We start from the raw sequence: 49772 nt of genomic DNA on the forward strand, positions 1-49772 counted from the left end.
GGTGTTGCGTTCAGCGCTGGGCCAACCAGTAGTCGTGCAACGCACGGGCGGCCGGTTCGATAGCGGCTACCCGTTGCTGATGGGCATTTACATCCAGATCTGCCGGCAGTTCAAAGTTGTCCTGCTCGGCGCACCAGGAAATCTTTTCCAGTTGCCCGGCCTGTTCGGCAGGCAGCTCTGGCCAGTTGCCGATAGCGGCGCCACGGATATAACCAAAGCACCATTCTTCCGCCAGGGTCAGTGGCTGGTCCTGATGCTCGGTTTCCTCGAAACGTGCCTTGAAACCCTGGGCGTCGGTCGCCAGTTGCGTGGCAATGGCGTTCATATGGCGCACGCACAGTTCAAGGAACTGGCCAGCTTCTTCCGGGCTTTCCCAATCCGGGTTCTGCCCACCAAAGATACCGGGGAACCATTCGGCAACCTCCACCTGCGCGGGGCTTGAAACCAGGGCGGTGAAGTAACCGTCGAGCTCGGCCAGGTTCAGCACCGAATGGTCGTCGCCGTACTTGAGCAGGGTGTCGTCGATGAACTCGAAATCGGCGGGGGCGAGGGGTTGGTCGTGCATGGGCATATCCTTTGTGCGTGGAACGCCGCTGATGGGGCGGCTTAAAGCGCGGAGGATGGCGCGTGTCGGGGTTTTAATCCAGCTTCTTCAACGCTTTTCCCACAGGACGCACAGCTTGCTCATGCACATCGAACCTGCCACCGCGAGAATGATCGGCACCAGGAAGTCATGGTCGATGCGGGTGAATTCCGCCACCAGCACGATTGCCGTCAACGGCATGCTCATGCTCGATGCCAGGAACGCCGCCGCACCGATGATCGCGAACGCCCCCAGCGGCACGCCGGGCCACAGCAGGCTCCAGGCGCCGCCGAGGATGATGGCGAGCAGGGCGCCGTTGGCCAGCGCCGGGGTCAGCAAACCGCCTTCGGCACCGGCGCGCAGGCTGCTCGCCGTGATCAGTACCTTGACCACCAGCAGCACCGCGGCAAGGCCGATGGTCAGCTCATTGTCAAAGCCCAGTTGCGCCGGGCCCTTGCCGTTGCCGAGGATCTGCGGCAGGAAAATCGCCAGGCCCCCGATGATCGTGAAGTTGATCAACGACAGTACCGGCAACCGCCAGCCACGGGCGGCGTTGCTGCGGGCCGCGCCGGTCAGCCGGTTGAATCCGTAGGCGGCCAGGCCAAACACCGGCCCGCAGGCCAGCGCCCAGGCGATCAAGCCAGGGCTGAGCACAAAGTGCGGCACCACGTATTGCGCCTCTGCGCCCAAGCCAATCCAGGCCACCGATGCACCGATGGCCGAGGTGGCTAACGCAATCACTGCCGCCGGCCAACTGAACACACCCACCAACACTTCGAGCACAAACACCGCGCCGCCCAACGGCACGTTGTACACCGCCGCCAGCCCGGCGCCTGCACCGCAGGCGACGATCAGCCGGTGCATGTCCGGCGCCAGTCGCGCCCGTTGTGACAACCAGGTGGCGGCCAGCGCGCCGACTTCCCGTGGCGCCACTTCACGGCCCAATGGCGAGCCGAGGGCCACAGTGATGATTTGCAGCACGGCGTGGGCGAGGGTGGTCTTGGGCGGCATGATCGGTGCCTGGGCGGAGACCGCTTGCTTGATGCTCACCAGTGGCCGGCCATAGCGGTAGATCAACCACCAACCCACACCGGCCACCAGGCCACAGGTGATCAGCACCAGCACCCGGCGTTCGGGCGCGGCGGCGGTGACGCCGAGCAAAAAGGTTTCATGGCTGATCAGGCTGTCGAGGCTGTAGCCGTAGGCCAGATGCTGGATGCCGTGCAGCAGCAAGGCGAGGAGCATGCCGCCCAGGCCGGCGCCGATGCCGGTGAAGATGACGACGAGTGCGAGAATCAGCAGCGAACGGGTTTTTGAGGGCATGAAGGGTCCAGGGAACCGGGTTTTCGAGCCCGATTCTATAGCGCAATGGTGACGCCATAGCCCCGAGATGTAATGCACATGCGCGAACTGGCCTTCCACAACATTGCATTACGTTCAGATTACTTTAACGGCCCGGCCAATTGCCTGAATCGGACCTGTCGGCTTGCCGGTTTTCGACCCGCCGGGATTTTCCAGGGTCAGTTCAAACAGCTGGTTCGGCGCCAGTGGCGGGAGTTTGTCCAGGGGCACAGACAAGGTCTGCCCAGGCTTGACCAAGCCCAGCGACACCGGGCCTTGCCAGTCTTCGCCCTTGGTCCAGAACTGCAGCGTCTTGTCTGCCGGTACTTCCATGATGCCCAGGGGAATCAGCTGGATTTCCTGGGTATTGCTCGCCTGGATTACCCAGCCCGGCGCCTGGTTTTGCGGGGCTACCAGCACCACCACATAAGCGGTCGGGTTGATGGCGGCCGTACGGGTCAACAGCAGTGTCGCCAATACCAGGCTCGCCGCGATGCCGGCGCCGGCCAGTCCGCGCCACAACGCCAGCCTGTTCCACCATGAGACCGGCGAGTCCCGGGTGGCTGAATGCCCCAGGCTGCGCTCGATGCGTCGCCATAAATACACCGAAGGCGTTGCCGGGGCGGCCTGTTCAGTCAGTGGCAGCAGGCGCTGTTCCCAGGCGTCTACTGCCGCACGCATGTCGGTATCGGTGGCCAGGCGCTGTTCCACCTCGGTGCGTTGCTCGGTGGGCAAGGTGCCCAGCACATATTCGCTGGCCAGTTCGTCGATGCTGTTCATGCCATGCACTCACGCAATGCCGCGAGGCTGCGTTTGATCCACGCTTTCACGGTACCCAGCGGGGTGCCGAGTTTGTGCGCGATTTCGCTGTGGGAATAACCGTCTACATACGCATGCAGGATGCAGTTGCGGCGGGCCGGGTCGAGTTGTTCGAGGCAGCTGTAGATTCGTCCCGAGTGCGCCTGATAGTCGAAGGTGTTGGTGGGCGCTGCGCTTTCATGCTCTTCGCTGAGGGGCACTTCGCGTCCATTGCTGCGCACGGCATTTAGCGCCAGGTGCCGGGTCACGCTGTATACCCAGCCGCGGGCCGAGCCTCTGTGCGGGTCAAAACTGGCCGCGCCGTTCCAGACCTTGATGAAGGCGTCATGCACGATATCTTCGGCCACCGCCTTGTCACGCACGATGCGCAACGCGACCCCCAGCAGCCGGCTGCTTTCCTGTTGATACAGCCGGCGCAAGGCCGGTTGTTCGCCACGGGCGCAGGCCAGCAGGCAGGCTTGATAGTCAAAATCGGCTTCAGGCAAAGACAGGTTTCCAGGTGGAGGCCCCGGCGGTGAGCCCGGGGCGCTTTCGCAGCAGCGTAGACGAATCTGGTCAGTTGGCCGCCCAGAAGATGTAGTCGGCCTGGTACTTGACCACTTCCTGCTTGCCCTTGTTGGCCACCGTGCATTCCGTGCCTGGCGCCACGCCGCCCTTGAGGGCCACCCGCTGGATATACGCGACGCCACTCATCGCGCCCTTGCCTTCGGCGGGGTTGGCCTTGACCAGTTGATAAGGCAGGTTGCCAGGGCTGGACGGCGCCACGGCCAACTGGGTGCCGGTGACTTTCGAACCATCCTTGGCCTGCCAGGTGGCCGGCGGGCCGAAGTAGCTACCGACCTGCTGGCCGCTGCGGTCATTGAGCACCGCCTTGGGACCGACGAAAAACCATTCGGTCTGGCCGGCAGCATTGGCCTTGTCCCGGCATTCGTAGGTGATTTCGCCGACTCCGGTGGTTTCCATGGTCACCTTGTGGCCGTCCGGCACCTTGATGCTGTCGGGTAAACCGGTCTGGGCAAAGGCAGTCGGTGCAGCGGCGAACAGGCAGGTCACGCAGAACAGGGCTTTGGCGTTCATCGGTGTCTCTCCATAAGGGCAGCAAGGCGCTGCTACCTGTACTACCCACGGCACGCGCAAACGGATGCAGCGATTAGAAAATAAATCTTCAAGGGCGCACACTGTGGGCCCCCGCACTACCAGAGGAGAGATTGACGATGACCGGTGTTCACAAGTCTGCTCAACAGGGTTTCTCTACTCAGGCCGTCACGTACGCCCAAGGCCGGCCAGACTATCCACGGCAACTCACGGGTTGGCTCACCGACGCCCTGCAGATCAATCCCCACTCCACGGTCATCGACCTGGGCGCCGGCACCGGCAAGTTCACCCGCTTGCTCAGCACCGTGGCGCCGACGTTGATCGCAGTGGAGCCGGTGGAGGCAATGGGCGCGCAGTTGCACAAACTGCTGCCCCAGGTGCGCCTGCTGTCGGGCACCGCTGAAGCCATCCCCCTGGAGGCGGCCACCGCTGATGCCCTGGTGTGTGCCCAGGCGTTCCATTGGTTTTCCACGGAAGCGGCCCTGGCGGAAATTCACCGGGTGCTCAAGCCGGACGGTCGCCTTGGGTTGATCTGGAATGTGCGGGATGAGTCGGTGGACTGGGTCGCGGCCATCACCGAAATCATCACGCCCTACGAGGGCGACACACCGCGCTTTCATACCGGACGTTGGCGCGAGGCCTTTACCGGCGAGTATTTTTCCGCCCCCGAAATGACCTGCTTCCCCTACAGCCATGTCGGCAGCCCCCAGGAAGTGATCATGGACCGCTTCCTTTCCGTGAGCTTTATCGCCGCATTGCCACCGGCAGAAAAGGCGCAGGTGACTGAGCAGTTGCAGTCGCTGATCAACACGCATCCGGCCTTGCGCGGCCGTGAGACGGTTGCGTTTCCGTACCAGACCCAGGCTTATCGCAGCCAGCGGCTGACCGGAAAGGCATAAAGTCAGATCGTTTTGATATAAGTAGTTATAAGAAAAATCGCTATGCTGCGGCCAGAATTTTATAAGGCCGCAGGTAGTGGTAATGGATGTAGGTAATTTTGGTTTCTCGATTGCTGGCCTGATTGTTGGATTTATCGTGGGAATGACCGGTGTAGGCGGGGGCTCGTTGATGACGCCGATCCTGCTCTGGTTCGGCATCAACCCGGCCACCGCCGTGGGCACCGACCTGTTGTACGCCGCCATCACCAAGTCCGGCGGGGTGCTGGTTCACAGCAAGAATCGCAACATCGACTGGACCATCACCGGCTGGCTGACCCTGGGCAGCGTGCCCGCCGTGTTGCTGACCTTGTGGTTTCTCAAGAGCCTGGACACCGACCCCGCCGCCTTGAACGCGGTGATCAAGCAGTCCCTGGGCGTGGTCTTGCTGCTGACGGCCACGGCGATCCTGTTCAAGAACAAGCTGTTGGCCTTTGCCCAGCGGCATGCCGGCGACGACTACAAGATGGCGCCGCGCAACCTCAATGCGCTGACCATCATCACCGGCGCTGTCCTCGGTACCATGGTGGCCCTGACCTCCATCGGCGCCGGTGCCCTGGGCACGGTGGCGCTGTTTATCCTGTACCCGTTCCTGGCCACCAAGCGCCTGGTGGGTACCGAAATCGCCCACGCCGTGCCGCTGACCCTGGTCGCCGGCCTCGGCCACGCCAGCATGGGCAACATGGACTGGACCCTGCTGGGCTTCCTGTTGCTGGGCTCGCTGCCGGGGATTTATGTCGGCAGCCACATGGCCGGCAAGGTCCCGGACGGGATATTGCGTCCTTGCCTGGCGTTCATGCTGGTGATGATCGGCTTCAAGCTGGCGTTTTAACGCGCCGGCCCATTGCCGATCTGCCACACAAACGGCGGCTCGGTGCGGTTGATCACCCAGTCGCCGACAATCCGCGCCTTGTAGATCACCGGGTTGTGGGACGACACGGTGCGGGCGTTGCGCCAGTGCCGGTCGAGGGCTTTGCCCTGGCGCACATCCGAAGCCCCCAGTGCGTTGAACAGTTCAGTGGTGGCGCGCTGGATCAGTTCCGAGACCACCACCTGCGCCGTGGCTGATTCGATTTCGGCGGTCACATTGGCTTCGCGCTCCACGGCATCGTCCCCACCGAACCGCGCCACATAAGCCCGCTGCGCTGGAACTGCGGCTTTCAATGCGCTGGCTTCGGCCGCATACACCAGCGCTGCAACTTCACCCACCACCTGCTGAATCTGCGAGTCCTGGCTCACATGGGCGGCATTGCCATGGCTGTAGATTCGTTTGCGGCTGCGGACCTGATGCGCCACATCCTTGAGGGCTGCGCGGCCGATGCCGGCGAGGGTGGCGAGCAGCACCAACTGATAGAACGCGGTCTGGTATTTGAAACGCGTGGCAAAGTCGATGACGTTTTCCGCCTCCACCACCGCATCGGTAAAACGCGAGGTGCCGCTGCCGGTGGTGCGTTGGCCAAAGCCGTCCCAGTCATCGCTTTGCACCACGCCGGGCTGGCGGGTGCGGGTGGCGGTAATCACATCGCCGCCGGTGTCGCTGCGTTGGGCGTAGACGTCGATCCAGTCGGAAAACAGGCTGCCGGTGCTGTAGAACTTTTCACCGTTGAGTTTCCATTTGTCGCCGTCGGGGCTGACTTTAGTGACGACATCGCCGATGGCCACGCTGCCGATTTCGGTCCAGGCGCAGCCCACGATGTCACCGTCGACAAAGCGTTTGAACCAGAGGTCTCGCGCCGCGCCGGGTGCGGCATTCAGGCGGTCTTCGGCAAACGCGAAGTGCCCGCGCAGGGCCTGGGGCACGTTGGAGTCGGCTTCGGCCAGTTCGATCAGCAGTTCGAATAGCTGGGGCAGGGAGGCGCCGCCACCGCCGTATTCCACCGGGACGCGCACGGCGCCAAAGCCGGCTTGCTTGAGCCATTGGATCGGCTCGTAGGGCAGGGCGCGGGTTTGTTCGCGCTCTACGGCACCCTCGGCGATGCGCTGGAAAATCGGCCGGAAGCGTTCGGCCAGGGCGTGATAATCGACGCCGGTGGACAGTGGATTGATCACGTGATGTTCGGTCATGGGGACGGTTCCTGGGCAGTGAGATAGGTGAGCTATTGCACGGTCCATGCCGGGCGCGAAGGCACGTATTTACGGGACGGGTGCCGATTCAACTGTTGTTCCTGCAACAGCAAAACGACAAACCGCTGCAATCCATGACAGCTCGGAGCAGGCTGCTTTTCGCCTGTTTCCGCGCTCGAAGGCCGGTAGTGCGGGCCTCTCACGCCCACTGGCACAGTTGCTGCTCCACACCTCGTACATGCCAATCCGCGAGGTACAGTCCAATGAGTCAGCAAGCCGTCAAATTTGCCTACTGGGTGCCCAACGTCAGCGGAGGGCTGGTGGTCAGCAAGATCGAACAGCGCACCCACTGGGGCATCGACTACAACCGCAAGCTGGCGCAGTTGGCTGAAGAAGCCGGCTTTGAATACGCCCTGACACAGATTCGTTTCACCGCCGGTTATGGCGCCGAATACCAGCATGAGTCGGTCGCGTTCAGCCACGCGTTGCTGGCGGCCACCACCAAGCTCAAGGTGATCGCGGCAATCCTGCCGGGCCCCTGGCAACCTGCGCTGGCGGCCAAGCAACTGGCAACCATCGACCAACTCACCAACGGCCGCGTTGCCGTCAATATCGTCAGCGGCTGGTTCAAGGGTGAATTCCAGGCCATCGGCGAACACTGGCTGGAGCACGACGAGCGTTATCGCCGTTCCGAGGAATTCATTCGCGCCCTGAAAGGCATCTGGACCCAGGACAACTTCACCTTCCGGGGTGATTTCTACCGCTTCGACAACTACAGCCTCAAGCCCAAGCCCCTGGGCGAGCCCCACCCGGAAATCTTCCAGGGTGGCAGTTCGAGGGCCGCGCGGGACATGGCGGCACGGGTATCGGACTGGTACTTCACCAACGGCAATACCCCGGAAGGCATCAAGGCCCAGGTCGATGACATTCGCGCCAAGGCGGCGGCCAATAACCATTCGGTGAAAGTCGGTGTGAATGCGTTTGTGATCGCCCGCGACACCGAGGAAGAAGCCCGCGCCGTGCTCGCGCAAATCATCGAACAGGCCGACCCGGAAGCCGTCAACGCGTTTGGCGATGCGGCGAAACAGGCGGGCAAGGCGTCACCGGAAGGTGAGGGCAACTGGGCCAAGTCGACCTTCGAGGATCTGGTGCAATACAACGACGGCTTCAAGACCAACCTGATCGGCACCCCGCAGCAGATTGCCGAGCGCATCGTCGCCTTGAAGGCGGTCGGCGTGGACCTGGTACTGGCCGGCTTCCTGCACTTTCAGGAAGAAGTGGAATACTTCGGCAAGCGTGTATTACCGCTGGTGCGCGAACTGGAAGCCAAGGCCGGGATCAAGCAAGTCGCCTGAACACCACCACCGCTGCCCGCAATTTGTTATTGCCGAACCGGCACATTCGCTCGAACTCCCCATGGCTGACCGGCAGATGCTGGCAGTCCATGGGCTGGCGGTGCTGGCTGTGATCCACGTCCGGGTCGTGCAGGTACACGAAGTCTTCGTCGCAGTCGGTGACGATTACCCAGTGGGGCGACTTGGAGCGGGTCAGGCGGTAGCTGCTGATCAACACCAGCGGCTGGCCGCCTTCGCGCAGCACCTGGGGTAAATCCAGCGGGCCGCCGAGCACTTGCTCAACGTCGCTCAAGGCCAACTCTTCCTCGAAGGCGTCATGCACCAAACGCATGACGTCTTTTTTATGCTGATCACGCACCCCGTCGAGAAACAACGGCCCGCTGACATTGACCTGCATGCGCACGCGAAAGCCCCGGCGCCAGGCGGCCAGCGCCAAACCCTGGGGGCTGCAGCCGCCATGGCCGGCGGTCATGAACACGGTGGTTGCCTCGCGCCAGATCTGCAGTTCTTCCCGGCGCTGGGCCACCCGCGCAGGTTCCAGGGCACCCATGGCCATCAGCAGGCTGGCGGCGCCGCAGGTGAAGTCGGTGGTTTGCTGGTAATAGGGCACGCTCAAGGCGCGCGCGTCCTGGTGCTGGAGGATGCGTTTCTCCAGGCGCAGGGCCGGGGCGTGGTCTTCGTAGTAGTCGTTGACCAGGGCAAAGCGCCGGTAGCCGTTGCGCTCATACAGGGCGATGGCGCCGGGGTTGTCGGTACGCACTTCCAGGCGCAGGTAGGCGCAGTCATGCTCCACCGCACAGGCTTCGATGCGCGTCAGCAGTTGTTTGCCCAGGCCCAGGCCCCGGGAAAACTCGGCGATGGCGATGGAGTACAGGCGCGCCAGCGAGGTGCCACGGTGGAACAACACCAGGGCGTAGCCCAGCAATTCGCCGTGTTTTTCTGCCACCAGCAGTTGCCCGTGGGCGCGACTGACCATCCACTGGAAGCTGCGGGTGGAGAGCCGGTCCGTGGTGAAACAGTGCTGTTCCAATGCCACCAATGCAGGCACGTCATCGGGTGTTGCAACGCGAAAGGAAAGAGCCATATGACCGCCGTAAAAGTTGCGTAACGAAACGGGACTTCTCTAAAAGATCGTGCTTAATAGAAAAGGTCTAGTTCTCTAAAGCGGATCAATCAATATGTCAGCGGTACAAGGTCATTGGCGTGAAGTATCCGAGCAAACAGTGGCGGCGACAATAACTTCCAACGGTTATTTTTCCAGCCCTCCCAAGAGTGCAAGTCAAGTAGTAATCATTGTCGAGCGCAAGGAAGACTGGGCCTCGTACTTCCCCAGCGAAGACATCGTCACCGCCCAGGAATACCTTGAGCAAACCCGGGAAAACGAGACGGGCAAGCGCGTGCAGGTGATCAACCTGTGCCGCAGCTACAAGTACCTGGGGCACGGCTATTACTGCTCGCTGCTGGCCGAGGCGCGGGGGCACAAGGTGATTCCGTCGGTGCGCACCATCAGCGAACTGACGAAAAAGTCCCTGTACGGCCTGGCCCTGGATGACCTGGATAAAACCCTCGATAAAGCCTTGAGTCATCATCTCTACAGCAACACCGAAGGCTTTACCCTGACACTTTACTTTGGCCGGACCAATATTGAACCCTTGCAGGATCTGGCCCGCCAATTGTTTGAAGCGTTTCCCTGCCCGATCCTGTTAGTTGAGTTTCGCAAGAATAACGGCTGGCACATCGAAGGCATCAAGTCTGGCGTATTGCACAAGTTGCGTGATGACCAGGAAGACCAATTCGCGAATGCCCTGGACAACTTCAGCCGCAAGATCTGGCGTCAACCGCGCTCCCGCCGTCTGGCCCGCTATGACCTGGCGATCCTGCACGACCCGCAGGAACAACTGCCGCCGTCCAACGCCCGCGCCCTGGAAAATTTCGTCCGGGTCGGCAAGGGGCTCGGCATCGACGTGGAACTGATCGAACGCAAGGACTACGCCCGCCTGGCCGAATACGACGCCCTGCTGATCCGCGAGACCACCAGCGTCGACAACCACACCTACCGCTTCGCGAAAAAGGCCGAAAGCGAAGGGCTGGTGGTGATGGACGACCCGGCCTCGATCCTGCGCTGTACCAACAAGGTCTACCTCACGGACCTGCTGAAAAGCCATCAACTGGGCATGCCCGCCACCGAAATTCTCTACAAGGAGCGACCCGAAGATTTCGAACGGGTGGGTGAGCGCCTCGGCTTCCCGCTGGTGCTGAAGATCCCCGACGGGTGTTTCTCCCGCGGCGTGATCAAGGTCGAAAGCCAGCAAGCGCTGCTGACCGCCACCGCCGAACTGTTCGAGCATTCCGTGTTGCTGCTGGCCCAGGAATTTTTCTACACCGAGTACGACTGGCGCATCGGCGTCCTCAACCGCAAACCGATCTTTGCCTGCCAGTACTTCATGTCCAAGGGGCATTGGCAGATCTACAACCACAAGGCCATCGGCCAGGACATCAACGGCGAGTGCCGCACCCTGGCGGTTCACGAAGCCCCCAAGGCGGTGGTGGAACTGGCGGTAAAAACCGCCAACCTGATCGGCGACGGCCTGTACGGCGTAGACCTCAAGCAGTCCGGCGACAAGGTGGTGGTGATCGAGGTCAACGACAACCCCAACATGGACGCCGGCATCGAAGATGCCTACCTGCAAGACGACTTGTATTCCCTGGTACTGGAAGAGTTCGTGCGACGCCTGGAGTTGAAGCGTCAAGGCCAGGTGTGGTGACGCGCGATGATCCAGCGCTTTGAATTAACCGATGGCAAGTTGTACAACAGCCTGGGGGACGGCGGGGATGTCTTGCTGTTCAGCAATCCTGACCCCCACGAGCGCAAGTACCTGCGCGACTGCTACAAGCTCGATGAACACGCCCTGGCTTCGGCGCTGGACCCGGACGAAGTGTCGCGCATCGAGTTCCACCCCGATAACCTGTTCCTGATCTGGAAGCGCCCGGAGAACTATTCCGGCGGCGGCAACCTGGTGTTTGAAGTGTCGTCCTGCGGCCTGTTGTTTTCCGGGGACCAACTCCTGGTGATCGCCACCGACGACAGCCAGCTTTCCGGGCTGGGGGCGCGCCGGCCATTGCGCACGCCGCTGGATGTGTTGCTGGACTTGCTGCTCAACAACATCCATCACTACCTGGGCCACCTCAAGGTGATCAAGATGGTCGCCCGGGAACTGCAGCAGCAGTTCAATGCATCGATGAGCAATCGCCACCTGATGCAGATGTTCAACCTCAGCGAAAGCCTGATCTATTACATCAACGCCCTGCACAGCAACGGCGCGGTGCTGACGCGCCTGCGCAACCATGGGGAAAAGGAACATTTCAGCGCTGAAACACTGGGCCTGATCGATGACCTGATTATCGAGAACAACCAGTGCTACAAGCAGGCGGAGATTTACTCCAACGTGTTCTCCGGGCTGATCGACGCCCGGGGCAACCTGATGAACAACAGCATGAACAACCTGCTGCGCAAGCTGACGCTGATCAACGTGGTGTTCCTGCCGTTGAACCTGATCGCCAGCGTGGGCGGGATGTCGGAGTTCAGTATGATGACGGCGGGTACGCCGTGGTGGATTTCGTACCCATTGTTCATGGCCGCGATGGGACTCGGGGCGGGGTTGATGGTGCTGGGGTTGAAGCGGATTGCGGGGAGTGGTGACAAGGCAGTATGACTAAAATCCTGAATATCACTGAGGTCTAAATGTGGGAGCGGGCTTGCTCGCGAAAGCGGTGGATCAGTCACTGTAGATGGCGACTGTCACACCGCTTTCGCGAGCAAGCCCGCTCCCACAGGGGATGTGCGCCATTCAGACGTCCGGCTGCAACGTCAGCACCTCAAACCCATCCCGCGTCACCGCAACGGTATGTTCCCACTGCGCCGACAAGCTGTTGTCCCGCGTCACCACCGTCCAGCCATCCTTCAAGCTGCGCACCTTGGCGCTGCCCTGGTTGAGCATCGGCTCAATGGTAAACACCATGCCTTCACGCAGTTCGAGCCCGGTGCCGGGGCGGCCGAAGTGCAGGACCTGCGGGTCCTCGTGCATCTCGCGGCCAATGCCATGCCCGCAATATTCACGCACCACGCTGTAGCCGTTGCTCTGGGCATGGTTCTGGATGGCGTAGCCGATATCCCCCAGGCGTGCGCCGGGCTTGACCTGGCGGATGCCGGCCCACATCGCTTCAAAGGTCATTTCCACCAGGCGCCGGGCCTTGGGCGAGACATTGCCGATCATGTACATCTTGCTGGAGTCGGCGATATAGCCGCCTTTCTCCAGGGTGATGTCGATGTTGACGATGTCGCCGTCCTTGAGCACGGCCTTGGCGCTGGGCATGCCATGGCACACCACCTCGTTGATCGAGGTATTGATGCAGAAGGGGTAGTCGTACTGGCCCAGGCTCGCCGGTCGCGATTGCAGGTCATTGCGGATGAAGGCTTCGACGGCGCTGTCGATCTCCAGGGTCGACTGGCCGGCGGCGACAAAGCCGTCAAGCATGGTAAACACCTGGGCCAACAGGCGACCGGATTCGCGCATCACCGCGAGTTGTTCCGCCGTCTTGATCATTGCGCGCGCCCCCGGATCAGGTCGGGTTTGTCCAGCAACAGCTTGTTGATCAGGTCGTTATAGGCTAGGTGCGGATTGAGCTCGGCGAGCAGGCCGATCTTGATCCAGAACTCGGCCTGGGCGTTGATGGAACGGTCCATGGTGGCGCTGGCCAGACGGAGTTGTTCGTGCAATTGGTCGGTGATCTTGACGATGCCCATAAGCTTCACTGTGCAGGGTTGATATACAAAGCGTATACGTTTCGTATGCTTCGCGTAAAGCCTGGCGTTTCGCCATTGACTTGCCGGATGGCGCCGGTTAATTTTGATTCATGACATTTCAAACCTTTCGTTGCCAGCCAAGCATTATTACCGCCATTCCTCATTTGGCGGGATAGCACACGGCTGCACCCAAACCCGCCCTAGAGGCGGGTTTTGTTTTTCCGTCTCCAGGGCCTTGTAAACACCCAGGAGACATCCATGAGTACCCGCCCGGCGAGCCAGCCCCAAGATTCGGGATTGCTTGAGCACTACGTGAAGAAGATCCTGGCCGCCCCGGTCTACGACCTGGCGGTGCGCACGCCATTGCAGGCGGCGCCGGCGCTTTCGGCGCTGCTGGGTAATCAGATCCTGCTCAAGCGCGAAGACTTGCAACCGACCTTTTCCTTCAAGATCCGTGGCGCCTACAACAAGTTGGTGCAACTCAGCGCCGAGCAAAAGGCCCGGGGCGTCATCACCGCGTCGGCGGGCAACCATGCCCAGGGCGTGGCATTGGCGGCGCGGGAGTTGGGGATCAAGGCGACGATTGTCATGCCGTGCAGCACCCCGGAGCTGAAAGTGTTGGGCGTACGCTCCCGAGGCGGCGAGGCGGTGTTGCATGGGGCCAGCTTTCCGTTCGCCTTGGCCCATGCGTTGCAATTGGCCGAGGCCACCGGCAGTACGTTTGTTTCGCCGTTCGACGACCCGGACGTGATTGCCGGGCAGGGCACAGTGGGGATGGAAGTGCTGCGTCAGCAGCAGGGCCCGTTGGACGCGATCTTCGTCCCGGTGGGCGGCGGCGGGTTGATCGCCGGTATCGCGGCCTACGTGAAATACCTGCGGCCCGAAGTGCGCATCATCGGCGTCGAGCCCGAAGGCTCCAGTTGCCTGCTGGCAGCCTTGCGCGCTGGGAGCCGGGTGGTGTTGCCGAGTGTCGACAGCTTTGCCGATGGCACGGCCGTGGCCCAGATCGGCGCCTATGGTTTTGAAATCTGCCGGCACCATGTGGATGAAGTGATCACCGTCAGCAATGACGAACTGTGCAGTGCCATCAAGCTGATCTACGACGATACGCGCTCGATCACTGAGCCTTCAGGTGCCCTGGCTGTCGCCGGTATCCGCAAGTATGTCGGGAAGACTGGCCTCCAGGGGCAAACATGGGTGGCGATCAACTCCGGGGCCAATATCAACTTCGATAGTTTGCGGCATGTTGCTGAACGAGTGGCTGCTCAGACAGGTTAAACGTTTAACCTAAAGACTGTTTAATTTAGTTACATTCATCCGTTTGGATAGTGGTTATGAAGGCGTCAAAAAGTTTGTTGCGGGCACTTATAGCGAGCGGTCTTTCAATTTGCATGATGCCAAGGGAGGCTCATTGCAAGACGCATGAATCGACGGCACGTAATTTTGTCCGAAAGCCCCGATTTGTCTGGGGCGCAGGGCAGTGCGTATGGCGGCACGTTTAATGCTTTATAAGATCCTGTTACAACTCTGAATGAGCTACAAGCACGACGGTTCATACCTCAAACGGGAGGGTTGATGGCGGTCTGCCACGTAACTTATATAAGTAATGTCGTCGCTTATGAGGAAAGGATCCAACGCATTTCGAGCGAGCCTAGTACGCTGGGTAAGCAAAGCCGTCTGCCAGGGCTGGTCAGGCGCAAACGGCGAGCGTGTCACCGCGTTCGCCAGCCGTACGAATAAAGAATATTGATAACAATCGATTGGCAATCTCATAAAAGGAGAGGTCGGCCATGCTTTCGGATCTGGAATTACGCGGCATTATTGAAGGAAGTTTTCTGCCTAAGCGCTGTGAAGTCACCAAGGCGCCAGACGCCTCGCTGACGGTGAAGGTTTATCACGAGATCGACCATGACCGGGTCGACTTGGTGGTCACCGGCATTTGCGCGAACAAGCTCGACAGCAGTCGGGCGATCTGCAATTTGATTACCGAGTTGCGTGAAGACCTCAAGCACACCCACACCCATGCCCCGGCCCTCAAACGAGCCGGTGCGCGTCCTTTCTATTAAACGGACGTCTATTAAACGGACGGTTGAGCTTCAATCAGTGAAGACTTGCGGGCCTGGAGAAACGCCAGGCCCAACGCCGTTTCCGTGATCACCGCCAGCAAAATCCCCGGGCCCGCATGGCCGCTGATCCATTCGCTGATCCCCAACATCGCCAGCACAAAACAGCCGATCGCAAAGCCGGAGGTCATGGCATGCCGTGTCGCATCAGGTGGGGAATGGCGGGCGCGGTAAAACATGATGCCAATGGCCAGGAACAGCGCGGCGTTGCGTCGGGCGACCAGGCCGGTGGCACTGGAGTATTCAACACTCCACACCCACAGGAGCAGGTCCGGGCGCAAACCCCAGATCAGCGCGAGGGCAAAGCACAGCAGGGCAGTGAAGGTAGCGAGGGGACGGAAGTGCACTTGCATGGCGAATCCTTTCAGCCGTAACGAGCGCTCAAGGATACCCCTGTAGGAGCGAGCTTGCTCGCGAAGAACGCAAGGCCCGCGTACATTCAGGATGCCCGCGTTTCGCTGGAGTCTTTCGCGAGCAAGCTCGCTCCTACAAAAAAGCCGATCGGTTCAATTCTGGAAATCACAGGCTTCCGACAGTTTGCGATAGCCCACGTCCTGGACTTTCCCTTGACTGTCCACGAACTTGATATCGGCCTTGATCACCTTGCATTCATTGGTATCGGTTTCATGCATGGCAAGCACCTTCTGCACATCCATCTTCTCGCCGTAGTGATAAGGCGTGACGACGGGTGCGGTGTCAGCCTGCGCCATCCCCGTTACAGCCGTCAGGGCCAGTGCAGCACCGAGCATTAACGTACGCAGTTTCATGGTGTTTCTCCGCAAGTCGTTCGCAGGCTCAACAACGTGATGAGCCGCGGCCGCCCTGGGCAACGGTTGGAGCCGTGCGAGTGCGGTCGAATCAACTGTCTTCCCGGGGGATTAACCATCGATTAAGTGAGGCTTTACTGACAAAAGCTTCATCTTCATGGGGGCGTGGGCTGCGTGAGGGAAGCATCTATTACGCCTTTTTTTATCACCTCACAACCTGTCAACTCTGACAGTTGTCTGTCCTGGGAACTGTGCCATAACTAGGTTGCCCCGGCGCTTGAAACGTCTCACCCGCCGGCCATCAAACTGGCCTCCAAGGAAAGAATAGCCATGAACAATTTGATCAACCGCACGCTGGTTCTCGCGATGGCGGGTGCAACTGCCTATACAGGCGCTGTCAGCGCAGCAACATTCGTCGGTGAAGGCACGGCTGCCGGGAAGCAATGTGTTTCCTTGGCGGTCAACAACTCGGGCGTTGTGGTGGGTACCTGTACCCCGGGCACTACTTCGGGGCCATCCGTGGCGTGGGTCGCGTCCACGGCAGGCACTGAAGTTCCGCTACCGCCATTGGTGAGTGGCCAAGGCTGCACCGCCGTGGCTATAGACAATAACGGACAAATAGCGGGCTCATGCAAAATGGCAGACAATCGAGCCACCGCCGTCATCTGGAACAGCGCTACGCCGGGCGCTGCGCCGGTGGCGTTGCAAGCCGTCTCGGTATTGGGCACTGGATTACTGCCTGAGGCGCGCACTGTCATTAGTGCCTTCAACCAGAGCGATGTATTGGCCGGGGCGAGCTTAAGCGGTACCGGTGACGCAACGGCAGTGTTGTGGTTTTCCGGGAGTACAGCCCCGCTTCAAGTGTCCGCCCTGCACGACAACTGCTTTCCCGCCGACATCAACAACACGCCTATAAACGGTGTGCCCACCGTTGCGCTCGACTGCCCGAATCCTGCGTCTGGCAACACCGTCGCCAAAGTCGTGCAGAAAACCGGGCTACTGGGCACCTTGGTCACGACGCCCTTGACCACACCTGCCGGTAGCACGGGCTGCAGCGTAAGCAGCGTAAACAATGCAGTGCAGTTGCTGGGCACTTGCCACTTCTCGGCGCCGGATGTGCCCCAAGCCGTCTACTGGCCCAATCCAAGCGCCACGCCGGTTCAGTTGAGCAGCATCAGCGGTGTATCGGGGGCATCTCGAATCACCGGTTTGCGGTTGAACAATAACGGGCATGCCGTTGTGTCGTACCAGGACAGCAATGGCCATCATCTGTTGGCCTTCTGGACGCCTTCGTCGGGCAGCACTCAGTTGATTCCGCCGTTGGCAGGCGGCACACATATAGGCTTCGTGGATTTGAGTGATAACGACGTCGTGGCACTGACCAGCGAAAATGCCGGCGAGCATCACCAGGCCGCCACCTGGACTTCTGCGACGGGAACCGTGGCCATTCCACAGTTCGGCGGCGGTCAGGAAAGCGGTCTGACGGCGATATCCCCAAACGGCACTTATGTGGCAGGCGGTGCTGAAGACAGCACGGGCACCGACGATGCAGTCGTTGCAACGCTGCCATAGAAAAAGGCTCACCGGTTTACCGGACAAGTCTGATACAGCCAAGTTAATCGCTTTTGCTACCGTCGCCGCCAGGCCCATCAATCGGATGGCGTTGGCATTGGGTGGAGTTGGTTTGCAAAAGAAAATCGCAGCAGAGTTTCTTGGGACGTTCTGGTTGACCTTCTGCGGGTGCGGCAGCGCGATACTGGCCGCGGCGTTTCCGGAACTCGGGATCGGCTTCGCCGGTGTCGCCCTGGCCTTTGGCTTGACGGTGCTGACGATGGCCTACGCGGTGGGCAGTATTTCTGGTGCACACTTCAACCCGGCGGTGACCATCGGCCTATGGGTGGGGCGCCGGATGCCGGGCGTTGACGTGGTGCCGTACATCATTGCCCAAGTCGCCGGTGCGATTGTCGCCGCCGCCGTGTTGGCGCTGATCGCCAGTGGTCGTCCGGGGTTTGAAGTGGGCGCTTTCGCCGCCAACGGCTATGGCCAATTGAGCCCCGGGCATTACAGCCTGCTGGCCGCGTTGGTGGTCGAGGCGGTGGGGACGTTCTTTTTTGTGTTCATCATCATGCGTGTCACCGGCCCGGGTTCGGCTGTCGGGTTTGCGCCGATTGCCATTGGCCTGACCCTGACGCTGATTCACCTGGTGGCCATCCCCGTCACCAACACCTCGGTCAACCCGGCGCGCAGCACCGGGCCAGCATTGTTTGCCGGCGGGGAATACCTGATGCAGTTGTGGCTATTCTGGGCGGCACCGATAGTGGGGGCGGTGGTGGGCGCCATCGTTGCCCGGGCGGTTACCCGCGCTAGGGAAGCGTGAGCCTACCAGCTCATGCGTACCTGCGCATTACCGCTGAAACCCTCCAGCGTATAGCTGTCCAACTGGGTCTCCTCACATCTTCCAGAATTGCCTTTGTATCGACGGGCGTTGCGCCTGGAACCAACGTGGCCAACACGATCCCGTGCTGCGCAAACCAAGTATCCGGCTCATGCTGGCCACTTCAATAGTGCAAATTCACCCCTATGCGTGTATGTCCGACAGCTTTTCTCGCTCCCGTGCGGCAACTGATTCCATTTGCAGAGGTGCCGTTACAGAAACCCGCAGGGAATCCGGGTTGAGTGGCGCTCTTTTCTGGGCTCAAAGTTTTCAATGGGGCATAGGGTGCTACAGACTCAATGGACACATATTCCCATGCAATAGACTTCAGGTCTGTCGTGGTATCCAGTGGCGTTGCGCGAGCAACCGACGTGGCCAACACTATCCCTACGAACAAGCCAATCTTGATGTTTTTCATAAAATCTCCCGGCAACACAATGACGTCAGCGCCACTTCCTTGCGCACGAGGCGTAACCGGAGTCTTGACCCGAAAACCACGACTGACAACTGTCAAAGTTGACAGGTTGTGGAGGAAAGGAGAAAGGAGTAAATGAGTTGCCCCCGCAGCGCGCGGGGGCAGGCGGGGCTAGTTCAATTGCTGGCGGTAGGGCAGGTCCGGCCCGGTCTTGCTGCAGGTGAGTGCGGCAGCGCGGATGGCGAAGGTGAGCATGCTGCTGATCTGCTCGCGGGTCAGCCGTTGCAGGCCCTCTACCGAGTCCAGTTGCTGCTCGGTGAGCCAGGCAATCAACGCGGCCTGGAAGGTATCGCCAGCCCCAACCGTGTCCGCCATGACCACCTTGACCGCCGGGGCCGACCAGCTGCCGTGCTGGCGGCTGAACACCGTCGCGCCGTCGCCGCCGCGGGTCAGGAACACCAGTTGGCAACGGTGCTGCAACCAGCCCTGCAGGACGCTTTCCGGTGTTTGGCCGGGGTAGAGCAGGTGCAGGTCTTCGTCACTGACCTTGATCAGGTCGGCATGCTTGACCAGCTCGGCCACGCGGGCGCGCCACAGCTCGATGTTCGGCTCCGGGTTCAGGCGTACGTTGGGGTCGAGGCTGATCAGGCGCTTGCCGCTTTCCCGGCGTACCAGGGCCAGCAACGTGTCGGCAATCGGCTGCACCACCAGTGAGAACGAGCCGATGTGTACGCCACGCACTTCGTCGCCCAACGCCGGTAGATGCTCAAGTTGCAACTGGCGGTCGGCGCAGCCTTCACCGCGAAAGCTGTATTGCGGTGAGCCATTGGCGCCCACTGCGACCATTGCCAGGGTGGTGGGCGCTGAGAATTCCACGAGGTAATCCTCGCCCACGCCTTCGTCCTTGAGCACCTGCAACAGGCGTCGGCCCAGGTAGTCGTCGGAGATCCCGGCGAAAAAGCCCGTGTCGATTCCCAGTCGACGCAAGCCTACCGCGACGTTGAACGGCGAGCCGCCGGCAATCGCCTTGTAATTGACCCTGGATGCCTTGCCGCTGGCATCGTCCTCGCTGAAAAAATCAAACAGCGCTTCGCCACATACCAAATACATATTCGTTCGCTCTTAAAGGGATGCCACGTGCTGTTGATAACGCTCATAAGCCTGCTGGTAGGCGCTGACGCTGCCGGCATCCGGCAGTGTGCGGCTGGCTGCGTCGACGCTCACGCAGCGCTGGCACAACTGCGCCAGGCTTTCACCGGACTGGCACCACGCGGCCTGGATTGCCGCGCCCAGGGCTGCGGCTTCGCTTTGTTCGGTGCAGACCACTTCGGTGTTCATGATATCCGCGACCATCTGCCGCCACACCGGGCTTTTCGAGCCGCCACCGATCAGGCGGATGCTCTGGCTTTGCAGGCCGGTCTGGCGCAGCAGGTCCAGGCCATAGCGCAAGCCGAAGGTAGTGCCTTCGACCACGGCGCGGCACAGGTTGGCGCGGGTCAGATTGGTCATCGTCAGGCCGTGCAGGCTGCCGGTGGCGTGGGGCAGGGCGGGCACCCGCTCGCCATTGAGGAACGGCAGCATGCTCACGCCGTCGGCGCCGATCGGTGCCTGGGCCACCAACCCGTTGAACGCCGCCAGATCCAGGTCGAACAGCTCGCGGATGACCCCGGTGGCGTTGGTCAGGTTCATGGTGCAGATCAACGGCAGCCAGCCGCCGCTGGATGAACAGAAAGTCGCCACCGACGCCTGCGGGCTGACATTGGCCTGATCGGCAAAGGCGTACACGGTACCGGATGAGCCCAGGCTCATGGTGATCACGCCGGGGGCGATATTGCCGGTGCCGATGGCGCCCATCATGTTGTCGCCGCCGCCGCTGGACACCCGGGCGTTCGGGTTGATTCCCAGGCGCTCGGCGATGGCTGGCAGGATGGCGCCCACTGGCTGGTTGGCCTCGATCAATTCGGGCAGCGCAGCTTCCAGGCGCCCGTCGGGATCGATGTGGCGCAACAGTGCCAGGTCCCATTCACGGGTGCGCACGTTGAAATAGCCGGTGCCGGAGGCATCGCCGTATTCGGCGCAGGCGCGGCCGGTGAGCCAGTAGTTGAGGTAGTCGTGGGGCAGCAGGATATGCGCGATGCGTGCGAACACCTCCGGGTGCTGTTCGCGGGTCCACAGCAGCTTGGACACGGTGTAGCCCGGCGCGATGGCCACGCCGAGGCGTTCCAGGGAGCCGCTTTCACCGCCCAGGTGTTGCAGCAGGCGATCATTTTCCGGCGCGGTTTCGGTGTCGCACCACAGCTTGGCGGGGCGCAGCACCTGGCCTTGGTCATCCAGCAACACCAGGCCGTGTTGCTGGCCGGAAACGCCGATGGCGAGGATGTCCTGGCCGTCCACCCCGGCCTGTTGCAAGGCGCGGTGAGTGGCTTCGGTAAACGCGTCCAGCCACTCCTGGGTGTGCTGTTCGCGGCGGCCATTGGCACCGCTGATCAGCGTGTGGCTGGCGGCGCCCAGGCCCAGGACTTTGCCGCTGCTGGCGTCCAGCACGATGGCCTTGGTGCCCTGGGTGCCGCAGTCGATGCCGAGGTAGAGGTTTTGCTGGGTCATGGTAGGTCGCTCAGCATATTGTTATGGAGAACTCGGTCAATGTGGGAGCGGGCTTGCTCGCGAATAGGGTGTGTCAGTTATGCAAATATTGACTGATCCACCGCTTTCGCGAGCAAGCCCGCTCCCACATTTTTGATTCGGTTCCGTCAGTTGAGGTTGGCGAGCAGCCGCTCCAGCGTTTTGCTCACACCCACATCCTGCAGGCTCTCGAAACACCGCTCAAACGCTGCCACAAACTCGGGCGAGTTGGGAATAGCCGTACCAAAAATCTCTTCCACCCCCAGCAGCCGCTTGCTGATCAACGCATCTTCCGTCACCAGCCCCTGGCAAAACTCGGCGCGAGGGTCTGGAATGCGGTAGATCACCCCATTCTCATCCACGCCTTTCAAGTACAACGCCCAGGCCGCCACCACCAGCGCAGCACGCTCGGTCTCGCGACCATCGGCAATCAGGCGGTTGATGGTCGGTACGGTGAACTTGGGAAACTTCGACGAACCATCGGAACACACGCGCTCCAGCTGGTCGGCAATCGCCTGGTTGGAAAAGCGGTCCACCAGGGTCTGCTTGTATTCGGTCAGGTCGATACCCGGTACCGGCGCCAGGTTGGGCGTGACGTCCAGGTCCATGTAGGCGCGCATGTAGGCCACGAACAACGGGTCGTTCATGGTCTCGTGGACGAAGCGATAGCCCTTCAGGAAGCCCAGGTACGTCAATGCCAGGTGGCTGCCGTTGAGCAGGCCGATCTTCATCTCTTCATACGGTGTCACGTCATCGGTGAACTGCACGCCCACCGTCTCCCACGCGGGGCGGCCGTTGACGAACTTGTCTTCCAGCACCCACTGCACAAACGGCTCGCAGACCACCGGCCAGGCGTCGTCGATGCCGTGATCGTCATGCAATTGCAGGCGGTGCGCGGTGCTGGTCATTGGCGTGATGCGGTCGACCATCGCATTCGGAAAGCTCACGTTGGCCTTGATCCACTCGTGCAGGTCGGCGTCATGCAGCGCGGCGAAGGCCAGCAACGCCTTGCGGGTCACGGCGCCGTTGTGGGGCAGGTTATCGCAGGACATCACGGTAAACGCCGGCACCCCGGCCGCCCGGCGCTGGGTCAACGCCGCGCAGATAAACCCGAACACGGTTTTCGGCGAGCCCGGGTTGGCCAGGTCATGCTGGATCTGCGGCAGGTGGGCCATGAACTCGCCGTTGCTGTCGTCGATGCAGTAGCCGCCTTCGGTGATGGTCAGCGAGACGATGCGAATCTGCGGGCTGGCCAGCTTGTCGATCAACGCCTGGGCGCCGTCTTCGGCCAGCAGCATGTCGCTGATGGAGCCGATCACGCGCACTTCGGTGTCGTCGGTGTCGCCCAGTTCATACAGGGTGAACAGGTAGTCCTGGCCGGCCAGGTCGTCCCGCGCCTTGCGGTCCTCGCTGCGCAGGCCCACACCACAAATGCTCCAGTCCAGGCCTGTGCCGGTATTCATCAAGGCATCGGTGTAATACGCCTGGTGGGCGCGGTGGAACCCGCCAACGCCGATGTGCGCGATGCCCTGGCTGGTATTGGCAATCGCATAGGCCGGCAGTTGCACTTCGGGCGCCAGTTGCGTGAGGTTTTGCTTGTTCAGTTTCATCGGGAAATTCTCGCGAAATCAGGCGGCGGCGCGCAGTGGGCGGGCCACGGCAACACCCTCAGCGTCGAACAGATGGCATTGGGTCGGGTCCAGGTACAGCTGCAGGGTCTCGCCATACTGGCTGGCCATGTCGCCACGGATCCGCAGGGTCAACGGCTCCTTGCTGGCGGTAATCACGTGGCAGAAGGTGTCGCTGCCGAGGCGCTCGCCGACGTCGGCGGTGACGGTCAGGGTGGCTTGCCCCGGCGCGGCGATTTCCAGGTGCTCCGGGCGAATGCCCAGGGTCACGGCGCTGCCGACGCTCAAGCTCGCGCTGCTCAGGGGCAGGCTGATGCGGCCGCCGGCGTCCAGTTCGACTTCGCAGCTCTGTGGGTCAACGCGAGTGACCTTGCCCTTGAGGAAACCCATTTTCGGCGTGCCCAAAAAGCCTGCGACAAACAGGTTGGCCGGCTGGTGATACAGCTCCAGCGGCGAGCCCACCTGTTCCACGCGGCCGCTGTTGAGTACGACAACCTTGTCGGCCAGGGTCATGGCTTCGACCTGGTCGTGGGTCACGTAGATCATCGTGGCTTGCAGCTCTTTATGCAGGCGCGACAGCTCCAGGCGCATCTGCACCCGCAGGGCGGCATCGAGGTTGGACAGCGGTTCGTCGAACAGGAAGATCTTCGGGTTACGCACAATCGCACGGCCAATGGCGACACGCTGGCGCTGGCCGCCGGACAACTGCTTTGGCTTGCGCTCAAGCAAAGGGCCCAGCTCCAGGATACGTGCTGCTTCGTTGACCTTGCTCTCGACAATCTTCTTGTCGACGCCGGCCAGGTCCAGGGCAAACGACATGTTCTTGCGCACGCTCATGTGCGGGTACAGGGCGTAGGTCTGGAACACCATCGCCAGGTCGCGCTTGGCCGGGGTGACTTCGGTGATGTCGCGGCCATCCAGTTCGATGGTGCCTTCGGTGACTTCTTCCAGGCCGGCAATCAGGCGCAGCAGGGTGGATTTACCGCAGCCCGACGGGCCGACGAACACCACGAATTCCTTGTCGTTCACCTCAAGGTCGATGCCCTTGATGATGGAGAAGCCTTCGAAGCCTTTTTGCAGATTCTTGATTTTCAGGTTGGCCATGATGGGCCTCCGCTTCTAAATATTTTTGAAGGAGCCGTTACTTCACGGCGCCGAAGGACAAACCGCGGACCAGCTGTTTCTGGCTGATCCAGCCAAAGATCAGGATCGGCGCACAGGCCAGGGTCGACACGGCAGACAATTTGGCCCAGAACAAGCCTTCGGGGCTGGAGTAGGAGGCGATCAACGCGGTGAGCGGCGCGGCGTTGGACGAGGTCAGGTTCAGCGACCAGAACGCCTCGTTCCAGCACAGGATCAGCGACAGCAGCACCGTGGAAGCCAGGCCGCCCTTGGCGATCGGCAGCAGCACCCGGACCATTTCCTGCCACAGGGTGGCGCCGTCCAGGCGGGCGGCTTCGAGGATGTCCTTGGGGATGTCCTTGAAGTAGGTGTAAACCATCCAGACCACGATCGGCAGGTTGATCAGGGTGTAGATGATGATCAGCGCAATGCGCGTATCCAGCAGGCCGAAGCTCTTGGCCAGCAGGTAGATCGGCATCAGTACGCCCACCGGCGGCAGCATCTTGGTGGAGAGCATCCACAGCAGCGTGCCCTTGGTGCGCTTGGTCTCGTAGAACGCCATGGAGTAGGCGGCCGGTACCGAGATCAGCAGGCACAGGGCGGTGGCGCTGAAGGAAATCAGCACCGAGTTCCAGGCGTAGCTGAAATAGTTGCTGCGCTCGTTGATGTGCAGGTAGTTCTCCAGCGTCGGCGTGAAGATGAACTGCGGCGGGGTGGCGAACGCGTCGATTTCGGTCTTGAAGCTGGTCAGCACCATCCAGAAGATCGGGAAGAAAATCAGGATCGCGATGGCCCAGGCCAGGGTGCCGAGCAGCACGCTTTGCAGGCGGCGGGATTGTTGAAGCGTCATGGCGCGGCCCTCAAGGCTTGTCAGTCAGGTTTTTGCCGATCATCCGCACCAGGATGATCGCCGCGATATTGGCGATGACCACGGCAATCAAGCCGCCGGCCGAGGCCATGCCCACGTCGAACTGCACCAGCGCCTGGTTGTAGATCAGGTAGGCGAGGTTGGTCGAGGCGTAGCCGGGGCCACCGTTGGTGGTGGTGAAGATTTCGGCGAACACCGAGAGCAGGAAGATCGTTTCGATCATCACCACCACGGCAATCGGACGTGCCAGGTGCGGCAGGGTCAGGTGCCAGAAGATCGCGATGGCGCCGGCACCGTCGAGGCGGGCGGCTTCCTTCTGTTCCTGGTCGAGGGACTGCATGGCGGTCATCAGCAGCAGGATCGCGAAGGGCAGCCACTGCCAGGACACGATGATAATGATCGACAGCAACGGGTAATGGGCCAGCCAGTCCACCGGCTGGGCGCCGAACAGCTTCCACACGTAGGCGAGGATCCCCGACACCGGATGGAAAATCAGGTTCTTCCAGATCAGCGCACCGACGGTGGGCATGATGAAGAACGGTGAAATCAGCAACACCCGCACCAGGCCGCGACCGAAGAACTCGCTGGCTTCCAGCAGCGCGCTGATCAATACGCCAAACACCACGCTGATCAGCAACACGCTGCCCACCAGCAACAGGGTGTTGGTGGCGCCGGGCAGGAAGCCCGAGTCGGTGATGAAGTAGGTGAAGTTCTCCAGGCCCACGAATTGGTTTTCGCCGGGGTAGAGCAGGTTGTAGCGAATCAGCGAGAAGTACAGGGTCATGCCCAGCGGCACGATCATCCACAGCAGCAACAAGGCCACCGAGGGGCTGACGAGGAACCAGCCGGGGTTGATCAGGCGGCTTTTACGCGGCTTGTCCGGCGTAGCGGTTTGCACTTGGGCAGTGGTGGTATTCATGGTGATCAGGACCGATTAGAGACAGGTACGCAAAGCCCCTGTAGGAGCGAAGCTTGCTCGCGAAAGTATTCCAGGCGCATCGCTGCGGTGGATGTACCTTTTTCGCGAGCAAGCTCGCTCCTACAGGTGTTGGGGGTTACTTGGGATAACCAGCCCGCTTCATTTCGCGTTCGGTGAAGGTCTGTGCATCCGCCAGGGCTTTTTCGGCGGTGGAGCCACCGGTCAGTGCGCTGGAGAAGAACTTGCCGACCTGGGTACCAATCGCCTGGAATTCAGGAATGGTCACCAGCTGGATGCCCACATACGGCACCGGCTTGGCCGACGGGTCTTTCGGGTCGGCGACTTTCAGCGATTCCAGCGTCACCTTGGCAAACGGCGCGGCCTTCATGTATTCGTCGCTGTAGGTCGATTTGCGGGTACCTGGCGGTACGTTGGCAATCCCGTCGGTCTTGGCGACCAACTGGCTGTATTCCTTGGAAGTGGCCCAGGTGGTGAACACCTTGGCAGCGTCCTTGGCTTTGGAACTGGTTGGAATCCCCAGGGACCAGGAGTACAGCCACGAAGTACCTTTGTCGGTCTTCTCGTGCGGGGCAAAGGTGAAGCCGACGTGGTCAGCCACTTTGCTTTGGGTCTTGTCGGTCACGAACGAGCCGGCGACGCTGGCGTCCACCCAGATCGCACACTTGCCGCTGTTGAACAGCGCCAGGTTTTCGTTGAAACCGTTGCTGGAAGCGCCCGGCGGGCCGGATTTCTTCATGTTGTCGACGTAGAAGTTCAGTGCGTCTTTCCACTCAGGCCCGTTGAATTCCGGCTGCCACTTCTCATCGAACCAGCGTGCACCGTAGCCGTTGGCCAGGGTGGTGATCAGCGCCATGTTCTCGCCCCAACCGGCTTTGCCGCGCAGGCACAGGCCGTACTGTTCCTTGTCCTTGTTGGTGAGTTTGGCGGCGAATTCGCCGATCTGGGTCCAGGTCGGGTGCTCGGGCATGGTCAGCCCGGCGTCCTTGAACAGGTCGGTGCGATAGTAGGTGATGGAGCTTTCGGCGTAGAACGGCAGGGCATACAGCGAGCCCTTGACGGAAAGACCGTCACGCACGGACGGGAAAACGTCGTCCAGGTCGTAGGAAGCAGGCAGGTCCTTCATCGGTTCCAGCCAGCCTTTGGCGCCCCAGAGTGCAGCTTCGTACATGCCGATGGTCAACACGTCGAACTGTCCGCCCTGGGTGGCGATGTCGGTGGTGAGGCGTTGGCGCAGGACGTTTTCTTCGAGTACCACCCAGTTCAGCTTGATCTCCGGATGCTCGGTCTCGAAGGTTTTCGAGAGCTTTTGCATGCGGATCATGTCGCTGTTGTTGACGGTGGCAATGGTCAGGGTTTGCGCGCCAAGACTGACGGCGCTGAGGGTCATGCAGGTGCAGGCAAGCAGAGCTTTGGCTGTGAACTTCATCGCGCACTCCATTTCTGCGCCCAGGGGCTGCAGAAGGACAGTTATTGTTGTTGTGTCTTCCACGACAGCTGGAAGAGTGTGCGTTGATTACAGCCTTCAATTGACGTGCTGACAAATCCTTGGGAGCACTTTTACTGATACTTTTTTGCACTGAGGCGGAAAATTGCTGAAACGATTCGCTGGGAGCGATCGGCTTCCTGCGTGAGCGCGATGCAAATGTGGGAGCGGGCTTGCTCGCGAAGGCGGTGAATCAGCCGACATTTGCGCTGCCTGACACACTGCATTCGCGAGCAAGCCCGCTCCCACACAAGCGGGTTCCCACAGGAACGCGCGTTTTCAGGCGAGGTTCTGCTCGGTTAACCGCTGCACCGCCAGGCGCCGGTAGTGCGAGGGGGTCATGCCCTTGAGCTGCTGGAAGCGGCGGTTGAAATTGGAGATGTTGTTGAAGCCTGACTCGAAGCACACATCGGTCACGGCTTTGTCACCATCGGCCAGCAGCTCGCAGGACTTGCTGATGCGCAGGCGGTTGACGAATTCGATGAAGGTGCGGCCGGTGGCTTGTTTGAATACGCGGGAGAAGTAGGTGGGTTTCATGCCGAGGTATTCGGCGACTTCTTCGAGGGACAACTCCCGCGCGTAGTGGGCAAAAATGTAGTCCACCGCGCGGTTGGTGCGGTCGATGCTGTGTTCATCCGCCAGTTGCGGCGTGGTCACGCCGGAGAGCAGTTGGTAGTCCTCGCAGGCACTGAGCACTTCCATCAGGATGAAGAAGTGCCCCAGGCGCGCCATGCCTTGGGCGTCCTCGATGCGCTGCATCAGGGTCATGGCCTGGGCGATGGTTTTCTTGCAGCGAAATTCGATGCCGTATTGCGCCCGTTCCAGCAGTGGCGCCAGGGTCTTGAGCTCGGCAAAGATATGGCTGCCGCCGTCGAACAGCTCGTCGGTGAAGTTCACCAGCATGTCGCGCTTGGGCACCACTTCGTCCTCAGCCACCTGGCTGATCCAGTTGTGGGGCAGGTTGGGGCCGGTGAGGAACAGGCTTTCCGGGTAGAAGTTGCCGATGTAGTCGCCGATAAACACCTTGCCGGAGCTGGCAACGATCAGGTGCAGCTCGTATTCCTTGTGGAAATGCCAGCGCACCAACGGGCACGGGAAGCCGTGTTGGCGATAGATGATGGACAGACCGTTGTGATCGTCCATCAGCTCGTAGGAAGGATCGGTGATTCTCGCTGCTCGGGTCATGCTGCAGTCGCTTTATTGTGGTTGCGAAAAGGATAATGCCCCCTTGCGCGCCACCTCGCCAGCGTCTGTGTCTACAGCGTACGGTTTTTCGCCTCGATCCACTGCGCCATGTACTGGGTACTTTTGTGCAGGTGGTGGCGCAGCATGCTGCCGGTGAAATTGTTCCGACGGTGCTCGGCCAACTGGCGGCGGCACTGCTCCAGGCGCTCCACCAGGGCCGGGCCGTGGAGGTCGTGGGCGTAACGGCGGGCCAGTAACTGCCGGCCATCTTCCTGGGCCTGGGTCCAGCGTGGCGGGTCTTGATACAACGCAACCGCCGCAGCCGCCAGTGCATTGGCGCTGTGTTCGACCACGCCGGGCCACGGTTCGCCCATGGCTTCGGCGCCAATCGGTGTGGTAACGCTGGGTGTGCCGCAGAGCATCGCGTCGGCCAGCTTGCCCTTGATCCCGGCACCAAAGCGCAGTGGCGCCAGGCAGATTCGCGCAGCGCTCATGACCTGCAATGCATCCTCGGCCCAATTCATCACGTGGAAGCCCTGGGCCGGGTTGTGCAGCGCGGTGGCCTTGGGTGGCGTATAGGCGCCGTACACGTGGAGTTGAGCGCCGGGCAGTTGCTGGCGGATCAGCGGCCACACACTGTTCTTCATCCACAACACCGCATCCCAGTTCGGCGCATGGCGGAAATTGCCGATGCTCAGGAAGTGGGCACGGTCCTCAAAGGGGGCAAAGGCTTCGGTGGGCGGCACCAGCATCAGCGGGCACCAGTGGAGAAGGGCAGCGGGCACCTTGAAGTGTTCGGTCAGCAACTGGATTTCCACATCGGAGATCATCAGGCTGATGTCGCAGCGGTAGATCGCGGCGATCTCGCGCTTGGCCAGGTCGGTGTCGGCCATGTCATCGAATTCGGCGGCCAGGTCCCGGCTGAACAGCGCGTCGAAGTCATCAGCTTCGGGGTGCGCCTTCAGGAAATCCTTGAGGCGCTGGTGGCGGGCGTCCCGCAGGCTTTGCAGGTCGGATGCTTCCAGCACCCGAAGAGCATTCGGGCAGGATTTTTCCACGCGCCAGCCGAACTGTTCTTCCATCATGAAACGGTCGAACAGCACGATATCCGGAGCCAATTGCTGGATAAACGCGTCGAAACTGCTGTTATTCAACTCGATCGCGCATTCGCGAATGCCCAGGGCGGGCAGGTCGGCCTTGTGTTCGCCGGTGACCGCCGGGCTGCTGAAGGTGATGTCCCAGCCTTGGGCCAGGAAACTCTCCAGAATCTGCATCATGTGCCCGCTGGCCGCCGAGGAGCGAGGCTCTGGCCAGACGTAGCCAATGACCAGGACTTTGGTGGCGGGCTGATTCATCGACAACGGATTCCTTGAAGGGCTGGGCAAAGGCGCGCAATTAAACCACAGCCCCTCAAGTTCCGGCGCACTCAGCGGAAGATGTTGACCGGCGTCGGCAGCGTCACCAACCCTACATAACCGTCCCAGAACTGCTTCTGGTCCACCGCGAAGACCACCTTGGCCTTTTGCGTGCCGACCGGCGCGCCTTTCTTGTAGCCCAGTGCCCGGCCATAGTCGGCGCCGAAGGTGGCATCCACGTCCACCCACAGCTCGCGGGATTCGGTGACGATCCCGGGATTCACGAGAAACAGTGCCGGCAGGCTGTCCCAGGTGAAGCTGTGGTAAGCCGGGTCCTTGGCGAACAGTGGCCCGAACTCGTGCTTGTACAGGTCGGCAATCGGGCCTTTGTGTGCGATCACCCGCTCATACACCGACTTGTCGAAGGTGACTTTCTCACAGACATCGTTGGGAAAAATCACGTGTTCGATGGGCGAGCGCAACACGATCTTCGCCGCCTCCGGGTCGAACCACCAGTTGAACTCCGCCGCCGGCGTGGTGTTACCCGGAATCTCCAGCGCGCCGCCCATGTACACGATGCGCTTGATCAGCGGCACGATGTCCGGGGCCGAGCGAATCGCCAGGGCAATGTTGGTCAGCGGGCCGACCGCCAGGATCGTTACCTCGTGGGGGTTGGCCCGTACGCTGTCGACGATGAACTGGGCGGCGGTTTCCTTGCGCAGCCTGGTGTGGGTCGCCAGGCCGTCCGGTGGCGCGACCAGTTGTGAGGCACTGGTTGGCCGCGGGTTCTTGAACGCACCCGGCCAGCCGGAACCGAACAGGGCTTTTTCCGCCTCATAGGTGGCGTAGTCATGCAGCAGCGGGTAGGCGGCGCCGGAATACACGCCGACTTCCTTTTCCACACCCATGCGTTCCACCGCCTTGAGGGCGTCGACCTGTTCCTGGTCGACCCAGGCGTTGCCGCTGACCAGGGTCATGCCCAGCAGGTCGATGCGTTTTTGCCCGTGCAGCTGGGCGAGCATGATAAAGGCCTGGCCGTCATCGTTGAGCACGTTGAAGTCGGTGTCGAAGATGACCTTTTCTGCGGCCTGCGCCGTACCGGCACACAGGCCCACAGCGACAAGCAGGGCACAGCGCTTGATGAAACCTTGCATGGAGACTCACCCGAAAAATTGTTGTTGTTAGCGGTTTACCAGCTTCGCCGGCAAGGCGATCACCAGGAAGCTGCTGAGAATCAGGCAGCCGGCAAAAAACCACAAGGCCCCTGCGCTGCTGCCGGTGACGTCAATCGCCACGCCCATCAACGAGTTGCTCACCAGGCCCGCGATGTTCGCCAGCGAGCAGGCCAGGGCAAAGCCGGTGGCCGCTGCGGTGCCTTTCAGGAAGGTCGCCGGCAGGCTGAAAAACACCGGCACCGCACCGATGATCGCCGCCGAGGCAATCGCAAACAGCGCCACGGTGGCGACCACGTTATGGGTGAAGAACGTACTGGTAGCCATCGCCGCCGCGCCGATGAAGAACGGCACGATGATGTGCCAGCGGCGTTCGCGGTGTTTGTCGGAGCTGGCGCCGATCAGCAGCATGCCCAAGAGGGCCGCCACGCTGGGCAGGGCCGTGAGGATGCCGATGTGGAAAGTGTCGGTAATCCCGGCGTTGCGGATGAATGTGGGCATCCAGAACCCCATGGCATAGGCACTGAGCAGGATCGAGAAGTCGATACCGCCGAGCATCCACACCTTGAGGTTGAAGAAGCCGTCGCGGAAGCTGTGTTTGCTGGCGGCACCGTCGGCGTCGTCCTTGCGCAGTTCGCTTTCCAGCAGGTTTTTTTCTTCCGGCGACAGCCACTTGGCTTGCTGATAGGTATTGGGCAGCGCCCAGAAGGTCCACACACCGAGCAGCACGCTGGGCACCGCTTCGATCAGAAACAGCCACTGCCAGCCGCGCAGGCCGGCCATGTTGTCGAAGTGGCCCATGATCCAGCCGGACAACGGGCCGCCGATCACGCTGGACAGCGGCAGGCCGATCATGAACAGGGCGATGATCCGCCCCCGGCGATGGGTGGGAAACCAGGTGGTCAGGTAATACAGCACGCCCGGCAGAAACCCGGCTTCGGCCGCACCCAGCAGGAACCGCAGGATGTAGAACTGGGTGGTGGAGGTGACCAGCATGGTGCAGGCCGACAGCAGGCCCCAGGTGATCATGATGCGGGCGATCCAGATCTTCGCCCCGACCTTTTCCAGGATCAGGTTGCTGGGGACTTCGAAGATGATATAGCCGACAAAAAACAGCCCGGCACCGAGGCCGAACGCGGTTTCGCTGAAGTGCAGCTGGTCGAGCATCTGCAGTTTGGCGAAGCCGATATTGATGCGGTCCAGGTAGGCCGCGAGGTAGCAGAAACACAGGAACGGAATCAGCTTCCAGGTGATCTTGTGGTAGAGCGTGTGGACCGGATCGGCGACCGTAGTCGCGGGCGCTGCATTCGCAATGGGCATTGGGGTGTCTCCTGGCGGTGACTTATGGTTTTTATACGGCCGCTTTTTCAGCACTTCGGAGTGCTGTGAAAGCGACTTCCAAAGGCAGTGACAGAAGACTGAGGTGGCCCTGTTGGAGGTGATCAAGTGTGGGAGCGGGCTTGCTCCCACATTCGACTGCATTCCAGCGTGGGCGCTCAGTTTTTTCCGGACCACGCTCTTTGTCGTGGTTCCTGTTGACGCGTTATTGCTCCTTGAACTTGCTCATCGCCTCCTGCTTGCTCACCACGTCGCCGTACTTGCTGTCGATATCGAACAAGTTGGCTTCATGGGGCGCCGGGTGGCGGTCGCCGACGCATTCGCGCACGACGATGGTACGAAACCCGTGTTGCACCGCATCCACTGCGGTGGCCCGGATGCAGCCGCTGGTGGAACAGCCGGCGAGCACCACGGTGTCGATGCCCTGGGCGTGCAGCATCGGGGCCAGGCTGCTGCCGAAAAACGCGCTGGCGTATTGTTTGGTGATGACCACTTCATTGGCCAGGGGCAGCACTTCGGTGCAGAAGGCGGCGAGGGGGTTACCCTCGACCATGTCTTTCATCACCGGGGCCTTTTTTACCCAGATACCGCCGTCGGCGAAATGGCCCGGATGGTAGCGGATATTGGTGTGCACCACGCTGATTCCGTGACGCCTGGCGCAGGCCAGCAGCTCGACGCTTTCGGCCACGGCGATGCGCACTTCGGGGGCAAACAGTGGCGCGCCTTCGGTGGTATAGCCTTGCATGAAGTCGATCATCAGCAGGGCGGATTTTTTGCCGAAGCCGATTCGGTTACCCCAGACGCCCTGGTAGTTGGCGTCGGCGGATTGTTCGCTCATCTTTCAGTCCTCGGTAATGGACAGTACACATAACCTTGTGGCGAGGGAGCTTGCTCCCGTTGGGCTGCGTAGCAGGCCTGTTTTTTTGGGGGCGCTTCGCACCCCAGCGGGAGCAAGCTCCCTCGCCACAAAAGCGTTTTTAGTAGGCGCCGGAGAGCAGGGCGCCGGCGCCGGGGACGATGGGTTCCAGGTCCAGGGCCTTGAGCATGGCGTAGGTGGTGGCGATGGCGGCGGTGAGCACCGGCAGGCCGGTCTGGGCTTCGACCTTCGCGACCACGGGCAGCGACTGCATTTGTACGCAGGCCGACAGTACGATTACGTCGACACCTTCCAGGTTCATCCCGGCAACAATCGCCGGCAGGTTGGCCGGGTCGTGGCGGGCCACTTCGAGGTTGTCGGGGATTTCCAGGGCGCGCCAGTCCACCACTTCAAAGCCTTCTTCGCGGATGTAGTTCACCACCAGTTCGGTCAGCGGTTTCATGTACGGCGCAACAATGGCGATGCGTTTGGCGCCCATGACTTTAAGGCCTTCGATCAGGGCGCCGGCACTGGTGATCACCGGGGCGTTGGCGTCGTTGTCGGCGGTGGCCTTGCGCAGGCGTTGCTCGGACTTGCGGTGGTAACCCAGCCCCATGGCCATGATCGCTACCAGGCAGGCGTAGCCCAGCACGTCGACCTTGGCGTCGGACAGTTCGATGGCGCAACGGTCGGACTCACCGTCCATGGCCGCCAGTTCTTCCTTGCGCACTTGCTTCATGCGCATGCGGCTGGAGTGAAAGGTGAAACGTTCCGGGCGGATCGCCTGGCGCGCGTTAAGCATCGCCGGGATCTCGGTTTCCATGGTGGTGTTGGAGCTCGGCACGATCTGGCCGATGCGGTAAGGCTTGAGCATGGTGGTCTCCGTTATGCAGTCAGGGGCTGGCCGAGGAAGTCGCCGAAGGCAGCGAAAAAGCCTTCAAGGTCGTCCCAGGGGATCATGTGTCCTGCATTTGGCACATGGGCGACCTGTAGGGTCGGCTGTAACTGTCGGACTTCCGCGACATCTTCGGCCTGAATTACACCGCCGCGTCCGGCAACAATCAGCAGGGCAGGAGCCTCCAGGTGCGGCAGGTCCTGATGGAAGTCGACGGTATGGAAGTCATTGAACGCACGCACGATCGCCGGCTCGTAGCAGGTGTGCAGCCATTCGGCGCGCAGTTGCAGTTGTTCGTCGGTCCAGGTGGCGCAGAAGGCGCGCATCGCCTCTGCATCCATGCCGACCTGGGATTGACGAATCGAATCGACGTACCACGGCAGTTTGCTTGGGTATTCGCGGCGACCCGGGCCGGACATCGGCGGGTCGATCAACACCACGCGGTTGACACTTTGTGGATGGCGCACCGCACTGCGTACGGCAAACCGCGCGCCCATGGAATGGCCGACCAGGTGATAACTGTCGAGCTTCAGGGCGTCGGCAAACGCGCCAATGTCATCGGCGCAGGTGTCGGCGCTGTAGTCCAGCTCCGGTCCGGTGGACGACAGGCCGCGACCGCGCACGTCCAGCACGTAGGTGTCGAAGTGCAAACCCAGGCGTTCGGCGACAAAACCCCAGGTAATCGCCGGGCTGGTGATGCCGGGAATCAGGATCAGTGCCGGGCCCTTGCCGCCGTAACGCAGGTAATGCTGGCGGATACCGTTGGCCTGGACGTTGCCGCCATAGAGAAAGCTGCTCACGCCGCCACCCCCGATTTCAGTTGCTGGGCGTAGAGGTCATAGCCGTAGACCCAGTCCGGATCTTCCTGGGTGCGCAGCCAGGTGTTGGCGTTGGACACGGCCTGCACCCGGGACGCGCGTTCCTTGCGGTTGGCTTCATACAGCTCGAACGCGGTGCGGTAGTCGCCGATCCCTGTTTCCTGCAGGCAGCGCGTCAGCATCGCGGCGTCTTCGATGGCCATGCCGGCGCCCTGAGCCATATGGGGTTTCATCGGGTGGCAGGCATCGCCCAGCAATACCAGGCGACCACGGCTCCACAACGGCAGCGGGTTGCGGTTGCGCAACGGCCATTTGGTCACGCTTTCGGTGGATTCGATCAGGGCCTGGACGGTCGGGTGGTAGCCCTTGAAGGCGTCGAACATCTCCTCCCGGCTGCTGTCGACGAAGGCGCCCTGGAAGTCCCATTCCGGGTGCGGCACGCCGGTGACGTAGTAGTACTCGTCGCGCTTGCCGGTGGTGTAGTAGACCATCATGTGCCGGTCCTCGGTCCACCACTTGATGCAGTCTTCGAACTTCAGGTCGTACTTGGCCAACTGGTCGCCACGGATCAGCGCACGGTGCGCGACCCAGCCGCTGTACAACGGTTTTTCGGCACCCAGCAGCTCTTCACGAATGCGCGAGTTGATGCCGTCGGCACCGATCACGATGTCGGCGTAGGTTACCTCGCCGTCGGCGAAAGTCAGGCGCACCTGGGTATCGGTTTCTTCAAGGGTTTCCAGGCGCTTGTTGAAGTGCAGGGTGCCGGGCTTGAGAGTGGACATCTGCAGCGCGTGCAGATCGCCGCGATGCACGGTGATGTAGGACGCGCCGTAGCCAGTCAGGGGAATGCGTGACAGGTAGTCGCCGGTTTCACCATCGCGGCTGAACCAGTGCTCGGGGTGCGACCCCATCAGGTCCAGCTGTTTTTCGATGCCCATGCGGCGGAAGATTTTCATGATGTTGGGGCCCATGTGGATCCCGGCACCCAGGCGGGAAAACTCCGGCGCCTGCTCGTAGATGTCCACGTCGAACCCTGCCTGTTGCAGCAGGGTGGCAGCGGCGGCACCGCCAAGGCCGGCGCCGACGATTGCGATTTTTTGTGTGCTTCCCATGGGGCGTGGTCCTCTTTTTCGAATAATGGCCGGCGGCGTCTGTCCGCAAGGTTTTTAAAGTGTATACGCTCATTTTTTCAAATGAAAAGCCCACGCCTGAAAAATTGTTTTTTTGGCCATATCGATCCCTTGTAACCGGTTATCTCCATATATAACTGGGCTTGTGTGGATTCGTAACGTTTTGGCGTGGTGCTTGCAGTCCATGATGAAATCAGTTCTTATCGTGATTAATTGGCGTATACGCTATAAAAACGCACTAGAGTGAAGCGCCCTGCAAGATCTTGGTGCAGCAGCTGAGGAGACAGGAAATGCCGGTAAGTGATTGCGAACTGACCCAGATGTTTGAGCATGTGTTGAAGCTCTCGAAGGTCGACCCGACCCAGAGCGTTGCCGTGCTCAAGAGCCATTACTCCGACCCGCGCACCGTGCGCGCCGCGATGGACGCGGCGCAGCGCCTGGGGGCCAAGGTGTATGCGGTGGAGTTGCCGTCGTTCAACCATCCCCGGGCGATGGGCAATGACATGACGGCCTACTGTGGCGACACTGCCCTGACCGGCAATATCGCGGCGCAGCGGGCGCTGGAAGCGGCCGACCTGATCGTCGACACCATGATGCTGTTGCACTCGCCGGAGCAGGAACAGATCCTCAAGACCGGCACGCGCATCCTGCTGGCGGTGGAACCCCCGGAAGTGCTGGCGCGCATGCTGCCGACCGAAGAGGACAAAGTGCGCGTGCTGGCCGCTGAAGAACTGCTGAAAAAAGCCCGCTCGATCCACGTCAAATCCCGCGCCGGCAGTGATTTCCGGGCGGCGCTGGGGCAATACCCGTCCGTCACCGAATACGGCTTTGCCGACGAACCGGGACGCTGGGACCACTGGCCGAGCGGCTTCCTGTTCTCCTGGCCCAATGAGGAAACTGCAGAGGGCGTGCTGGTGCTGGATATCGGCGACTTCGAACTGGCCCTGCGTTCGGCAAAAAACCGCGTCAATGCGGCCCAGGCGCAACTGCGCCAACGCCGGGACGATGAATCCCGCTACCAGCGCCTGGCCAATACCGGCGCCGTGTCGCGGCAGATTTTCGACCAGTCCGCCACCAACCTGCGGGTGGCCGAAGCCGAGCTGGCCTCCGCGCAATCCGACGCCAGCCAGATCGAAAACCGCCGCACCTACTCGGTGCTCAGGGCCGACAGCGACGGCATCATCACCGACGTGCGGGTGGACCGCGGCCAAGTGGTTGCCGAGGGGCAAGTGGTGGCGCGCCTGGCCCACGACGGCGCCCGGGAAGCCATCGTCAACCTGCCGGAAAACCAGCGCGACCAGGCTTCGCAAAAAGCCCTGGCGTTCCCCTTCGGCGCCCCTGAGCAAGCAGTGACCGCCACGTTGCGCGAGCTGTCAGCCAGCGCCGACCCGACCACCCGCACCTACCGGGCCCGCTATGTCTTGCATGGCCCCGTCGACCGCTTCGCTCTCGGCTCGACCATCACCGTGCGCCTGCAAGGTAACGGCCAGGCGCAACAGACCCGCGTGCCCATCGGGGCGCTGCAGGATGCCGGCAAAGGCACCGGTGTGTGGGTGATTGGCGCCGATGACAAGGTCAGCTTCGCCCCGGTCAACGTCGCCAGCCTCGGCCAGGAGGACGCGTTGCTGGACAGTGGCGTGGACCCCGGCCAAGTAGTCGTCGCCCTCGGCGCGCACCTGCTGCACAGCGGTGACGCGGTACGCCTGTTGCCGGCCCAGGTATTGGCCCTCAACCGTCAGCAGGAACACTGATAATGCGCGGGATCAACCTCTCCGAACTGGCGGTCAAGCATCGCGCGGTCACGCTGTTCCTGATCATCGCGATCCTCGCCGCCGGGGTCTTTGCCTTTGGCAAACTGGGGCGCGCCGAAGACCCTTCGTTCACCGTCAAGGTCATGACCATCACCGCCGCCTGGCCCGGCGCCACCGCGCAAGAGATGCAGGAGCAAGTGGCCGACCGCCTGGAAAAACGCCTGCAGGAGCTGGACTATTACGACCGCGTCGAAACCATCGCCCAACCGGGCTTCGTCTCGATGCGCATGACGTACCTGGAGTCCACCCGTCCCAGCGAGATCCAGGACCTGTTCTACCAGACCCGCAAAAAGCTCAGCGACGAAGCCGCGAAGTTGCCCAAGGGGGTGATCGGCCCGTTTTTTAACGATGAATACTCCGACGTGTACTTTTCCCTGTACGCGCTGGAGGCCGAACACCTGCCCCACCGGCAACTGGTGCAAATGGCCGAGGACATGCGCCAGGGCCTGCTCAATCTGCCGGGAGTGAAGAAGGTCAATATCCTCGGCGAACAGGCGCAGCGGATCTTCGTCGAGTTTTCCTATGAGCGCCTGGCCACCTTGGGCATCAAGCCCGAGCAGATCTTCGCCGCCCTCGCCGCCCAGAATGCCGTGGCGCCTTCAGGCTTTGTCGAGACCGCCGGGGCACGCGCCTATATCCGCATCGACGGGGCCTTCGACAGCCTGGCGCTGATCGAAAACGTCCCGCTGGAAGCCAACGGCAAGCTGCTGCGCATCGCCGATGTGGCCACCGTCAGCCGGGGTTATGAAGACCCGCCCAGCTACCGTATCCGTCATCAGGGCGACCCCTCGCTGATGCTCGGGGTGATCATGGAGAAGCACTGGAACGGCCTGGAACTGGACAAGGCCCTCAAGGCCCAGGAAGCGAAAATCCAGGCCGACCTGCCGCTGGGGGTCAACTTCGCCAAGGTCTCCGACCAGGCGAAAAACATCAGCCTGGCGGTCAACGAGTTCATGCTGAAGTTCTTCGTCGCCCTCGCGGTGGTAATGGTCATCAGCCTGCTGGCCCTGGGGTTCCGGGTCGGGCTGGTGGTGGCCGCTGCGGTGCCGCTGACCTTGTCGATCGTGTTTGTGATCATGCTGATGACCGGCCGCGAATTCGACCGGGTGACCCTGGGCGCGTTGATCATTTCCCTGGGCCTGCTGGTGGACGACGCGATCATTGCGATCGAGATGATGGTGGTCAAACTCGAAGAGGGTTTTGACCGGATCCATGCGGCTACGTTTGCCTGGAGTTCCACCGCCGCGCCGATGCTCACCGGCACCCTGGTGACGATTATCGGCTTCCTGCCGGTGGGTTTTGCCCGCTCGGGGGCCGGTGAATATGCCGGGAATATTTTCTGGATCGTCGGTTTTGCGCTGATCGCCTCGTGGCTGGTGGCGGTGGTGTTCACCCCGTACCTGGGGGTCAAGCTGCTGCCGCACATCCAACCGGTTGTCGGCGGCCACGACGCAATTTACGCCGGGCGCTATTACCAGAAACTGCGGCGCCTGGTGGATGCTTGCGTGCGCAGACGCTGGCTGGTCACCGGGCTGGTGGTGGCGGCCTTTGTGCTGTGTGGCCTGGGCATGGGCGTGGTGAAGAAGCAGTTCTTTCCCAACTCCGACCGTTCCGAGCTGATTCTGGAGGTGTACATGCCACCGGGCAGCGCCTTCAAAAGCACCGAGGCGGTAGCGGCGCAGGTGGAAAAGGCGTTGATGGAGGAGCCGCAAACCGTGATGGTCGACACCTATGTCGGCGGTGGTGCACCACGGTTTTTCCTGTCGCTGAACCCTGAGCTGCCAGATCCCGCCTTCGCCAAGTTGATCGTGCAGACCGCCGACGCCCATGCCCGGGACAGCCTGAAAAAACGCATGGCTGAACGCATCGCGGCCGGCGAATTTCCATCGGCGCGGGTGCGCGTCACCCAGTTGGTATTCGGCCCGCCGGTGCCCTTCCCGGTGGTGTTTCGCGTGTCCGGTCCCGACCTGAATGTGCTGCGCAGCCTGGCTGAAGACGTGCGCCAAGTGGTCGCGGCCAACACACTCACGCGGGACAGCTTCCTCGACTGGGGCGAGCGCGCCAGCAGTTACCGCCTGGTACTCGACCAGGACCGCCTGCGCCTGCTGGGCTTTACCCCCGACGGGGTGAAATCCCAGCTCAACGCGTTGCTCAGCGGCAACCCGATCACCGAAGTGCGCGAAGGCAATCGCACCGTTTCAGTGGTTGCCCGTTCCCAGGGCAGCCAGCGCGAAGACCTCGGCAACCTCGACAATATGACCCTGACCAACAGTGCCGGCGTCTCGGTGCCATTGGCCCAGGTCGGGCATTTCCAGGCGGTGATGGAAGAACCGATCCTCAAGCGCCGCAACCGCGCACTGACCGTGGAAGTGCGCGCCGACATCGTCGACGGCACCCAGCCGCCAGATGTGGAAATGGCGGTGTACAAGGACCTGCAACCCTTGATCGCCAAGCTGCCGGCCGGGTATCAGATCGTCATCGGCGGCCCGGTGGAAGAAAGCGCCAAGGCCAACGTGGCGCTGGCGGCACTGTTCCCGATCATGATTCTGCTGACGTTGACCGTGATCATGTTCCAGGTGCGTTCGTTCGGGGTGATGTTCATGGTGTTCGCCACCGCGCCGCTGGGGCTGATCGGGGCGGTGCCGACGCTGCTGCTGTTCAACCAGCCGTTCGGGTTCAACGCGATATTGGGGTTGATCGGGATTGGCGGGATTCTGATGCGCAATACGCTGATCTTTACCGACCAGATTCGGCAGAACCAGGACCAGGGCATGGTGATTCGCGAGGCGATCATCGAGGCCACGGTGCGCCGGGCACGGCCGGTGATATTGACCGCGCTGGCGGCGGCGCTGGCGTTTATTCCGCTGACGCTGTCGGTGTTCTGGTCGTCGCTGGCGTATGTGCTGATTGGCGGGGTGTTGGTGGGGACAGTGTTGACGTTGCTGTTCTTGCCGGCGCTGTGCAGTCTGGTGTTGGGGCGGGAGAAGACCCGGGAAGTGGTGACTGCAACCTGATCCAACCAGCACCACAAACCAATGTGGGAGCGGGCTTGCTCGCGAAAGCGGTGTACCAGATAAGCAGATGTCGACTGATAGACCGCATTCGCGAGCAAGCCCGCTCCCACACAAGCCCGCTCCCACATTTAGAGGTGTGGCGTTTTTAAGTCAGCGCTTGGAGAGCTCCATAATCATCCGGCTCAGCAGATAAATCCGCGGCGCCACGCTCTCCACCTCGGCATATTCCTCCGGCGTATGGATATTGCCCCCGACAATTCCGAACCCGTCCAGGGTCGGCGTACCCACGCCAGCCGACAAGCTCGCATCCGCCGCCCCGCCGCTGCCCTCAATGGTCAGCTTGCGCCCCAACTCGCCATAAATCCCCTGGGCAATCGCCACCAGCTTGTCCGACTCCGGCGTCTGCGGCATCGGCGGCAGGCCACGGTGCAAACTGGTGGTCACTTCAGTCTCGGGGATCAGCTTGTTGGCCGAGACCCGTGCCAGGTCTTTCTCGATCCGGTCAAACTCTTCCGGCAACGCCGCCCGTACATCCGCCTTGGCGGTGGCCTGGTCGGGGATCACGTTGACCCGGTCGCCGGAGTTGATCACGGTGAAGTTGATGGTGGTTTTCTTCTCGGCATCCCCCAGCTTGCCCAGTTGCAGAATCTGGTGCGCCGCTTCCATCGCCGCGTTGCGCCCCAATTCCGGGGCGACGCCGGCGTGGGCGGCCTTGCCCTTGACCTCGACCACGGCGGTGGCGCTGCCTTTGCGCCATACCACCAGGCCATCGGCCGGGCGACCCGGTTCCAGGTTGAGCGTCACGTCGTGGCCCTTGGCGGTGTTGCGGATCAGCTCGGACGCGCCGTCGGTGCCGGTTTCTTCGCTGGCGTCCAGCAGGAAAGTGATTTGTGCGTAGTCCTTGAAGCCCTGGTTTTTCAGGACTTTCAAGGCGTAGATGCCGGCGACGATGCCGCCCTTGTCATCCATTACGCCCGGGCCATAGGCGCGGCCGTCCTTGATGTGGAACGGCCGGGCAGCCGCCGAGCCTTCCTTGAACACCGTGTCCATGTGGGCCATCAGCAGGATCCTGGCCTTGCCGGTGCCCTTGAGGGTGGCGATGACATGGCTGTTATGAGCGGCGGCATCCGGCACCAGCTGGATGCTGAAACCCAGTTGCTTGAGCTCATCGACGGCGATGTCACGCACTTGGGTCAGGCCCGGCTCGTAGCCGGAGCCCGAATCGATATTCACCAGGCGCTCCAGCAGTTTCAAGGCGTCGGCCTTGTACTGCTCGGAATCGGCCTGGATCTGTTTGTGGGGTTCGGCGCTGAAGGCCGGCATGGCGAAAGACAGCGCCAGGGTGGCCGCCAGCAAGGTACGCGGGAAGTTGAAGAGCATGAACCGATCCTTGTTTTTGTTGGAAGGTAGCGCTCCACCCTACCTGACAAACACCGATTTGTTGATCCTCAGATCGACCTCAACCAACTTCCCTGCACCGAACTGACCCGGTTGCGCCCGCTGCTCTTGGCCTCGTACAAGGCCTGGTCGGCATCGTTCAGCCAACTGGTGGCGTCGGCGTGTGCCGGCCGGTACGGCGCCAGGCCGATGCTCAGGCTGGCGCGCAAGGTCGGGTCCTGTGCGTAGGCCAGGGAGTTGAAGCGATCACGCAGGGCGTCCATCACCTCGGTGGCGCGGTTCAGGGGCATGTCCGGCAGGATCACGCAGAATTCGTCGCCGCCATAGCGCCCGGCGAGGTCCGTGGCCCGCAGGTTCTGGCGCAGCACTTTGCTCAACTGGCGCAGCACGATATCGCCGGTGACATGGCCGTAGGTGTCGTTGATGGTCTTGAAGTGGTCGATGTCGATCAGCGCGATGGCGGCGCCCTGCTGGTCGCGGCGGCAGCGCTGGAACTCGATTTCCAGGTGGTCTTTCCAGGCGCCGTGGTTGAGCAGGCCCGACAGGCTGTCGGTGCGGCTCAGGGCCAGCAACTCGCGCTTGTGCCGGGCCAGGGTGATCGCTTGCCGGTAACAGATCCAGCCCAGCGCCAGGGGATACAGCATCAGGATCGGCAGGCAGGCGTAGAGCTGCACTTCACTGGTGAGGGCCGTCACCGCCGGAGTGAACACCAGCATCGAGGCGCCGATGCCCAGCGCCTGGGCCACCCAACCGGCGAGCATGAAGCGCGGGCCGCCGATGGCGACGTTGTTCATGGTCATCATCGACAAGGTGGTCACGCTGGGCAGCGGGTTGAACTGCATGGCGCCAACCCAGAACCCGCCGCAAAACGAGTCGAACAGCAGGTTGCGGTGTTCCGAGCGGAGGGAGTTTTTCGAGTGCCGCGACCATTGGTAGGCCACATGCGGCCAGATGAAGGCATTGGCGATCATCACTCCCCAGACCCAAGCGGATTTATCCAGCGGGTAGATGGCGGCGGCCACACAGACAAACCCGAGGGTCAACCCCAGGGTGCGCGACTTGTACAAGCGTGAAGCGAGCGAAAGTCCGTTTCCTCCTGCGGCTGGCATGTCTGGCTTGATCCTGGATGAATGCCCGAAGTCTATCAGGGCACCGGCAGATCGCCACTACCGCTCATAAGCTAGCCTTCAGCTGGAAAAGCCCCTGGCCAGCATCAGCGCCACCCCCAGCAGCAACACCGCCGTGGCCCGTTGCAGCAACACCCGGCGCTTGGGGTTTTCCAGCACGTGCTTGATGCGTTGGCCGAAGTAGCAATACAGGCAGCCGCTGGCAAATTGCAGCAGCAGGAAGGTCAGGCCGAGGATCGCGATGTCGGCGGCGGCACTGCCCTGGCCGATGGCGGCGAACTGCGGGAATACCGCGCTGAACAGAATGATCGCCTTGGGATTCGACAACCCGGTCAGCAGGCCCTTGCCGAAAAGACTGCGGGCATTTTCCGGGGTTGCATCGTTGGTCTTGATGGTCACTCCGCTGCTGGTCCATTGCTTGTAGGCCAGGTAAAGGATGTAGGCTACCCCTACCACCTGGATGATCCGGGTGATCAGCGGGTAATCCTTGATCAGCTCGGAAAAGCCCACGGCAAAGATCAGGATCGACACCAGGTAGGAAACACTCGCCCCGAACTGCGCCGGCAGGGAACGGCGCAGGCCGTCCTTCAGGCCGAGGCTGAGCAACAACAAGGTCATGGGCCCGGGGCTGAAGGCCAGGGTGGTGCACAGCAGCAGGAAATACAAAAACGAAGACAGCGTCAGCGCGGTGGCCATGGCGTGGAATTTCACAGCAGGAAAGAGGGCTTGCAGTCTAGGGCGCACGTGCCGCCACAGGCAGGTAAACTCTATGGATATACGCGCAGACTTTACCGGTGAAGTTGGCGGCAAACTTAAGGACAGTGTGATGCCCATTCCTGCGATTCACTTTCATGACCGAGCACCGAAGGTGCAGCAGATCGTCGATGCCCTGGCCCATGCGATCGAGCAAGGCGAATTGGCCGCTGGCAGCAAACTGCCTTCGGTGCGTGAGTTGGGAGCCTTGCTGGGCGTCGGAAAATTCACCATGAATGAAGCGCTGGATCGCCTGCGCGGGCGTCACCTCCTGACCTCCAGCCAGGGCCGCGGGCACTTTGTCGCCAGCAGCCTGGCACAGCCGTCGTCCAGCACCTGGGTCGACTTGCTGCCCCAGGACTTGCTCAGCGTACTGCGCCGCCCCCTGGCCATGGCCCAGGGCGACCTGCGCCCCGGCGGCGGCCATCTGCCGGAAGACTGGCTGGATTCCGAAGCCCTGCGCCAGGCCATGCGCAGCGCAGTCCGCGCCCCTACCCTGCGCATCGCCGGGCTGGGCACCCCGGCGGGCCTGCTGCCGTTGCGCCAGGCGCTGCAACAGAAACTGCACGGTGAAGGGTTGTCGGTGCCGGTGGAACAAATCATCACCACGCCCAACACGGTGCAAGGCCTGGACATGCTCATGCGCCTGCTGGCGCGGCCCGGGGACACGGTGCTGCTGGATGCACCGTGTTATTTCAACTTCCACGCGAACCTGGCGTTGCATGGGGTCAAGGTGGTGACGATCGCCCGGCGGCCTGACGGGTTTGATTTTGTCGCGTTGGAGCAGTTGTTGGCGGAGCATCGTCCCAGCCTGTACCTGACCACCAGCGTGTTGCATAACCCCACCGGGCATTCATTCAGCCCGAGCCAGGCATTTCGGTTGTTGCAACTGGCCCGGGAGTATCGCTGCCATATCGTTGAGGATGATCTTTACGGGGATTTGCACCCTAACCCGCCGCCGCGTCTGGCGACTTTGGCGGGATTGGAGCAGGTGACGTACCTGTCGGGGTTTTCGAAGGTGCTGACGGCGAATGCGCGGGTCAGTTATGTGGTGGCGGCGCCGCAATTGGCGGCGAATCTGACCAATATGAAGTTGATGAGCGGCGGCATAACGTCCGAGCTGTTCGAACAGATTGTGTATCGGCTGCTGAGTGAGGGTGGGTATGCCAGGCATCGCAAGCGCATGGTTCAGCGGCTGCTGGAGGCTGGGGGGCGGGTTGAGCAGTGGCTGCGGCGTTGCGGGTGTGAATTGCCGATGGGATTTGAGGGCGGGATGTTCATCTGGGCGCGGTTGCCGGCCGGGGTGAATGGTGAGCGGCTGGCTGAAGCCGGGTTGAAGCGTGGGATGGTGTTGGCGCCGGGGGCGTTGTTCGGGTATGAGCCGAGGTTGCGGGATTTCATGCGGTTTAATGTGGCGCATTGCGACGAAGGGCGGGTTCAGGCGCAGTTTGAAGGGTTGCTGGGGGCGCCAACCCGAAGAGTTGGCGCCGGGGTTACGGATCAAGCGGAGGGTTGATCACCGTTCGCTGGAGATCACGCGCTGGCTGCAGATATGAGCCATGCTGACCGGGGTAGCGTCGCCACCCACGCCGACATCCGGGTACTCCTCGATGCGCAGGCGCCAGACGGCGAAGTTGTAGTTGGTCTCCCAGGTATTTTTGTAACCCGAGTCGTAGGACACATACCTGACAGTCGCCTCACCCGCGCAGTTGCCCAGGTTGACCGTACCGGATGCCGCGCCCGACACGCCGGTTACCGAACCGTAGTAAGGGATGTACACCGGCAGGTAGGTATTACGGTTGACGTGCTTGTCGAGTTGCAGATACGGGGTCAATCCCTGCAGGCGTTTACCGGTGCTGTCGGCCCAGGTCACGGCCCAGCTCAAGTCACGTGCCGCCTGGGTGGTCATGAACGGGTCGTAGTCATTGGCCGAAGCCGGGATCCGCACCACGTTGTCACCTTGCACACTGTGGCTCAACACCTCGGGTGTGGAGCCCAGCGACAGCTTGTAGCGCGCCGTAGCCTTCCAGGTTGCGGCCGGGTTAGGCCGCACCCGTACGTTCACCACGCCATTAACCGATGGCGTTGGCCAGGTGATTTTCGCCTTGGGGCTGATCGGGATCCATTTGACGCCGTCAAAATACTCGGAAATCCACTGGCCCCGATCGCTCTCGTTCACACCGTCGAAATAGGCACTGACCTTCTGCCCGCGCAGGGCCTTGAAGGAGAAGTAGTCTTCATCGGTCGCCGTGTCGGAGTTACCCGTGACGTAGTTCAGGGTATCCGGCAGTTGATAAGCCGTTTCGAAACTGTCGTTAGGCTCGAAATCGTCAATCGTCATGTTGATATCCACGCCGAAACTGAACGGCGAACCGTCAGCCGAATTGGCATGCATGAACCAGTAGTAGTCGCCAGGTGGCAGTACGCCAGCCAGCACCTCGTTGGCATTGCCCGGGTTATCCGACGTGCCGAGAGAAGTGATGTTGTTCTGGCCGTCGTCCTGGAACAGGGTCAGGGACATGTTGGTGGCAGCACTCTGCCCTACCAGCATCACTGTCGCCCGTGCCTTTTGGGGCACGTTGAAGTGGTAGCAGACGTCGTTGCCGGTTTGCACACCGTCCAGGTTATACATCTGGTTGATACCGAGGGTCTGGCACAGCGGCGTGAACGCCTGGGCCGCCACGGCCTGGGCATCCACCTTGGCGCTATCTGCCTGTACAGGCTCGGCGACTACAACCCCGCTCAAGGCCTTGGCAGCCTGCACTGGCTTTTTCAGCTGCTGCGAGGTTTTGATTTTGTCCAGGAAGGCAGCCGACGCCTTCTGCGCCGTGACGTTGCCGCCACTCTTGAGGGCTTGTTGCACGGCTTGCTGCAACGGTTGCGGCGTCAAGTGTGCAGGAGATTGTTCGGCCAGGGCGCAGGCCGAAACGAAGCAGGACGCCGCGATGGCGGCTCCGAGCATGAACGCTTTTTTCGATTTCATTTTTTATCCATCCATAGTTAAAAAATTGAAGCTCAGGTGATCGGCGACATCCGGTCACCTGGGATGGAATGTAGGACATAACTGTATGCATGTACAGTATTTTTATGGCGGCAGGATAGATGCGCCAATCCCGACTACGCTCATCCCCAACAAAAACAACACCGAGCGCCCCCAATGACTCACCCCACCGAGGCCTTCCGCACCACCTACCGCGCCAGCATCCACCCCTGCTACAACCCGTGGCTCCACGCTGGTTTCGTTTTCGGCTACGGCCTGCTCTGCGTCAGCCTGTTCTGGTCCACCACCCGGCAAATCCAACCCTTGGAATGGCTGGCCATCCCCCTCACCCTGATCTTCTTCAACCTGTGTATCTATCTCGTCCACCGTCACCTGGGCCATCACAAACACACCTTCGCCCGCCTGTTCTACGCCCGCCACACCGGCGACCACCACAGCTTCTTCACCCCCGATCACATGACCTACGACAGCCCGCGAGACTGGCGTGTCATCCTGTTCCCCGCCTGGCTCATCCTGGTCCACAGCCTAGTCATCACCCTCCCCGCCTGGTGGCTGCTCAAACACCTCAACCCCAACATCGCTGGCCTGTTCGCCGGCTGCATGATCCTCGGCTACTTGCTCTACGAGTTTTTCCACGCCTGCGAACACCTGCCCCCCGACCACCCCGTGGCCCGCCTGCCGTGGATCCGCCAGATGCATCACCTGCACGCCCTGCATCACCGGCGCGAACTGATGCAGGGACGCAATTTCAATATCGTCCTGCCGCTGATGGACTACCTGTTCGGCACCCTGCATTGGGAACCGCCCACCACTGATCACCAGGAATCGTCATGAGTACCCGTCCAAGCAACGTTGGTCGTCTGGTCCTGCTGATCCTGACCGCCATCGTCGCCTTCCTGCTGCTGATGCCCACCAAAGTGCAACCGGTCAACTGGTCGCCGCCCAAGGCGCCATCCCTGAAGGACGGGCCCTACGCCGAAAACCAGCGCCTCAAGGACGTGAAAAGAACCGGCGCCCAGGACATCGCCGGGCCCGAAGCCTTGTTGCTGGATGGCAAAGGGTTCCTCATCACCGGCCTGCATGACGGGCGCATCATCCGCACGGCCCCCGAAAGCCACGTTCTCGAAGAGCTGACCAACACCCAGGGTCGCCCCCTGGGCCTGGCCCTGCATCCGGACGGGCGGTTGATCATTGCCGATGGGATCAAGGGCCTGCTCGCCCTCGACACCCAGCACAATCTCACCACCCTGGCCACCAGCGCCGCCGGCCTGCCGTTTGGCTTTGTCGATGACGTCACCGTCGACGCCGCCGGGCGTTATGCGTACTTCAGCGATGCATCAAGCCGATGGGGTTATGGGGAAGACGGCGAGGCGGTGATCGAGCACGGCGGTGACGGCCGTTTGCTACGGTATGACTTCAGCACCGGCCACACCGAGGTATTGCTGGACCAGTTGCAATTCGCCAATGGCGTGGCCCTGGGGCCGAACGAAGACTATGTGCTGGTCAACGAAACCGGCGCCTATCGCATCAGCCGCTACTGGCTCAAGGGCGACAAGGCCGGCGTCCACGACCTGTTTATCGACAACCTGCCGGGCCTGCCGGACAACCTCAGCTTCAACGGCAAGGACCGGTTCTGGGTTGCCTTGTATTCACCGCGCAACCCGCTGCTCGACGGTTTTGCCGGCTACCCGCTGATGCGCAAGATCATGGTACGGGCACTGATGGTGGTGCCCAAGCCCATCGAGCGTAAGGCCTTTGTGCTCGGGCTGGACGTGAACGGCAAGGTCATCGCAAACCTGCAGGATGGCAGCAGCGGTAACTACTCGCCCGTCACCACGGCACGTGAGTACGGTGACTGGTTGTATCTGGGTTCGCTTAAAAACACCGGTATGGCGCGCTTGCCACTCAAGGTGGCGTTGGCGCAATAAAGAAAAAAAGCCCCTCGGCTATGGCTTGGACCAGACCTCCCAAATGATTGCCAGGACCATCAAAACCATTCCGCCGTAATAGGGCCATACTGCCCATCGCTTCAGGGCCACGGGGACGGACGTCAACTCTGCCTCAGTTACCTCGCCCTTTTTCAAATGGCGTTTTGGCATGGACAGCAGCTCGACGATCACAACCATTCGCATGGTTTTGTCGATCGGCAGATTCCTGCGCCAAAAACGCTTGGTGCGTTGAACGGCCTCGTTTTCGGTGAAATAGCTTTCCAACTCATCGAGTTTTCTGTACGCGACGAAGAGCAACAGTCCCAAGTTGATAAGCATCCATAAAAGCAACGTAACAGTGAAAAAATCATAATAAGACATGATCAAGCCCCATCAGGCTGATACATCAGGTCACCCATCATTTCTCCACCCCATTCACCGGCACGCCCAAACGTACTCCCGGCGGCATAACCTCCGGCAGCACCGCCGATGATCCCGCAGACCAGCGCACCCTGCCCTTTCACCGCAACCCCCATGACTATCCCGCATAAACGTCTCCCGAGCGCAGCCCCCAGAGTCCCTCCAATAGCGGC

The 49772-nt window shown here is 61.4% G+C and carries 45 protein-coding genes and 1 pseudogene; 14 read left to right on the forward strand and 32 right to left on the reverse strand.

What is annotated here, in order from left to right:
• Positions 1-10: 10 nt before the first annotated feature.
• From HX873_RS27425 to HX873_RS27445, 5 genes are all read right to left on the reverse strand, one after another.
• Complete coding sequence (locus HX873_RS27425) at positions 11-565, reverse strand: UPF0149 family protein (RefSeq protein WP_008430812.1); 555 nt, start codon at positions 563-565, stop codon at positions 11-13.
• 87 nt (positions 566-652) lie between these two features.
• On the reverse strand, positions 653-1906 hold the full coding sequence (locus tag HX873_RS27430) for a chloride channel protein (RefSeq protein WP_087692701.1): 1254 nt from the start codon (positions 1904-1906) through the stop codon (positions 653-655).
• 114 nt (positions 1907-2020) lie between these two features.
• The gene (locus HX873_RS27435) at positions 2021-2704 is read right to left on the reverse strand and encodes an anti-sigma factor domain-containing protein (RefSeq protein ID WP_134326711.1); all 684 of its coding nucleotides are present in this window, start codon (positions 2702-2704) and stop codon (positions 2021-2023) included.
• Positions 2701-3228 carry a sigma-70 family RNA polymerase sigma factor gene (locus tag HX873_RS27440; protein ID WP_177123493.1) on the reverse strand — a complete coding sequence of 176 codons (528 nt, stop codon included), beginning with the start codon at positions 3226-3228 and terminating at the stop codon, positions 2701-2703. The genes HX873_RS27435 and HX873_RS27440 overlap by 4 nt, the downstream gene beginning before the upstream one ends.
• A gap of 70 nt (positions 3229-3298) precedes the next feature.
• The gene (locus HX873_RS27445) at positions 3299-3820 is read right to left on the reverse strand and encodes a DUF3455 domain-containing protein (protein ID WP_102605855.1); all 522 of its coding nucleotides are present in this window, start codon (positions 3818-3820) and stop codon (positions 3299-3301) included.
• Positions 3821-3957: 137 nt separating this feature from the next.
• Here HX873_RS27445 and HX873_RS27450 point away from each other — a divergent pair, with 137 nt between their 5' ends.
• Positions 3958-4737: a class I SAM-dependent methyltransferase gene (locus HX873_RS27450; protein WP_177022561.1), complete on the forward strand. Its 780-nt coding sequence runs from the start codon at positions 3958-3960 to the stop codon at positions 4735-4737.
• Positions 4738-4819: 82 nt separating this feature from the next.
• Positions 4820-5605 (forward strand): sulfite exporter TauE/SafE family protein, encoded by a 786-nt coding sequence (locus HX873_RS27455; protein WP_008430805.1) that lies wholly within the window; start codon positions 4820-4822, stop codon positions 5603-5605.
• Here HX873_RS27455 and HX873_RS27460 read toward each other — a convergent pair.
• Positions 5602-6837 (reverse strand): acyl-CoA dehydrogenase family protein, encoded by a 1236-nt coding sequence (locus HX873_RS27460; RefSeq protein WP_177123494.1) that lies wholly within the window; start codon positions 6835-6837, stop codon positions 5602-5604. The two genes, HX873_RS27455 and HX873_RS27460, sit on opposite strands and share 4 nt — an antisense overlap.
• A 263-nt stretch (positions 6838-7100) precedes the next feature.
• Here HX873_RS27460 and sfnG point away from each other — a divergent pair, with 263 nt between their 5' ends.
• Positions 7101-8192, forward strand: a complete 1092-nt coding sequence (gene sfnG / locus HX873_RS27465) for a dimethylsulfone monooxygenase SfnG (RefSeq protein WP_087692696.1) — start codon at positions 7101-7103, stop codon at positions 8190-8192.
• On the opposite strand, the gene HX873_RS27470 is transcribed toward sfnG, so the two are convergent.
• Entirely contained in the window at positions 8176-9276 is a 1101-nt protein-coding gene (locus HX873_RS27470; protein WP_177123495.1) for a GNAT family N-acetyltransferase/peptidase C39 family protein, read from the reverse strand. The genes sfnG and HX873_RS27470 overlap by 17 nt on opposite strands.
• Positions 9277-9370: 94 nt before the next feature.
• Here HX873_RS27470 and HX873_RS27475 point away from each other — a divergent pair, with 94 nt between their 5' ends.
• Entirely contained in the window at positions 9371-10957 is a 1587-nt protein-coding gene (locus tag HX873_RS27475) for a RimK family protein (protein WP_003215278.1), read from the forward strand.
• 6 nt (positions 10958-10963) lie between these two features.
• Positions 10964-11905 (forward strand): magnesium transporter CorA family protein, encoded by a 942-nt coding sequence (locus HX873_RS27480; RefSeq protein WP_008430799.1) that lies wholly within the window; start codon positions 10964-10966, stop codon positions 11903-11905.
• Positions 11906-12040: 135 nt separating this feature from the next.
• On the opposite strand, the gene map is transcribed toward HX873_RS27480, so the two are convergent.
• Both map and HX873_RS27490 read right to left on the reverse strand, forming a co-directional pair.
• Positions 12041-12796 (reverse strand): type I methionyl aminopeptidase, encoded by a 756-nt coding sequence (gene map / locus HX873_RS27485; RefSeq protein WP_177123496.1) that lies wholly within the window; start codon positions 12794-12796, stop codon positions 12041-12043.
• Positions 12793-12996: a ParD-like family protein gene (locus tag HX873_RS27490; protein ID WP_017475587.1), complete on the reverse strand. Its 204-nt coding sequence runs from the start codon at positions 12994-12996 to the stop codon at positions 12793-12795. Before HX873_RS27490 ends, map begins: the two co-directional genes overlap by 4 nt.
• Before the next feature lie 258 nt (positions 12997-13254).
• Here HX873_RS27490 and ilvA point away from each other — a divergent pair, with 258 nt between their 5' ends.
• Together ilvA and HX873_RS27500 are read left to right on the forward strand one after the other, a co-directional pair.
• Positions 13255-14274 carry a threonine ammonia-lyase, biosynthetic gene (gene ilvA, locus HX873_RS27495; RefSeq protein WP_102606112.1) on the forward strand — a complete coding sequence of 340 codons (1020 nt, stop codon included), beginning with the start codon at positions 13255-13257 and terminating at the stop codon, positions 14272-14274.
• A 512-nt stretch (positions 14275-14786) separates the two neighbouring features.
• On the forward strand, positions 14787-15062 hold the full coding sequence (locus HX873_RS27500; protein ID WP_063029815.1) for a DUF1652 domain-containing protein: 276 nt from the start codon (positions 14787-14789) through the stop codon (positions 15060-15062).
• 11 nt (positions 15063-15073) lie between these two features.
• Here the strand turns inward: HX873_RS27500 and HX873_RS27505 are convergent, their stop codons facing one another.
• Together HX873_RS27505 and HX873_RS27510 are read right to left on the reverse strand one after the other, a co-directional pair.
• Positions 15074-15472 carry a hypothetical protein gene (locus HX873_RS27505; protein ID WP_102369172.1) on the reverse strand — a complete coding sequence of 133 codons (399 nt, stop codon included), beginning with the start codon at positions 15470-15472 and terminating at the stop codon, positions 15074-15076.
• 153 nt (positions 15473-15625) lie between these two features.
• Complete coding sequence (locus HX873_RS27510; protein ID WP_008436118.1) at positions 15626-15886, reverse strand: DUF2790 domain-containing protein; 261 nt, start codon at positions 15884-15886, stop codon at positions 15626-15628.
• Between the two features lie 330 nt (positions 15887-16216).
• Here HX873_RS27510 and HX873_RS27515 point away from each other — a divergent pair, with 330 nt between their 5' ends.
• Both HX873_RS27515 and aqpZ read left to right on the forward strand, forming a co-directional pair.
• Positions 16217-17458: a hypothetical protein gene (locus HX873_RS27515; protein ID WP_008436119.1), complete on the forward strand. Its 1242-nt coding sequence runs from the start codon at positions 16217-16219 to the stop codon at positions 17456-17458.
• A gap of 112 nt (positions 17459-17570) precedes the next feature.
• On the forward strand, positions 17571-18263 hold the full coding sequence (gene aqpZ / locus HX873_RS27520; RefSeq protein WP_008436121.1) for an aquaporin Z: 693 nt from the start codon (positions 17571-17573) through the stop codon (positions 18261-18263).
• A 643-nt stretch (positions 18264-18906) separates the two neighbouring features.
• On the opposite strand, the gene HX873_RS27525 is transcribed toward aqpZ, so the two are convergent.
• From HX873_RS27525 to HX873_RS27595, 15 genes are all read right to left on the reverse strand, one after another.
• Entirely contained in the window at positions 18907-19845 is a 939-nt protein-coding gene (locus HX873_RS27525; RefSeq protein ID WP_177123497.1) for a carbohydrate kinase, read from the reverse strand.
• Between the two features lie 12 nt (positions 19846-19857).
• A complete protein-coding gene (gene xylB / locus HX873_RS27530) occupies positions 19858-21339 on the reverse strand; it encodes a xylulokinase (protein WP_177123498.1) in 1482 nt (493 codons plus the stop codon).
• A gap of 146 nt (positions 21340-21485) precedes the next feature.
• Positions 21486-22967, reverse strand: a complete 1482-nt coding sequence (locus tag HX873_RS27535; RefSeq protein WP_102606107.1) for a mannitol dehydrogenase family protein — start codon at positions 22965-22967, stop codon at positions 21486-21488.
• A gap of 18 nt (positions 22968-22985) precedes the next feature.
• Positions 22986-24089 carry an ABC transporter ATP-binding protein gene (locus HX873_RS27540; RefSeq protein WP_102606106.1) on the reverse strand — a complete coding sequence of 368 codons (1104 nt, stop codon included), beginning with the start codon at positions 24087-24089 and terminating at the stop codon, positions 22986-22988.
• Between the two features lie 37 nt (positions 24090-24126).
• Positions 24127-24957 carry a carbohydrate ABC transporter permease gene (locus HX873_RS27545; protein ID WP_003215312.1) on the reverse strand — a complete coding sequence of 277 codons (831 nt, stop codon included), beginning with the start codon at positions 24955-24957 and terminating at the stop codon, positions 24127-24129.
• A gap of 10 nt (positions 24958-24967) precedes the next feature.
• Entirely contained in the window at positions 24968-25894 is a 927-nt protein-coding gene (locus tag HX873_RS27550; RefSeq protein WP_003215314.1) for a carbohydrate ABC transporter permease, read from the reverse strand.
• A gap of 136 nt (positions 25895-26030) precedes the next feature.
• The gene (locus tag HX873_RS27555) at positions 26031-27341 is read right to left on the reverse strand and encodes a sugar ABC transporter substrate-binding protein (RefSeq protein ID WP_003215317.1); all 1311 of its coding nucleotides are present in this window, start codon (positions 27339-27341) and stop codon (positions 26031-26033) included.
• A 336-nt stretch (positions 27342-27677) separates the two neighbouring features.
• The gene (locus HX873_RS27560; RefSeq protein WP_063029835.1) at positions 27678-28583 is read right to left on the reverse strand and encodes an AraC family transcriptional regulator; all 906 of its coding nucleotides are present in this window, start codon (positions 28581-28583) and stop codon (positions 27678-27680) included.
• A gap of 71 nt (positions 28584-28654) precedes the next feature.
• Complete coding sequence (locus tag HX873_RS27565) at positions 28655-29938, reverse strand: glycosyltransferase (protein WP_008436137.1); 1284 nt, start codon at positions 29936-29938, stop codon at positions 28655-28657.
• Positions 29939-30009: 71 nt separating this feature from the next.
• Positions 30010-31092, reverse strand: coding sequence for a nucleoside hydrolase (locus HX873_RS27570; RefSeq protein WP_008436139.1), 1083 nt, complete (start codon positions 31090-31092; stop codon positions 30010-30012).
• Positions 31093-31119: 27 nt separating this feature from the next.
• Positions 31120-32430 carry an MFS transporter gene (locus HX873_RS27575; RefSeq protein WP_008436141.1) on the reverse strand — a complete coding sequence of 437 codons (1311 nt, stop codon included), beginning with the start codon at positions 32428-32430 and terminating at the stop codon, positions 31120-31122.
• Between the two features lie 223 nt (positions 32431-32653).
• Positions 32654-33286, reverse strand: coding sequence for an N-carbamoylsarcosine amidohydrolase (locus tag HX873_RS27580; protein ID WP_003215327.1), 633 nt, complete (start codon positions 33284-33286; stop codon positions 32654-32656).
• Between the two features lie 139 nt (positions 33287-33425).
• A complete protein-coding gene (locus HX873_RS27585) occupies positions 33426-34178 on the reverse strand; it encodes a hypothetical protein (RefSeq protein ID WP_003215329.1) in 753 nt (250 codons plus the stop codon).
• Between the two features lie 11 nt (positions 34179-34189).
• Positions 34190-34999 (reverse strand): alpha/beta fold hydrolase, encoded by an 810-nt coding sequence (locus tag HX873_RS27590; RefSeq protein ID WP_102369163.1) that lies wholly within the window; start codon positions 34997-34999, stop codon positions 34190-34192.
• Entirely contained in the window at positions 34996-36129 is a 1134-nt protein-coding gene (locus tag HX873_RS27595; protein ID WP_003215332.1) for an FAD-dependent monooxygenase, read from the reverse strand. The genes HX873_RS27590 and HX873_RS27595 overlap by 4 nt, the downstream gene beginning before the upstream one ends.
• 308 nt (positions 36130-36437) lie before the next feature.
• On the opposite strand from HX873_RS27595, the gene HX873_RS31875 reads away from it, so the two are divergent.
• Positions 36438-37898 carry an efflux RND transporter periplasmic adaptor subunit gene (locus HX873_RS31875; RefSeq protein WP_256349674.1) on the forward strand — a complete coding sequence of 487 codons (1461 nt, stop codon included), beginning with the start codon at positions 36438-36440 and terminating at the stop codon, positions 37896-37898.
• A gap of 2 nt (positions 37899-37900) precedes the next feature.
• Positions 37901-40972 (forward strand): efflux RND transporter permease subunit, encoded by a 3072-nt coding sequence (locus HX873_RS27610; RefSeq protein ID WP_177123499.1) that lies wholly within the window; start codon positions 37901-37903, stop codon positions 40970-40972.
• Positions 40973-41122: 150 nt separating this feature from the next.
• On the opposite strand, the gene HX873_RS27615 is transcribed toward HX873_RS27610, so the two are convergent.
• The 3 genes from HX873_RS27615 to HX873_RS27625 form a co-directional block, all read right to left on the reverse strand.
• A complete protein-coding gene (locus tag HX873_RS27615) occupies positions 41123-42352 on the reverse strand; it encodes a M20/M25/M40 family metallo-hydrolase (RefSeq protein WP_003210251.1) in 1230 nt (409 codons plus the stop codon).
• A gap of 68 nt (positions 42353-42420) precedes the next feature.
• On the reverse strand, positions 42421-43479 hold the full coding sequence (locus tag HX873_RS27620) for a diguanylate cyclase (protein ID WP_023658718.1): 1059 nt from the start codon (positions 43477-43479) through the stop codon (positions 42421-42423).
• 78 nt (positions 43480-43557) lie between these two features.
• Positions 43558-44193, reverse strand: coding sequence for a LysE family translocator (locus HX873_RS27625; protein WP_003210255.1), 636 nt, complete (start codon positions 44191-44193; stop codon positions 43558-43560).
• A 130-nt stretch (positions 44194-44323) separates the two neighbouring features.
• On the opposite strand from HX873_RS27625, the gene HX873_RS27630 reads away from it, so the two are divergent.
• Positions 44324-45766 (forward strand): PLP-dependent aminotransferase family protein, encoded by a 1443-nt coding sequence (locus HX873_RS27630; protein ID WP_003210257.1) that lies wholly within the window; start codon positions 44324-44326, stop codon positions 45764-45766.
• On the opposite strand, the gene HX873_RS27635 is transcribed toward HX873_RS27630, so the two are convergent.
• A complete protein-coding gene (locus HX873_RS27635) occupies positions 45767-47233 on the reverse strand; it encodes a hypothetical protein (protein ID WP_003210259.1) in 1467 nt (488 codons plus the stop codon). It abuts the gene before it with no gap.
• Positions 47234-47407: 174 nt separating this feature from the next.
• Here HX873_RS27635 and HX873_RS27640 point away from each other — a divergent pair, with 174 nt between their 5' ends.
• A complete protein-coding gene (locus tag HX873_RS27640) occupies positions 47408-48085 on the forward strand; it encodes a sterol desaturase family protein (RefSeq protein ID WP_177037306.1) in 678 nt (225 codons plus the stop codon).
• Positions 48082-49179, forward strand: a complete 1098-nt coding sequence (locus tag HX873_RS27645; RefSeq protein ID WP_003210263.1) for an SMP-30/gluconolactonase/LRE family protein — start codon at positions 48082-48084, stop codon at positions 49177-49179. The genes HX873_RS27640 and HX873_RS27645 overlap by 4 nt, the downstream gene beginning before the upstream one ends.
• Before the next feature lie 18 nt (positions 49180-49197).
• On the opposite strand, the gene HX873_RS27650 is transcribed toward HX873_RS27645, so the two are convergent.
• Positions 49198-49560, reverse strand: coding sequence for a hypothetical protein (locus HX873_RS27650; protein WP_003210265.1), 363 nt, complete (start codon positions 49558-49560; stop codon positions 49198-49200).
• A gap of 2 nt (positions 49561-49562) precedes the next feature.
• Positions 49563-49772, reverse strand: a pseudogene (locus tag HX873_RS31655) (hypothetical protein); the annotation flags it as partial.

Origin of the sequence: Pseudomonas sp. P7758 (assembly GCF_013386485.1) — a bacterium.
GTDB lineage: Bacteria > Pseudomonadota > Gammaproteobacteria > Pseudomonadales > Pseudomonadaceae > Aquipseudomonas.

Excerpts from the sequence above, each read along its gene's own strand:
- xylB (WP_177123498.1), bottom strand. The coding sequence starts at position 21,339 with ATGACCCAGCAAAACCTCTACCTCGGCATCGACTGCGGCACCCAGGGC.
- HX873_RS27510 (WP_008436118.1), bottom strand. The coding sequence starts at position 15,886 with ATGAAACTGCGTACGTTAATGCTCGGTGCTGCACTGGCCCTGACGGCT.
- HX873_RS27560 (WP_063029835.1), bottom strand. The coding sequence starts at position 28,583 with ATGACCCGAGCAGCGAGAATCACCGATCCTTCCTACGAGCTGATGGAC.
- ilvA (WP_102606112.1), top strand. The coding sequence starts at position 13,255 with ATGAGTACCCGCCCGGCGAGCCAGCCCCAAGATTCGGGATTGCTTGAG.
- HX873_RS27505 (WP_102369172.1), bottom strand. The coding sequence starts at position 15,472 with ATGCAAGTGCACTTCCGTCCCCTCGCTACCTTCACTGCCCTGCTGTGC.
- HX873_RS31875 (WP_256349674.1), top strand. The coding sequence starts at position 36,438 with ATGCCGGTAAGTGATTGCGAACTGACCCAGATGTTTGAGCATGTGTTG.
- HX873_RS27545 (WP_003215312.1), bottom strand. The coding sequence starts at position 24,957 with ATGACGCTTCAACAATCCCGCCGCCTGCAAAGCGTGCTGCTCGGCACC.
- HX873_RS27625 (WP_003210255.1), bottom strand. The coding sequence starts at position 44,193 with ATGGCCACCGCGCTGACGCTGTCTTCGTTTTTGTATTTCCTGCTGCTG.
- HX873_RS27445 (WP_102605855.1), bottom strand. The coding sequence starts at position 3,820 with ATGAACGCCAAAGCCCTGTTCTGCGTGACCTGCCTGTTCGCCGCTGCA.
- HX873_RS27630 (WP_003210257.1), top strand. The coding sequence starts at position 44,324 with ATGCCCATTCCTGCGATTCACTTTCATGACCGAGCACCGAAGGTGCAG.
- HX873_RS27470 (WP_177123495.1), bottom strand. The coding sequence starts at position 9,276 with ATGGCTCTTTCCTTTCGCGTTGCAACACCCGATGACGTGCCTGCATTG.
- HX873_RS27500 (WP_063029815.1), top strand. The coding sequence starts at position 14,787 with ATGCTTTCGGATCTGGAATTACGCGGCATTATTGAAGGAAGTTTTCTG.
- HX873_RS27475 (WP_003215278.1), top strand. The coding sequence starts at position 9,371 with ATGTCAGCGGTACAAGGTCATTGGCGTGAAGTATCCGAGCAAACAGTG.
- HX873_RS27585 (WP_003215329.1), bottom strand. The coding sequence starts at position 34,178 with ATGCTCAAGCCTTACCGCATCGGCCAGATCGTGCCGAGCTCCAACACC.
- HX873_RS27425 (WP_008430812.1), bottom strand. The coding sequence starts at position 565 with ATGCACGACCAACCCCTCGCCCCCGCCGATTTCGAGTTCATCGACGAC.
- HX873_RS27525 (WP_177123497.1), bottom strand. The coding sequence starts at position 19,845 with ATGTATTTGGTATGTGGCGAAGCGCTGTTTGATTTTTTCAGCGAGGAC.
- HX873_RS27435 (WP_134326711.1), bottom strand. The coding sequence starts at position 2,704 with ATGAACAGCATCGACGAACTGGCCAGCGAATATGTGCTGGGCACCTTG.
- HX873_RS27575 (WP_008436141.1), bottom strand. The coding sequence starts at position 32,430 with ATGCCCATTGCGAATGCAGCGCCCGCGACTACGGTCGCCGATCCGGTC.
- HX873_RS27540 (WP_102606106.1), bottom strand. The coding sequence starts at position 24,089 with ATGGCCAACCTGAAAATCAAGAATCTGCAAAAAGGCTTCGAAGGCTTC.
- HX873_RS27610 (WP_177123499.1), top strand. The coding sequence starts at position 37,901 with ATGCGCGGGATCAACCTCTCCGAACTGGCGGTCAAGCATCGCGCGGTC.
- HX873_RS27620 (WP_023658718.1), bottom strand. The coding sequence starts at position 43,479 with ATGCCAGCCGCAGGAGGAAACGGACTTTCGCTCGCTTCACGCTTGTAC.
- HX873_RS27645 (WP_003210263.1), top strand. The coding sequence starts at position 48,082 with ATGAGTACCCGTCCAAGCAACGTTGGTCGTCTGGTCCTGCTGATCCTG.
- HX873_RS27430 (WP_087692701.1), bottom strand. The coding sequence starts at position 1,906 with ATGCCCTCAAAAACCCGTTCGCTGCTGATTCTCGCACTCGTCGTCATC.
- HX873_RS27580 (WP_003215327.1), bottom strand. The coding sequence starts at position 33,286 with ATGAGCGAACAATCCGCCGACGCCAACTACCAGGGCGTCTGGGGTAAC.
- HX873_RS27650 (WP_003210265.1), bottom strand. The coding sequence starts at position 49,560 with ATGTCTTATTATGATTTTTTCACTGTTACGTTGCTTTTATGGATGCTT.
- HX873_RS27615 (WP_003210251.1), bottom strand. The coding sequence starts at position 42,352 with ATGCTCTTCAACTTCCCGCGTACCTTGCTGGCGGCCACCCTGGCGCTG.
- HX873_RS27570 (WP_008436139.1), bottom strand. The coding sequence starts at position 31,092 with ATGCAAGGTTTCATCAAGCGCTGTGCCCTGCTTGTCGCTGTGGGCCTG.
- HX873_RS27460 (WP_177123494.1), bottom strand. The coding sequence starts at position 6,837 with ATGACCGAACATCACGTGATCAATCCACTGTCCACCGGCGTCGATTAT.
- HX873_RS27455 (WP_008430805.1), top strand. The coding sequence starts at position 4,820 with ATGGATGTAGGTAATTTTGGTTTCTCGATTGCTGGCCTGATTGTTGGA.
- HX873_RS27515 (WP_008436119.1), top strand. The coding sequence starts at position 16,217 with ATGAACAATTTGATCAACCGCACGCTGGTTCTCGCGATGGCGGGTGCA.
- HX873_RS27635 (WP_003210259.1), bottom strand. The coding sequence starts at position 47,233 with ATGAAATCGAAAAAAGCGTTCATGCTCGGAGCCGCCATCGCGGCGTCC.
- HX873_RS27550 (WP_003215314.1), bottom strand. The coding sequence starts at position 25,894 with ATGAATACCACCACTGCCCAAGTGCAAACCGCTACGCCGGACAAGCCG.
- HX873_RS27565 (WP_008436137.1), bottom strand. The coding sequence starts at position 29,938 with ATGAATCAGCCCGCCACCAAAGTCCTGGTCATTGGCTACGTCTGGCCA.
- HX873_RS27490 (WP_017475587.1), bottom strand. The coding sequence starts at position 12,996 with ATGGGCATCGTCAAGATCACCGACCAATTGCACGAACAACTCCGTCTG.
- HX873_RS27450 (WP_177022561.1), top strand. The coding sequence starts at position 3,958 with ATGACCGGTGTTCACAAGTCTGCTCAACAGGGTTTCTCTACTCAGGCC.
- HX873_RS27535 (WP_102606107.1), bottom strand. The coding sequence starts at position 22,967 with ATGAAACTGAACAAGCAAAACCTCACGCAACTGGCGCCCGAAGTGCAA.
- HX873_RS27480 (WP_008430799.1), top strand. The coding sequence starts at position 10,964 with ATGATCCAGCGCTTTGAATTAACCGATGGCAAGTTGTACAACAGCCTG.
- HX873_RS27555 (WP_003215317.1), bottom strand. The coding sequence starts at position 27,341 with ATGAAGTTCACAGCCAAAGCTCTGCTTGCCTGCACCTGCATGACCCTC.
- sfnG (WP_087692696.1), top strand. The coding sequence starts at position 7,101 with ATGAGTCAGCAAGCCGTCAAATTTGCCTACTGGGTGCCCAACGTCAGC.
- HX873_RS27595 (WP_003215332.1), bottom strand. The coding sequence starts at position 36,129 with ATGGGAAGCACACAAAAAATCGCAATCGTCGGCGCCGGCCTTGGCGGT.
- HX873_RS27640 (WP_177037306.1), top strand. The coding sequence starts at position 47,408 with ATGACTCACCCCACCGAGGCCTTCCGCACCACCTACCGCGCCAGCATC.
- map (WP_177123496.1), bottom strand. The coding sequence starts at position 12,796 with ATGATCAAGACGGCGGAACAACTCGCGGTGATGCGCGAATCCGGTCGC.